This is a genomic window from Cellulosimicrobium sp. BMG9.22 (genome assembly GCF_059159975.1).
Window position 1 is genome coordinate 1 of record NZ_JBZGBY010000028.1, and the last position, 54,038, is coordinate 54,038.

Annotated in this window: 48 protein-coding genes; 21 read left to right on the forward strand and 27 right to left on the reverse strand. The window is 74.2% G+C overall.

Annotated elements, in window-relative coordinates; translation table 11 throughout:
* Nucleotides 1-81: 81 nt before the first annotated feature.
* The gene (locus AC4H2H_RS16105; protein ID WP_494371832.1) at nucleotides 82-675 is read right to left on the reverse strand and encodes a TetR/AcrR family transcriptional regulator; all 594 of its coding nucleotides are present in this window, start codon (nucleotides 673-675) and stop codon (nucleotides 82-84) included.
* 92 nt (nucleotides 676-767) lie between these two features.
* Here AC4H2H_RS16105 and AC4H2H_RS16110 point away from each other — a divergent pair, with 92 nt between their 5' ends.
* Nucleotides 768-1,853: an ABC transporter permease gene (locus tag AC4H2H_RS16110; RefSeq protein ID WP_494371833.1), complete on the forward strand. Its 1,086-nt coding sequence runs from the start codon at nucleotides 768-770 to the stop codon at nucleotides 1,851-1,853.
* Between the two features lie 36 nt (nucleotides 1,854-1,889).
* Here AC4H2H_RS16110 and AC4H2H_RS16115 read toward each other — a convergent pair whose 3' ends face one another.
* The 4 genes from AC4H2H_RS16115 to AC4H2H_RS16130 form a co-directional block, all read right to left on the reverse strand.
* Nucleotides 1,890-2,234 (reverse strand): carbohydrate kinase family protein, encoded by a 345-nt coding sequence (locus tag AC4H2H_RS16115; protein WP_494371834.1) that lies wholly within the window; start codon nucleotides 2,232-2,234, stop codon nucleotides 1,890-1,892.
* Nucleotides 2,234-2,899: a pentapeptide repeat-containing protein gene (locus AC4H2H_RS16120; RefSeq protein WP_494371835.1), complete on the reverse strand. Its 666-nt coding sequence runs from the start codon at nucleotides 2,897-2,899 to the stop codon at nucleotides 2,234-2,236. Before AC4H2H_RS16120 ends, AC4H2H_RS16115 begins: the two co-directional genes overlap by 1 nt.
* Before the next feature lie 90 nt (nucleotides 2,900-2,989).
* A complete protein-coding gene (locus AC4H2H_RS16125; RefSeq protein ID WP_494371836.1) occupies nucleotides 2,990-3,883 on the reverse strand; it encodes an NAD(P)-dependent oxidoreductase in 894 nt (297 codons plus the stop codon).
* Nucleotides 3,880-4,863, reverse strand: coding sequence for an NAD(P)-dependent oxidoreductase (locus AC4H2H_RS16130; RefSeq protein ID WP_494371837.1), 984 nt, complete (start codon nucleotides 4,861-4,863; stop codon nucleotides 3,880-3,882). The genes AC4H2H_RS16125 and AC4H2H_RS16130 overlap by 4 nt, the downstream gene beginning before the upstream one ends.
* A gap of 191 nt (nucleotides 4,864-5,054) precedes the next feature.
* On the opposite strand from AC4H2H_RS16130, the gene AC4H2H_RS16135 reads away from it, so the two are divergent.
* Nucleotides 5,055-5,453 (forward strand): winged helix-turn-helix transcriptional regulator, encoded by a 399-nt coding sequence (locus tag AC4H2H_RS16135; RefSeq protein ID WP_494371838.1) that lies wholly within the window; start codon nucleotides 5,055-5,057, stop codon nucleotides 5,451-5,453.
* An 11-nt stretch (nucleotides 5,454-5,464) separates the two neighbouring features.
* Here the strand turns inward: AC4H2H_RS16135 and AC4H2H_RS16140 are convergent, their stop codons facing one another.
* From AC4H2H_RS16140 to AC4H2H_RS16165, 6 genes are all read right to left on the reverse strand, one after another.
* Nucleotides 5,465-6,841, reverse strand: a complete 1,377-nt coding sequence (locus AC4H2H_RS16140) for an MFS transporter (RefSeq protein WP_494371839.1) — start codon at nucleotides 6,839-6,841, stop codon at nucleotides 5,465-5,467.
* Between the two features lie 54 nt (nucleotides 6,842-6,895).
* Nucleotides 6,896-7,819, reverse strand: coding sequence for a sugar phosphate isomerase/epimerase family protein (locus AC4H2H_RS16145; protein WP_494371840.1), 924 nt, complete (start codon nucleotides 7,817-7,819; stop codon nucleotides 6,896-6,898).
* Between the two features lie 91 nt (nucleotides 7,820-7,910).
* A complete protein-coding gene (locus tag AC4H2H_RS16150) occupies nucleotides 7,911-8,543 on the reverse strand; it encodes an ABC transporter ATP-binding protein (RefSeq protein ID WP_494371841.1) in 633 nt (210 codons plus the stop codon).
* Between the two features lie 38 nt (nucleotides 8,544-8,581).
* On the reverse strand, nucleotides 8,582-10,660 hold the full coding sequence (locus AC4H2H_RS16155; RefSeq protein ID WP_494371842.1) for a bacteriocin-associated integral membrane family protein: 2,079 nt from the start codon (nucleotides 10,658-10,660) through the stop codon (nucleotides 8,582-8,584).
* 80 nt (nucleotides 10,661-10,740) lie between these two features.
* Nucleotides 10,741-11,040 (reverse strand): lactococcin 972 family bacteriocin, encoded by a 300-nt coding sequence (locus AC4H2H_RS16160; protein ID WP_494371843.1) that lies wholly within the window; start codon nucleotides 11,038-11,040, stop codon nucleotides 10,741-10,743.
* A 119-nt stretch (nucleotides 11,041-11,159) separates the two neighbouring features.
* Nucleotides 11,160-11,672 (reverse strand): hypothetical protein, encoded by a 513-nt coding sequence (locus AC4H2H_RS16165; protein WP_494371844.1) that lies wholly within the window; start codon nucleotides 11,670-11,672, stop codon nucleotides 11,160-11,162.
* Nucleotides 11,673-11,984: 312 nt separating this feature from the next.
* Here AC4H2H_RS16165 and AC4H2H_RS16170 point away from each other — a divergent pair, with 312 nt between their 5' ends.
* The 4 genes from AC4H2H_RS16170 (at nucleotide 11,985) to AC4H2H_RS16185 (ending at nucleotide 16,682) form a co-directional block, all read left to right on the forward strand.
* A complete protein-coding gene (locus AC4H2H_RS16170; protein ID WP_494371845.1) occupies nucleotides 11,985-12,968 on the forward strand; it encodes a pyruvate, water dikinase regulatory protein in 984 nt (327 codons plus the stop codon).
* Entirely contained in the window at nucleotides 12,965-15,757 is a 2,793-nt protein-coding gene (gene ppdK, locus AC4H2H_RS16175; protein WP_494371846.1) for a pyruvate, phosphate dikinase, read from the forward strand. Before AC4H2H_RS16170 ends, ppdK begins: the two co-directional genes overlap by 4 nt.
* Nucleotides 15,758-15,830: 73 nt before the next feature.
* Complete coding sequence (locus AC4H2H_RS16180; RefSeq protein ID WP_494371847.1) at nucleotides 15,831-16,100, forward strand: HPr family phosphocarrier protein; 270 nt, start codon at nucleotides 15,831-15,833, stop codon at nucleotides 16,098-16,100.
* A gap of 117 nt (nucleotides 16,101-16,217) precedes the next feature.
* Nucleotides 16,218-16,682: a PTS sugar transporter subunit IIA gene (locus AC4H2H_RS16185; protein WP_494371848.1), complete on the forward strand. Its 465-nt coding sequence runs from the start codon at nucleotides 16,218-16,220 to the stop codon at nucleotides 16,680-16,682.
* Between the two features lie 154 nt (nucleotides 16,683-16,836).
* Here the strand turns inward: AC4H2H_RS16185 and AC4H2H_RS16190 are convergent, their stop codons facing one another.
* Nucleotides 16,837-19,065 carry a thioredoxin-like domain-containing protein gene (locus AC4H2H_RS16190; protein WP_494371849.1) on the reverse strand — a complete coding sequence of 743 codons (2,229 nt, stop codon included), beginning with the start codon at nucleotides 19,063-19,065 and terminating at the stop codon, nucleotides 16,837-16,839.
* Nucleotides 19,066-19,166: 101 nt separating this feature from the next.
* Between AC4H2H_RS16190 and AC4H2H_RS16195 the strand changes: the two genes are divergently transcribed.
* The gene (locus tag AC4H2H_RS16195; RefSeq protein WP_494371850.1) at nucleotides 19,167-19,700 is read left to right on the forward strand and encodes a hypothetical protein; all 534 of its coding nucleotides are present in this window, start codon (nucleotides 19,167-19,169) and stop codon (nucleotides 19,698-19,700) included.
* A 223-nt stretch (nucleotides 19,701-19,923) separates the two neighbouring features.
* Here AC4H2H_RS16195 and AC4H2H_RS16200 read toward each other — a convergent pair whose 3' ends face one another.
* From AC4H2H_RS16200 to AC4H2H_RS16210, 3 genes are all read right to left on the reverse strand, one after another.
* Nucleotides 19,924-20,403 (reverse strand): YfbM family protein, encoded by a 480-nt coding sequence (locus AC4H2H_RS16200; RefSeq protein ID WP_494371851.1) that lies wholly within the window; start codon nucleotides 20,401-20,403, stop codon nucleotides 19,924-19,926.
* An 89-nt stretch (nucleotides 20,404-20,492) separates the two neighbouring features.
* Nucleotides 20,493-20,753 (reverse strand): hypothetical protein, encoded by a 261-nt coding sequence (locus AC4H2H_RS16205; RefSeq protein WP_494371852.1) that lies wholly within the window; start codon nucleotides 20,751-20,753, stop codon nucleotides 20,493-20,495.
* 134 nt (nucleotides 20,754-20,887) lie between these two features.
* The gene (locus AC4H2H_RS16210; RefSeq protein ID WP_494371853.1) at nucleotides 20,888-21,964 is read right to left on the reverse strand and encodes a chymotrypsin family serine protease; all 1,077 of its coding nucleotides are present in this window, start codon (nucleotides 21,962-21,964) and stop codon (nucleotides 20,888-20,890) included.
* Between the two features lie 158 nt (nucleotides 21,965-22,122).
* Between AC4H2H_RS16210 and AC4H2H_RS16215 the strand changes: the two genes are divergently transcribed.
* Nucleotides 22,123-22,488, forward strand: coding sequence for a VOC family protein (locus tag AC4H2H_RS16215; RefSeq protein ID WP_494371854.1), 366 nt, complete (start codon nucleotides 22,123-22,125; stop codon nucleotides 22,486-22,488).
* Between the two features lie 27 nt (nucleotides 22,489-22,515).
* Here AC4H2H_RS16215 and AC4H2H_RS16220 read toward each other — a convergent pair whose 3' ends face one another.
* On the reverse strand, nucleotides 22,516-23,364 hold the full coding sequence (locus AC4H2H_RS16220) for a helix-turn-helix transcriptional regulator (RefSeq protein ID WP_494371855.1): 849 nt from the start codon (nucleotides 23,362-23,364) through the stop codon (nucleotides 22,516-22,518).
* A gap of 50 nt (nucleotides 23,365-23,414) precedes the next feature.
* Here AC4H2H_RS16220 and AC4H2H_RS16225 point away from each other — a divergent pair, with 50 nt between their 5' ends.
* From AC4H2H_RS16225 to AC4H2H_RS16240, 4 genes are all read left to right on the forward strand, one after another.
* Nucleotides 23,415-24,161 carry an alpha/beta fold hydrolase gene (locus AC4H2H_RS16225; RefSeq protein ID WP_494371856.1) on the forward strand — a complete coding sequence of 249 codons (747 nt, stop codon included), beginning with the start codon at nucleotides 23,415-23,417 and terminating at the stop codon, nucleotides 24,159-24,161.
* A 171-nt stretch (nucleotides 24,162-24,332) separates the two neighbouring features.
* Complete coding sequence (locus tag AC4H2H_RS16230) at nucleotides 24,333-24,539, forward strand: hypothetical protein (protein ID WP_494371857.1); 207 nt, start codon at nucleotides 24,333-24,335, stop codon at nucleotides 24,537-24,539.
* 89 nt (nucleotides 24,540-24,628) lie between these two features.
* Nucleotides 24,629-24,817 (forward strand): hypothetical protein, encoded by a 189-nt coding sequence (locus AC4H2H_RS16235; RefSeq protein WP_494371858.1) that lies wholly within the window; start codon nucleotides 24,629-24,631, stop codon nucleotides 24,815-24,817.
* 134 nt (nucleotides 24,818-24,951) lie between these two features.
* Nucleotides 24,952-25,515 (forward strand): RNA polymerase sigma factor, encoded by a 564-nt coding sequence (locus AC4H2H_RS16240; RefSeq protein WP_494371859.1) that lies wholly within the window; start codon nucleotides 24,952-24,954, stop codon nucleotides 25,513-25,515.
* Between the two features lie 79 nt (nucleotides 25,516-25,594).
* On the opposite strand, the gene AC4H2H_RS16245 is transcribed toward AC4H2H_RS16240, so the two are convergent.
* The gene (locus AC4H2H_RS16245; protein WP_494371860.1) at nucleotides 25,595-28,015 is read right to left on the reverse strand and encodes a S9 family peptidase; all 2,421 of its coding nucleotides are present in this window, start codon (nucleotides 28,013-28,015) and stop codon (nucleotides 25,595-25,597) included.
* A gap of 240 nt (nucleotides 28,016-28,255) precedes the next feature.
* On the opposite strand from AC4H2H_RS16245, the gene AC4H2H_RS16250 reads away from it, so the two are divergent.
* A complete protein-coding gene (locus AC4H2H_RS16250; protein WP_494371861.1) occupies nucleotides 28,256-28,831 on the forward strand; it encodes a hypothetical protein in 576 nt (191 codons plus the stop codon).
* Between the two features lie 39 nt (nucleotides 28,832-28,870).
* Here AC4H2H_RS16250 and AC4H2H_RS16255 read toward each other — a convergent pair whose 3' ends face one another.
* Nucleotides 28,871-30,982 carry a bifunctional copper resistance protein CopD/cytochrome c oxidase assembly protein gene (locus AC4H2H_RS16255; RefSeq protein WP_494371862.1) on the reverse strand — a complete coding sequence of 704 codons (2,112 nt, stop codon included), beginning with the start codon at nucleotides 30,980-30,982 and terminating at the stop codon, nucleotides 28,871-28,873.
* A gap of 232 nt (nucleotides 30,983-31,214) precedes the next feature.
* On the opposite strand from AC4H2H_RS16255, the gene AC4H2H_RS16260 reads away from it, so the two are divergent.
* From AC4H2H_RS16260 to AC4H2H_RS16285, 6 genes are read left to right on the forward strand one after another with little or no spacing between them, the layout of a single operon-like run.
* Nucleotides 31,215-32,213, forward strand: a complete 999-nt coding sequence (locus AC4H2H_RS16260) for an AAA family ATPase (RefSeq protein WP_494371863.1) — start codon at nucleotides 31,215-31,217, stop codon at nucleotides 32,211-32,213.
* Nucleotides 32,214-32,244: 31 nt separating this feature from the next.
* Nucleotides 32,245-33,228, forward strand: a complete 984-nt coding sequence (locus tag AC4H2H_RS16265) for a DUF58 domain-containing protein (RefSeq protein WP_494371864.1) — start codon at nucleotides 32,245-32,247, stop codon at nucleotides 33,226-33,228.
* Nucleotides 33,215-33,724, forward strand: coding sequence for a hypothetical protein (locus tag AC4H2H_RS16270; protein WP_494371865.1), 510 nt, complete (start codon nucleotides 33,215-33,217; stop codon nucleotides 33,722-33,724). Before AC4H2H_RS16265 ends, AC4H2H_RS16270 begins: the two co-directional genes overlap by 14 nt.
* Complete coding sequence (locus AC4H2H_RS16275; protein ID WP_494371866.1) at nucleotides 33,718-34,812, forward strand: VWA domain-containing protein; 1,095 nt, start codon at nucleotides 33,718-33,720, stop codon at nucleotides 34,810-34,812. The genes AC4H2H_RS16270 and AC4H2H_RS16275 overlap by 7 nt, the downstream gene beginning before the upstream one ends.
* Nucleotides 34,813-34,819: 7 nt before the next feature.
* Nucleotides 34,820-35,896 carry a vWA domain-containing protein gene (locus AC4H2H_RS16280; protein WP_494371867.1) on the forward strand — a complete coding sequence of 359 codons (1,077 nt, stop codon included), beginning with the start codon at nucleotides 34,820-34,822 and terminating at the stop codon, nucleotides 35,894-35,896.
* Entirely contained in the window at nucleotides 35,893-36,936 is a 1,044-nt protein-coding gene (locus tag AC4H2H_RS16285) for a hypothetical protein (RefSeq protein WP_494371868.1), read from the forward strand. The genes AC4H2H_RS16280 and AC4H2H_RS16285 overlap by 4 nt, the downstream gene beginning before the upstream one ends.
* Nucleotides 36,937-37,001: 65 nt before the next feature.
* On the opposite strand, the gene soxR is transcribed toward AC4H2H_RS16285, so the two are convergent.
* The gene (gene soxR / locus AC4H2H_RS16290) at nucleotides 37,002-37,472 is read right to left on the reverse strand and encodes a redox-sensitive transcriptional activator SoxR (RefSeq protein WP_494371869.1); all 471 of its coding nucleotides are present in this window, start codon (nucleotides 37,470-37,472) and stop codon (nucleotides 37,002-37,004) included.
* Nucleotides 37,473-37,607: 135 nt separating this feature from the next.
* Between soxR and AC4H2H_RS16295 the strand changes: the two genes are divergently transcribed.
* Together AC4H2H_RS16295 and AC4H2H_RS16300 are read left to right on the forward strand one after the other, a co-directional pair.
* Nucleotides 37,608-38,687, forward strand: coding sequence for an alcohol dehydrogenase catalytic domain-containing protein (locus tag AC4H2H_RS16295; protein ID WP_494371870.1), 1,080 nt, complete (start codon nucleotides 37,608-37,610; stop codon nucleotides 38,685-38,687).
* Nucleotides 38,684-40,168: an MFS transporter gene (locus tag AC4H2H_RS16300; protein WP_494371871.1), complete on the forward strand. Its 1,485-nt coding sequence runs from the start codon at nucleotides 38,684-38,686 to the stop codon at nucleotides 40,166-40,168. Before AC4H2H_RS16295 ends, AC4H2H_RS16300 begins: the two co-directional genes overlap by 4 nt.
* Before the next feature lie 684 nt (nucleotides 40,169-40,852).
* On the opposite strand, the gene AC4H2H_RS16305 is transcribed toward AC4H2H_RS16300, so the two are convergent.
* The 8 genes from AC4H2H_RS16305 to AC4H2H_RS16340 form a co-directional block, all read right to left on the reverse strand.
* Nucleotides 40,853-41,779: a sirohydrochlorin chelatase gene (locus AC4H2H_RS16305; protein WP_494371872.1), complete on the reverse strand. Its 927-nt coding sequence runs from the start codon at nucleotides 41,777-41,779 to the stop codon at nucleotides 40,853-40,855.
* Nucleotides 41,776-42,867, reverse strand: coding sequence for a uroporphyrinogen-III synthase (locus AC4H2H_RS16310; RefSeq protein WP_494371879.1), 1,092 nt, complete (start codon nucleotides 42,865-42,867; stop codon nucleotides 41,776-41,778). Before AC4H2H_RS16310 ends, AC4H2H_RS16305 begins: the two co-directional genes overlap by 4 nt.
* Before the next feature lie 125 nt (nucleotides 42,868-42,992).
* Complete coding sequence (cobA, locus tag AC4H2H_RS16315) at nucleotides 42,993-44,351, reverse strand: uroporphyrinogen-III C-methyltransferase (protein ID WP_494371873.1); 1,359 nt, start codon at nucleotides 44,349-44,351, stop codon at nucleotides 42,993-42,995.
* Nucleotides 44,348-44,797, reverse strand: coding sequence for a nitrite reductase small subunit NirD (nirD, locus tag AC4H2H_RS16320; protein ID WP_494371874.1), 450 nt, complete (start codon nucleotides 44,795-44,797; stop codon nucleotides 44,348-44,350). Before nirD ends, cobA begins: the two co-directional genes overlap by 4 nt.
* Nucleotides 44,794-47,529: a nitrite reductase large subunit NirB gene (gene nirB / locus AC4H2H_RS16325; protein WP_494371875.1), complete on the reverse strand. Its 2,736-nt coding sequence runs from the start codon at nucleotides 47,527-47,529 to the stop codon at nucleotides 44,794-44,796. The genes nirD and nirB overlap by 4 nt, the downstream gene beginning before the upstream one ends.
* A 196-nt stretch (nucleotides 47,530-47,725) precedes the next feature.
* Nucleotides 47,726-49,594, reverse strand: coding sequence for an FAD-dependent oxidoreductase (locus tag AC4H2H_RS16330; protein WP_494371876.1), 1,869 nt, complete (start codon nucleotides 49,592-49,594; stop codon nucleotides 47,726-47,728).
* Nucleotides 49,591-51,993, reverse strand: coding sequence for a molybdopterin oxidoreductase family protein (locus tag AC4H2H_RS16335; protein WP_494371877.1), 2,403 nt, complete (start codon nucleotides 51,991-51,993; stop codon nucleotides 49,591-49,593). Before AC4H2H_RS16335 ends, AC4H2H_RS16330 begins: the two co-directional genes overlap by 4 nt.
* Before the next feature lie 21 nt (nucleotides 51,994-52,014).
* On the reverse strand, nucleotides 52,015-53,472 hold the full coding sequence (locus AC4H2H_RS16340; RefSeq protein ID WP_494371878.1) for an MFS transporter: 1,458 nt from the start codon (nucleotides 53,470-53,472) through the stop codon (nucleotides 52,015-52,017).
* Nucleotides 53,473-54,038: the final 566 nt, after the last annotated feature.

The following is a 54,038-nucleotide window of genomic DNA, read 5'->3' on the forward strand; positions in this document are numbered from 1 at the left end:
CACCCAAGGTGACCGACCGCCGTCCGACCAGAAGAACCACGCCTCTACCTCGGCCGACCAGGGCTCTACCTCGGCGGGTCGTCAGTGCGGGAGGTGGCGCGTGACGCGGTCGAGGTAGGCGTCGGCGTCGAAGTCGGCGAGCATGGCGCTCTGGAGGATGAACCCCTGGCAGGTCGCCATGAACAGCGGCGCCTGCTCGGCGCCGAGCGCTGCGGCCGCTTCCGGGTCGAGGCCGTGGGTGCGCTCGTACCACCGCGCGACGTAGGTGGCGAAGACGGCCTGGAGACGGCCGAGCACACCGGAGGCGAACTCGCGGATGCGCGCGTCGGTGACCGCCTCGCCCCACATCTGCACGAGGATCCCGGTGCTGCCGACCTCCCGGAGAACGCCCCGCACGAGCACGCCGACGAGCTCGGTCGGTGGTGGGAGCGGGTCATTCGCGGCGAGCCGCTCGATGTCCTCGAACCGGGCGCCGAGGATCCTGCCGGCAACCTCGTGGACGATCGCCATCTTGCCGTCGAAGTAGCCGTAGATCGCCCCGGCGGACATCCCGGACTCGGCGATGATGTCGGCCATCGACGTCGCCGCGAATCCCTTGCGGCGGAAAGCTCGCAGCGCCGCGGCGGCGATCTGGTCGCGCCGCTCCGCGCGGTACTCCTCGCTCACCCTGGGCATGGCAACCATCGTAAACCGAACGTTCGTTCTTGACAGACGCCCTCTCGAGGTCGACGCTAAGAGAACGAACATTCGTTTTAGAGAGGCTTCCCATGAACGCCCAGCACTCTGTCCCTCGTGCGACCCCGCACACGCACTGGCCACGGGTCGTCGCGCTCGGGCTCGGGCTCGTCGCCCTCGTGAGCGTCGTCGTCCTCGCCTTCCTCTGGCCGTCGGTCACCGCCGAGCCTCGCGACCTCCCCGTGGCCGCGGCCGGCGACCCCGCGATCGTCGCCCAGGTCCAGGCCGGGCTCGACGAACGGGCGCCCGGGACGATCGAGCTCGTGCCGGTCGCAGACCGTGACGCGGCCGTCGACCTCGTCGAGTCGCGCGACGCCTACGGCGCCATCGTCCTCGGCCGGCAGCCCGAGGTGCTCACGGCGTCGGCGGCCAGCCCCGCCGTCGCGCAGCTGCTCGGCGGCCTGCAGCCCGCGATCCAGGCGCAGGTCGATGCGGCGGCCTCCGCCCAGGGTGCGCCGCCCGAGGCGGTGCCGACCGTCGCCGTGACCGACGTCGTCCCGCTGTCCGCCGACGACCCCCGCGGGAGCACCCTCGCGGCGGCGTCCTTCCCCCTCGTGCTCGGCGGGATGCTCGGCGGCATCGGGATCTCGATCGCCGTCGTCGGCGTGGGGCGCCGGGTCGCGGCGCTCGGCGTGTACACCGTGGTCGGCGGGCTGGCGATCGCGGGGATCCTGCACTGGCTCGGCGGCCTGCACGGCGCCTTCCTCCTCGACTCGGCCGCCGTCGGCCTGACGCTGCTCGGCATCGGCGGGACGATCGTCGGGGCCGTCGCGGTGCTGGGCCGGCCGGGGATCGCGGTCGGGCCGGTGCTGTTCCTCCTCGTCGCGAACCCGATCTCCGCCGCCGCGGTCCCGGCCGAGTTCCTCCTCAGCCCGTGGGGCGCCGTCGGGCAGTGGTTCCCGCCGGGGGCGTCCGCGACGCTCCTGCGCGACCTGTCGTACTTCCCGGCCGCCGACACCGCCTTCCCGTGGCTCGTGCTCACCGGGTGGGCCGTCCTCGGCCTCGTGCTCTCGCTCGTCGGGCACTTCCGCGACCGCGGCGCGGCGACCACCGCCGCCCTCCGGGAGGCCGACGACGACGGGGCTCCTCTCGCACGGCCGGTCGCCACCGCGCGCTGACCGAGCACAGGCCTGGGCCCGACGGTGGGCGGGCCGTCAGGCCGGGACGAGGTCCGGGCTCTGCACGACGAGCGCGGCGTGCCGGGCGCCGGCATGCATCGCGTCCTCGACGCCCGCCCCGGCCAGGTGGGCGTCGAGGAAGCCCGCGAAGAAGCCGTCGCCCGCGCCGTTGGTGTCGACGACGTGCGGCACGCGCTGTGCGGCGACCTCGACGAAGCCGCCCTCGGGGGTGAGCGCGACCGCGCCGCGCGATCCGTGCGTGCACACGGCGAGCCGAGCACCCGCGTCGACACGCGCGGTCATGAAGCCGCGCCAGTCGTCCAGGCGGTCGCTGCTGAGGAACACGTGCGTCCCCGCCTCGACCGTCCCGACGGCGCCCATCAGTCGGTCACCGTGATGCCCAGGCTCTGCGCGAGCATCCCGGCGAGGCTGCTCAGCTGCGCCGCGTCGATCGTCGTGCCGCGCAGCGACTCGATGCCGCTCAGCTCGTGCAGGTCCGCGCCGCGCAGGTCGACGTGCTGGAGCCGTGACGACTGCACGTCGAGGCGCCGGACCCGGGTGTCCTCGAACGCGACGCGCAGCGCCTCCGCGGAGACCAGGTCGAGCTCGTCGATCGTACAGTCGACGAACACCACGTCGCGCAGCGTCGCTCCACGGAGGTTGACGAAGCCGAGCTTGCAGCCGACGAACCGGACCCCGCTCCACGTCGACTCGTAGAGCTCGGCGGACCCGATGCGGGCGCCACGCACCTCGACGTCGCGCCACCGGCCGCGCGTCCCGCGCAGCACCGGGACGTCGAGCCGTTCGAGCCGCACCTCGGTGAGGGTCACCGCGCCGAGGTCCGCCTCGTCGGCCCGGATCTCGTCGAACCGCGACGAGAACACGGTCGCACCGTGCAGGTCGAGTGTGGCGAGCCGGAGGTCGAGGAGCTCGAAGCCCTCGAGATCGGCCTCGGGCTCCAGGTCGTAGGCGTCGCCACGTTGCAGGTCGTGGAGGACGACGGGGTCGATCGCCGGAGGCTCTGTCGTCGGCTTCTTCGGGGGCACGGCCCGAGCCTAGGGCGCGGCACCGACGGCGAGCGACGCACTTCCGTCCGAGTGATGCGTTCTGGAGTGCATCACTCGGACGACAGTGCGTCACTCGACCGAGGCTGCCTCGGAGACGGCCGCTCGCGGCGCCTTGATGACCTCGAAGATCCGCCCGTGCCCCGCCGCAAGGGCGCGCTCGTAGTGGGACAGGACCGCGCGCGGCAGCCCGGGGTCGACGCCCAGCTCCTCGCTCGCCCCGACGATGTGCGCGGCGGTCGCGCCCATCATCGTCGCGGTGCTGAGGTGGCCCGGGTGGACGCCGGTCTCGAACTCGACGCCCACAAAGTCGCCCCCGAGCATCGCCGGCGTGGTGACGAGCGTCTGCAGCGCCTCGGGGACGAACTGCATCGGCGGTACGCCGGCAGCCTCCGCGAGCGCCGCCGCGTGCGCGACGCCGGACAGCGCGGTGAGAAACACGTCGAGCTGCGCCTGGTACATGAGCTGCGCCATGCCCGGGTCCTCCCCGAGGTAGTGCGGCGTGCCGAGCAGCGCGAGCACGGGCTCCTGCGCGCGGAACGCCTGCTCCGGGCCGGAGAAGTAGACGTACGCGGCCGCCGTCCCGAGCATCGGCGGCGGGACCATGACGCCACCGGTCACGAGCGTCGCGCCGTGGTCGGCGGCCCACCGGGCGGCGACGCGCGTCGCCCCCGGAGTGTCGGAGCTGAGGTTGACGATCGTCCGTCCGCGCAGCGCGGCGGTCGCCGGGCCGAGGACGTCGTACATCGCCGCGTAGTCCGTCAGGCTCAGCACGACGACGTCGCTCGCCGCCACGGCCTCGGCCGGCGACCCGGCGAGGACCGCGCCCTCGGCGACGAGCGCGTCGGCTCGGGACGGCGTGCGGTTCCACAGCGTGACGGGGTGTCCCGCGGCGAGCAGCGTGCGGGTCATGGCCTGGCCCATGGGGCCAAGACCGATCAGGGTGACGGGGATGGGTGTGGTCACAGGTTTCCTCCAGCGTGAACGAGCCCTGTGTCCTCGAGCTGTGGGGTGGCTTGGGCGGTGACGCTCTGGGTCAGCGGCTCCCGGATGCTCTCGACGATCCGTGCGAACCCGTCGGCGCCGTGCCCGGCGTCGACCTGGCGGCGGATCAGCGCCTGCACGGCCGAGACGACGTCCGTCGCGAGCCCGGCCTCCTCGGACGCGCGGACCATGTCGGAGAGGTCCGAGAACTCGAGGCTCTGCTGCCCGGGACCGCCGTAGTCGCGCCGGTCGATCACGTCGGCGAAGGCCGCGAGCTCCGACGTCATCGCGGTGATCCACGGCGCGGCCCGTCGCGCGAAGTCGCGCGCGCTCACGCCGGCCGTCCCGACCATCGCGGCGCCGTGGAAGAAGCCCGCGAACATCGTGTACATGCCCGCGAGGAGGGCGAGGTCGTAGAGCGGCGCGAGCCCGGGGTCCTCGCCGAACCAGGAGCTCTCGCCCCACGTGTCGAGCACGGGACGTGCGGCGTCGAACGCGGCGCGCGACCCGCTGTACAGGACCTCGGAGCCGGGGCCGCCGATCATCGAGGGGACGGCCATGATCCCGCCGTCGAGATACGTGACCCCGTGCGCGCTCGCCCAGGCGCCGAGCTCGCGAGACTCCTCGGGCGTCGTCGTGACGAGGTTGACGAGCGTCCGGCCGGCGAGCACGTCCAGGACGGGGTCGAGGTTCTCGTGCACCGACGCGCGGTCGAGCATCACGGCCACGACGAGGGGCGACGCGGCGACGGCGTCGCGCACCGACGCCGCCTCCCGGGCGCCGGCACCGACGAGCGCACCCGCCTTCCCCGGGGTGCGGTTCCAGACGACGGTCGGGTGTCCCGCGGCGACGGTCGCGGCGGCGAGGGCGCTGCCCATCGCGCCGAGGCCGAGCACCGTCACGGGCGGCGCTGCGGGTACCGCGGTGTCGGGGGGTGCTGGGGCTGGTGACTGGTCTGGCATCGTTCCTCCGGTCGGTGGGGAGCTCGGGCGGCGCCCGACGGCGTGGCGCCCCCTCGCCGTCCACCCTCGCCGACGTACCGTCGCCCGGGAAGAACGCACTTCGATGTGGGGTTCTCACCCACAGGTGAGCGTGCAGGTCAGCGCTCCGGCCCGGTCGAGCACCATCCAGTTCAGCGACGAAGGAGCGAGAGATGACGACGATGGCCCTTCCCCTCGGCGGGACCCGGCAGGTCGCGCGTGCGCCCGGCGGCCCGCGCCGCGGCCCCTACGTGTGCGGTCTCGACGCCGCGATGGACGTCGTGAGCGGCAAGTGGAAGTCGCTGATCCTCTGGGAGCTCGAGGACCACGGCGTGCGCCGGTACGCCGAGCTCAAGCGCGGCCTGCCGGGCGTGAGCGACAAGGTGCTCGCGCAGCAGCTGCGCGAGATGGAGGCCGACGGCCTGCTCGTGCGCGAGGTGTTCCCCGAGGTGCCGCCGCGCGTCGAGTACTCGCTCACCGAGCACGGGAGCGCGCTCAACACGGCGCTCGAGTCGCTCGGCGACTGGGGGCGCGGTCGCATCGAACGGCTCGACGCGGACGTCGTCGCGTGAGCGCTGCCGGGCTACGGCTCGGGGTGCAGGGCGTCGTAGCGCCAGAACTTGCGTTGCGCCCGGACGACGAGCCAGAGCACGACGACGCACGCGACGCCCCCGGCGACGGCCGCCCACGCCTCGCCGACCCAGGTCGCCTGGGTCCCGAGCACGAGCTCGCCGAGCCGCGGGCCGCCCGCGACGACGACGATGAACACTCCCTGCAGCCGGCCGCGCATGTCGTCGGGCGTCGCGGTCTGCAGGATGGTCTGACGGAACACCGCGCTCACGGCGTCGGACGCGCCCGCGAGCGCCAGCGCGACGCTCGCGGCGACGACGCCGCCCACGAGCACGGTCGTCGGGCTGGTCGCGCCGACACCGACGAGCACGAGGCCGAACAGCACGATCGAGACCCCGTAGGCCGTGATCGCCCACACGATGACGCGGCCCTGCCACCGCACGCGCGACAGGCCGCCCGAGAACACCCCGGCGAGCACGGCCCCGATCGCGAACGCCGCGGCGAGGACGCCCGTCGTCGCCTCGCCGCCGCCGAGGAACACGACGCCCGCCGCGGGCAGGAGCACGCGCGGCGACGCGAGCACCATCGCGGCGAGGTCGACGAGGAACGTCGTGCGCACGTTGGGCTGCGTCGTCAGATAGCGCAGGCCGTCGACGACGGACCGCCACCCCGCGACCCGCCGCCGCCCGAGCGTCCGGCCGGCCCCGCGTCGTCGGCCCCTCGCGGTGCCTGGCCTCGGCGAGTCAGCAGCACGTGACGCCGGGGTATCGCGTGGTGCTGACAGGGGTGGGATGTCCGGGAGGCGCCAGACCGCCCACAAGGCGGCGGTGAACAGCACGGCGTCGATCGTGTACGCGACCTGGTAGCCCCAGACCGCGACGAGGAACGCGCCGCCGAGCGGGCCGACGGTGAGCGCGACGTTCCACGCGAGGGTCTGCAGGGCGTTCGCGGCCGGCAGGAGCCGGGGCTCGACGAGGCGCGGGATGATCGCCGTACGCGCGGGGTTGTTGATGGCGAACGCCGCGGACTGCAGCGCGACGAGCCCGTAGAGCACGCCCACGGAGTCGAGGTGGAACCACGCCTGGACCGCGATGAGCGCGGTGATCACCCACAGCGCCGTCGACGCCGCGAGCGCGACCTTGCGCCGGTCGTACGCGTCGACGAGAGCGCCGCCGTACAGCCCGAGCACGACGAGCGGCACGAGCGCGCAGATCCCGAGCACGCCGACGGCGAGCGACGAGCCGGTGAGCGCGTAGACCTGCAGCCCGACGGCGACGACCGTGAGCTGCGAGCCGAGGTTGGAGATCCCCAGCCCCCACCACAGGCGGCGGAACGCCGGGGAAGTGCGCAGCGGCGTCGTGTCCGCGAGGAGACCGTTGACTCGAGCCACGATCGCCGAGCCTACGTCAGCCGGCGCCGGGCGCCCGCCCACGCGGTCTCGGCGTCAGTCCGCCCCCTCGCCGTCCTCCACGTCGACCGCTCCGGCCTCGCCCCACGCGTCGGCGTGCCGGTGGTGGTGGCCCGGGGGCGGCTCGTAGTCGGGGTGCGGCCCGGGCGTGAGGTAGGTGCGCGCGAAGAACAGCGACGCGGCGAGGTCCTCGCGCCGCTCGGCCGCGGTACGCGCCCGGCGCGTCGAGATCTCGACGACGACGTCGCCCTCCCAGCCGCGCCGCACGAGCTCGGTGAGCACCTGGTCGCACGGCTGGTCGCCGCGCCCGGGCACGAGGTGCTCGTCGGTGATCGACGACGACCCGTCGGCGAGGTGCACGTGCGCGAGCCGGCCGTCGAACACGTCGAGGAGCGCGAGCGCGTCCTGCTGCGCGACGGCGGCGTGCGACAGGTCGAGCGTCACGTGGTCGTACCCGTGCTCGGACGGGTCCCAGCCCGGGAGGTAGGCCTGCATCTCGCGCTTGCGCCCGCGCCACGGGTACATGTTCTCGACGGCGATGGTCACGCCCGCGGTCTCGTCGAGCTCGCCGACGAGGTCCTCGAACTCGCGCGCGTACCGGTACTGCCACCGGAACGGCGGGTGCACGACGACGGTGCTCGCCCCGACCTCCTGCGCGAGCTCCACCGTGCGCCGCAGCTTGGGTCCGGGTGCCCGGCCCCACACGCGCTGGCTCACGAGGAGCGTCGGTGCGTGGACGCTGCGGATCGGCATCCCGTGGTCGGCGGAGAGCTTGATGAGGGCCTCGGGGTCCTGCGTGATCTCGTCGGACCACACCATGACCTCGACTCCGTCGTACCCGAGGTCGGCGGCCGCCTGGAACGCGTAGGGAGCCTTGCGGGGGTACACGCTCGCCGTGGAGAGCGTGACCTGGATGCGCGGCGCCTCCGGGGAGGCCGCGCGCGTGGTCGCGTCGGACATGTCGGTCACCCTAGACCCGTCGGCTGAACCGCACACCCAGCGAGCCGTGTCCGCATCCGGCCGTCCCGTGCCACGCGCCCCGCCCCCGGCGTCAGCCGATGCGGATCTCGTCGGAACAGGAGTCGACGACGTGACGTGAGTGCGTCGCGACGAGGACCGCCGCGCCCTCGGCGGCGAGGTCGCGCAGCGACTCCAGCACCATGTCCGCGTTGTCCTGGTCGAGCGCGCCGGTCGGCTCGTCCGCGAGGACCACCGTCGGCGCCTTGACGAGCAGGCGGGCCAGGGCGACCCGCTGCTGCTCGCCGCCGGAGAGCTGGAAGACGGGTGCCTGCTCCATGCCGTCGAGACCGACGCGCTTCAGCGCCTCGTCGATGCCGAGACCCGCGTCGCCCCGACGGCCCGGCGCGCGGGCGATCTCCAGGTTGGCACGCACGGAGGCGTTCTCCACGAGGGCGTAGTTCTGGAAGAGATAGCCGAGCGAGTCCCGTCGGAAGCGTCGGGCGGCGCCGGGCCGGAGTCGGGTGATGTCCCGGCCGTCCACGGTGATCGATCCTGCCGAGAGCTTCTCGAGCAGGCCCACGCAGTTGAGCAGGGTCGACTTCCCCGACCCGGACGGTCCGGTGAGCGCGGTCATCCGACCCGGCTCGACCACGAAAGACCGGTCCTCGAACAGCACACGGCTGCCGAAGGACTTGGCGACGCCCTCGACGACGACGGACGACATGGCGGGTACCTCTTCTCGTAGGGCCTCTCGGGTCCGGGTCAGGAGTCGGCGGACCGGGTGGCGATGAGGCGGGCGGTGGCCCACCGCAGAGCGACGAGAACAGAGCAGACGGCGAGGACAGCGACGGCCACCGCGATCCCGACCCGCCACTGCGCCGTCTGCCCCTCGAAGACCGCGGCCTGGAACCGGACGGCCTGGGACGAGGTCGCCGCCGCCGCTCCCGCCCCGATCACCACGGCCGCCAGCACGAGCTCGACGAGGAGCACCTGACGATGAGAGAGCCAGGCCGGCCAGCCGGAGATGTACCGGGCGTACACGAGCTGCGCCGACCGGCGGACGTGGACGGCGCTCACGCTCACCGCCGTCACGACCAGCACCACGAGGGAAACGACGAGGCTGAGCAGCGAGATCCGCAGGTTCGACACCACCTCCGCAAAGAGTGCCGCGGAGTGCTGCCGGGCGGACCAGATCCCACCGACGATCGAGGAGACCTCGAACTCCGCCACGTACCGCTCCGCCGTCGCGGCGTCGTCGAAGACGACGTTGCCCGTCGTGAGGTATCCGCCGTAGAAGAGGTCGGAGAGCACGTCCACCTCGGGCGGGACGACGACCAGCACCGCGTCGTGCAGCATCGCCGCGCCCCGCACGTCGCCCAGCGTGCCGTACGGGAACTGGTCCTGGTCGACGGCTATCTCGCGGAAGTCGAGCTCAGCCGGGTCCACCGCCGGGTCCTGGCTGTCCACGACGAAGGACTGCACGTCCGTACGAGCGAACCCCAGGCAGGCGGGCGGGGAGAGCACCGTCACGACGTCGTCCGCCACGTCCGCGATGCGAGCGCCGGACCGATCGAGGACCGGCTGACGGTCGAGGTAGGCGGCGTTCACCAGCAGCACCGGGCACGGGGTGGAACCCGCCCGCGCCGGCGCCCCCCTGCCACCGACACCGTAGGCGAGATCCGTCGTGATGTCGGCGACCAGCAGGGCCTCGCCACGATCCACGGCGGCGTGCGCCATCGCCCCGTAGCGGGCCTCGAGCTCCGGGTCGTCGCCTCCCATCTGCCCCGACACCCGGACATAGACGGCGTCGGGGTCCGACGACCACCGTTCTTGTTCCGCAGACCGATCGGCCACCTGCATGGCGCCCTGTACGGTCGCGAACGCGACGCTCGCTGCGAGCAGCACGCCCACGACCCGTACGCCCAGGATGCCGACGAGCGCCCACCCTGCCGAGAACTGGCCCTTCACCGCGGCCAGGATCGGCACCCGGAACGCCAGGCCGGCCGCGCCGAGGTGCGTCACGACGACCGCCCCGAGGAAGACGGCGACGGCGACCAGGACCACCGCGAGGAGCTCGCCCGCTCGCGCCCCACGGTTGGAGAACCACAGTGCCGCGCTCCCCACGAGAGCCACCGCGCACAGGGTGACCGCCACGACCTTTCCCGCCTCGGCCAGGTCTCGCCGGGCTGCGACGCCGAAGGACCGCCCCTGGAGCCTCTGCACCCCGTAGGACTGTGCGCTCATCACCACACCGCCGCCGACCATGACCATCAGGGCCAACAGCGAGACGGCCGCCGCAGCCCCGATCACCGGCCCCAGAAAGACCTCCGGGTCCGTCGTGATGTCGTCGACGTGCCCAGGGAAGGGAGCGACCTCTCCGACGAGTCCCGCGCGTGCCATGTCAGCGAGGAAGGCGTCCGCGTCCGCTCGGTCACCCCACACGACGTAGTACCCCCGCGGATCCACGTCACCCACGTCGGCGAGCAGCCGGTAGTCCTCCACGATCTGCGGGGAGAAGTGCCGGTAGCCGTCGGCGAGCCGGCCCGCCACCTCGCCGTCCTCGCTCCCGACGACCACGAACACGTGCTTGCGGTGCGCCGGGTCGGTCATGTCGAACGAGATCATCCCGATGTCGGCCCCCGACGACGTGGCCGTCTCCTGGAGCGCCGGCGCGAGGTCGGCGGCCGACACCCGCCCGTCCGTGGCGATGTCCTGCACCACGATCTGGAACTCGGCGCCGGCCCCCTCGACCTCGTCGAAGACGAGGAAGACCAGCACCGCGACGACGGTCGGGAGGATGACGCCGAGCACGTAGGCGAGGCGGACGAGGCGGGGCAGCATGAGACTCGTTCCAGGACGGGGTGACGGGAACCGGGTCGGGTGGGGCGGGCCGCCGAACGAACCTGCCCCACCCGCTCAGATCAGCACGAGGTGTCGTACCACGCGCGGTCGACGACCAGCCATCGGTCGTTCGCGTCGGCGAACGACCACCTGCCGGCGCCGGCGTAGCGCTTCTCGTACCACTCCCCCTGGACGGACGAGCCGTGGCACTTGGCGCCGTGGTGGTAGTAGGACCAGACGATCCCACCACCGACGCCGTGGTCCCACTTGCCGCCGCCCACGTACTCGACGGTGGCGTAGGCGGCCGTCGCACCCCCGGCGACGACGGCCGCGGCCACCGCGACCGCGACCGCGGGCTTCCGGAACTTTCCGAACATCATGTCTCCCCTTGCTAGACAGTGCTGGACAGTGTCGCGGCGCCGCAACGTCACCCAGGCTGCCCATGCCTCGTCGATCGTCCAACCCGTACGGCACGGGTCCGCGTCAAGGACAGCGGCTGCTACCAGGGGGCGCGGGAACCGGGGGCCGGGACGTACGGGTGCAGGAGGGCGAACTCGACGAGCGCCTCCTGGATCCAGCCCGCACGGCGGTGCCCCGGGTCGGGTACGCCCAGCTGCTCGGCGAGCTGCACGAGATGTTCCTGGACGGTCCGGTGCGAGATGCCCAGCCGGTCGCCGATCTCGCGGGCCGTGGGCAGCGGGCGCCGGTCGTCGCCCCGCATCCGCTGCTCCACGAGGGCGGTCATCACCGCGTGGCGGCGGCTCCCAGGGTCCAGCCCCCACGACTCGCGGACCTGCCCTACGCACCGGGTGTCCTGGGCGGGACCCTGCTCCGGCCCGAAGACCGTGACGACCTGGCCGCTCGCGCCCCCGATGCCGGCGAGGTCGAACGGCGGCGCCACCGTGCACCCCGGGAGCAGCCGCAGCCGGTCACGGGCGTCGTCGAGGTTCCACACGCGCAGCGGCACCACCGAGCTCCGGTTGGACAGGCGCCACCCGTCCCGGTCCGCCACGACCGATCCCGCGACGCCCTCGACGTAGAGGTCGGGCCGCGGGCAGCAGCCGTCGGCACAGCCGTGGAAGTGGAGCGTCCTGCCGAGGGGCGCGTCGACCGAGACCGTCGGCGACCGACGCGCTCCGCCGTCGTCGATGCTGATCGTGATCGCCGTTCCCTGGCATCCGCGCGGCCCCCTGCCGTCCGAAGACACTCTCGACCCCCCTGTCGACCGTCGTGACGTGCACCGACGGCGACCGAGGCTACACGGAACGGACCCGTGGCGCCGGTGCTGGTGGTGCATGGCGCACGGCCTGCCTAGCCTGGGGCCATGGCGGCGACGGGGCGCGTCATCGAGATCCATGTGGTCGCGGACTCCACGGGAGACACCGGGACCCGCGTCGCGCGTGCCACGCAGGCGCAGTTCCCCGGTCACGACGTCCGCATCGTGCGGCACCCGCGGCTGCACACCCCGCAGGGTGTGGACGACGTCGTCGCGCAGGTCCGCACCGAGGCCGCCCGGGCCGTGGTGTTCTGCACGGTCGTCGACGAGGCTCTGCGCGCCCAGGTCCTCGACGCGTGCGCGGCGCTCGACGTGCCGTGCGCGGACCTGCTCGCCCCGGCGATCGACGCGTTCACGGCGCGGACCGGCGCGCAGCCGGCGCGGGTCGTGCAGCCGGTCGGTCTGGCCGCGGACTACTTCGACCGTATCCACGCGATGGAGTTCGCCGTCGCGAACGACGACGGCCACCTCACCGACGGCCTCGACGAGGCCCAGGTGGTGCTCGTCGGGGCGTCGCGCACGGGCAAGACCCCGCTGTCCATGTACCTCGGCTACCTCGGCTACCGCACGGCGAACGTCCCGCTCGTACCCGGGATCGCGCCGCCGGACGAACTGTTCGAGGCGGAGCGCTGGAAGATCGTCGGCCTGACGATCGACCCGGAGCGCCTGCTGGAGATCCGGCGGCGCCGGGTGCACGCGATGGGCGCCGCCGCGTCGAGGCCTTCCGACCGCGCACGGGGGCTCGGCGGGTACGCCGACCTCGCGCACATCCACGCGGAGCTCGACGAGGTCGCGCAGGTGCAGCGCCGCCTCGGTTGCCCGGTCCTCGACACGACGACGCTCGCGCTCGAGGAGGCGGCGGGGCGCGTCGTCGAGCTCGTCACGGCGCGCCGTCGGACCCTCGCGCCCGCGCCGCACCTTCCTGACGGCGCCCCACCCGCGCCCGGCCACGTCGCCGTGGCGAGCGGGTCGCCCAGGGCCGGGGACCGCCGTCGGGCAGACCGTGGCGCGACGACCGAGGAGGAGCCATGACCGACGGGACGAACCGGTACGTGTACGACCTGGCGGAAGGCCGCGCGGGCATGCGGTCGCTGCTCGGCGGCAAGGGCGCGGGCGTCGCGGAGATGCGGCGCATCGGCGTGCCCGTCCCGGACGGGTTCACCGTGACGACGGCGGCGTGCGTCGCGGCCATGCAGCGCGGCGGCGAGTGGCCGGTCGACCTGTGGGAAGAGGTGCTCGCGCACCTCGACACGCTGGAGGAGCGCACGGGCCGCCGGCTCGGGGCGCGCGAGCGGCCGCTGCTCGTGTCGGTCCGCTCCGGGGCGGTGTTCTCGATGCCCGGGATGATGGACACGATCCTCAACCTCGGGATCTCGGACGAGTCCGTCGAAGGGCTCGCGGCGGAGTCCGGCAACGCGCGCTTCGCCTGGGACTCCTACCGGCGGTTCGTCCAGATGTACGGCGAGGTGGTCGAGGGCGTACCGGCCCACGCGTTCGCGGACGAGCTGGACGCGCTCAAGGCGCGCCGCGGCGTCGGGCAAGACACCGACCTCGACGCGGACGACCTCCGCGGGCTCGTCGCGACGTTCCGCGCCGTCGCCCGGCAGCACACCGGCGAGGACCTGCCGACCGACCCGCGCGAGCAGCTCCGCAGGTCCGTGGACGCCGTGTTCGCCTCGTGGGGCAACCCGCGCGCCGCGGTCTACCGGAAGGCGAACGGCATCCCCGACGACCTCGGCACGGCGGTGAACGTCATGCAGATGGTGTTCGGCAACAAGGGCCCCACGTCCGCGACGGGCGTGTGCTTCACGCGCAACCCCGCCACAGGCGCCAAGGAGCTCTACGGCGAGTTCCTCGTGGACGCGCAGGGCGAGGACGTCGTCGCCGGGACCCGCACACCCCGCCCGCTCGCCGAGATGGAGGCCGTCCTGCCCGACGCTTTCCGCGAGCTGCGCGCGACGATGGACCGCCTCGAGCAGCACTACGGCGACATGCAGGACATCGAGTTCACCGTCGACGAGGGCACGCTCTACCTCCTGCAGACGCGCACCGGGAAGCGGACCGCGCAGGCGGCCCTGCGCGTGGCGCGCGAGCTCGTCGACGAGGGCGTCATCGACCGCGAGGCCGCGCTGCGGCGGCTCGACCCCGCGCAGCTCGACCAGCTCCTGCACCCGGCGCTCGACCCCGGCCACGGCGCGACCCCGCTCACGCGCGGGCTCAACGCGTCGCCGGGCGCCGCCGTCGGGCGGGTGGTGCTCGACGCCGAGACCGCGGCCGAGCGCGGGCGGGCGGGCGACGCCGTCGTGCTCGTGCGGTGGGAGACGACGCCCGACGACATCGCGGGCGTCATCGCGGCGCAGGGCGTGCTCACCGCGCACGGCGGCATGACGTCGCACGCCGCCGTCGTGGCGCGCGGCATGGGCAAGCCGTGCGTCGCGGGGGCGGGCGAGCTGCGGATCGACGCGCAGGCGCGCGAGGTGCGGGTGGGCGACGTCGTGCTGACCGAGGACGACACCGTGACGCTCGACGGCACGACCGGCGAGGTCTACGTCGGCGCGCTCCCGCTCGTCCCGCCGCAGGTCACCGACGACTTCCGCACCGTGCTCGGCTGGGCCGACGACGTGCGGCGCCTCGGCGTGCGCGCCAACGCCGACACAGGCGAGGACGCCGCGAAGGCGCGCGAGCTCGGCGCCGAGGGCATCGGCCTGTGCCGCACCGAGCACATGTTCATGGCGCCCGACCGCCTGCCCGTCGTGCGCGAGATGATCCTCGCCGAGACCGACGCCGACCGCGCCGCCGCGCTCGACCGCCTGCTGCCGATGCAGCAGGCGGACTTCGAGGAGATCCTCACCGCGATGTCCGGGCTGCCCGTGACCATCCGGCTCCTCGACCCGCCGCTGCACGAGTTCCTGCCCGACCTCGTGGAGCAGTCGCTGCTCGTGCAGCGCCTGGAGGACGAGGTCGGAGACCCCTCCGCCCCAGGGCACGGGACGGACGCCGTCGCCGAGGGCTTCGCGGCCGCGGCGGGCGGCGGTGAGACGACGGCGCAGCTCGCCCGCGCGCGCCGCCTCCTCGCGCAGGTGCGGCGGCTGAGCGAAGCGAACCCCATGCTCGGCACGCGCGGCGTGCGGCTCGCGCTGCTGCACCCCGAGATCGCCGCGATGCAGGTGCGGGCGATCGCGCGCGCGGCGCTCGCGGTCCGGGCCGCAGGCCACGACCCGCACGTCGAGATCATGGTGCCGCTCGTCGGGTTCGCGGAGGAGCTGCGGCGGATGCGCGAGGTGGTCGACGCGACGATGGTGGAGGAGGTCCGCACCGATGGAGGTGCGGACGACGGCGCGGCGGGACGGCGGGGCACGTCGAGCGGGGACGGCGCTCCGGGACGGCTGCCGTACGCCGTCGGGACGATGATCGAGCTGCCGCGCGCGGCGCTCGTCGCAGACCGTCTCGCCGAGCACGCGGAGTTCTTCTCGTTCGGCACGAACGACCTCACGCAGACGACGCTCGGCATCTCGCGCGACGACGCGGAGGGGTCGTTCCTCACCGCGTACCTCGACACCGGGATCGTCGGCGCGAACCCGTTCGCGACCGTCGACGCCGACGGGGTGGGCGAGCTCGTGCGGACGGGGGTCGAGCGAGGACGGCGGACCCGTCCCGGCATCGCGACGGGGGTGTGCGGCGAGCACGGTGGCGACCCGGCGTCCGTCGCCGTGTTCGACGAGATCGGCCTCGACTACGTGTCGTGCTCGCCGTACCGCGTGCCGATCGCGCGGCTCGCGGCGGCGCAGTCCGCGCTCGACCGCCGGGACCGCGACGCATGACGCCGTGATGCGGTCCCGGCCCTGCGGGTGTCTAGCATGCACACGACAGGACCATCGATCGCTGGAGGAAGCCATGGACCGCGCCGTCGTCGTCGCGATCACCGAAGGGCTCCACGCCCGCCCTGCCGCCCTGTTCGTCAAGGCCGCCGCGAGCCAGCCGGCCCCGGTGCGCATCGCCCGGCCGGGCGGCGATCCCGTCGAGGCGACAAGCATTCTCGGTGTGATGACGCTCGACGTCGCAGCGGGCGAGGAGGTCGTGCTCTCGACCGACGCGGACGACGACGAGGCGAACGCGACGCTCGACACGCTCGCGAGGTTCCTCGAGCAGACCGAGCCCGCCTGACCCGACCGGTCGCGAGACCACCCGCCGACGCGGACAATGCCCGAGGAGGATGCACGTGCCAGCGCTGGGCGAGACGAGGACGGCGAGCATGGGCGGTTCACGAGAGTGCGTGCGCTGATGGCCGCGCCGCTCACGGTGCTCGTGCCGGTGACGGGCACGGTCGTCGACGTCGCCGACGTCGACGACCCGGTGTTCTCCGCCGGGCTCGTCGGTCCTGGTCTCGCCGTCGAGCCCGACGACGCGCAGGGCGGCGAGGCCGTCGCGCCCATCACGGGCACGGTCGTCAAGCTGCACCCCCACGCGTTCGTCGTCCAGCACGACGACGGCCGCGCCGTCCTCGTCCACCTCGGCATCAACACCGTCCAGCTCGGCGGCGAGGGATTCACGACGCACGTCGCGCAGGGCGACCACGTCGAGCGCGGGACCGTGCTCGTCTCGTGGGACCCTGCGGCCGTCCGGGCCGGAGGTCGTTCGGCGGTGTGCCCGGTGGTGGCTCTCGAGGCCGTGCCCGACGCCGTGACGGCCCTCGCCGAGACCGGCACCTGGGCATCACGCGGCGAGGAGCTGCTCACCTGGGGCTGACGCTGCCTGCCCCGCCGAACCCGGGGCTACCGACCGGTCGTGTGCCGAACCCGACCATGTCCCCAGGTTCGGCGCCGCACCGTGCCGAAAGCCCGGGTTCGGCGCAGGCCGGTGACCCGAATCCCGGGATCGGCACCCCGGCGGCGGACCGCCCTCATCCGCGCAGCGGGAGCGTGAGCCCCGGAACCGCGCCCTCGACGTCGCCCGGCTCTCCGCGGTCGACGACGCGCACCGGGACGCCCCAGTCCTGCTGCGCCAGGTGGCACGCGGGGAACACGTCCGGGTCGGGCTCGCCGTCGGGGCCGAGCGGGACGACGTCGCACGACGCCGCCCGCGCGGTCACGTGCAGCACGCCCTCACGGACCTCGGGGTTGATGACGAGGTCGCGCCCCAGGTCGACACCGGTCCCCGCCCCCGACAGCAGCAGCTCGGGCGGTGTCGCGCTCACGCGCAGCTCCGTCGACGGCCCGAAGCGGTCGTCGAGCTTCTGCCCCGGCGCCGGGACGAAGGGCACGTCGAGCCTGAGCGGCCCCGCCTCGATCTCGGTGACGGGCCGCTGCGTGCGGTGCGCGCCGCCGTCGAGCACCTCGCCAGCGAGCGAGGCGGGCAACGCGACGCGCGTGAGCCGGTGCGCCGCGGACTCCACGACGAGCAGGTGGACCTGCGGCTCGCCGTCCGGCCCCTCGCCCACCTGCACGACGACGTCGCTCGGCTCCGCGAGCCCCGTCGCCAGGGTCGTCATCTCGCCCCCGATCCGCGTGGCCCCGCCGACACCGCCCGCATCGTCCCCGACGTCCCCGGACGCGGCCCCCTCAGCGCCCGCCGCCGGGACGAAGCGCCGCAGCGCACCGTCGTACGTGTCCGCGACGACGACGCTCCCGTCGGGCAGCGTCGCGACCCCGAGCGGGTGCTGCATGAGCGCCTGCTCCGCGGGCCCGTCGCGGTGCCCGAAGTCGAACAACCCCTGCCCGACGGCGGTCCGCACCTCGACGCCGACCCCGCTCACCGGCACCACACGTCGGAGCGCCGACGTCTCCGCGTCCGCGAGCCACAGGCCGCCGTCGTCCGCTACGGCCAGCCCGGACGGCTGCGCGAACCACGCCGACTCCCCCGGCCCGTCCTCGAGCCCCTCGTTCATCGTCCCCGCGAGCAGCGTGATCGACCCCTGCTCACCGTCGAACGCCCACAGCGAGTGGTTGCCAGCCATCGCCACGACGAACGCGGCGAGCCGCGGCGACCACGCGACGTCCCACGGCGACGACAGCTTCTGGCGACGTGCCGCGGTCACCTCCCTCGCCGGGACAGGTGTGTCCTGGCCGAACGAGAAGGAGACCGAGGACGTGAACGCGTCGGACTGACCAGGGCGAGGCTCCTCGCGAAGGTCGGGGGCGGTGGTGGCGGCGGGTCGTGGGGGGTCTGGCGGGAGGTCGCGAGGGACGAGCGACCGGATGGTAGACCCGCCGCCGCCACCGCCCCCGACCGACCCAGCCACGGACGCCGACCCGGAGTCGACCAGCACGTTGTCGACCGCCCCCACCATGTACTGCTGCCCGTTCCCGGCAACCGTCGTCACGAGACCGTCGTCGAGCCGCACGCCGCGCAGCGCATGGTTCACCGTGTCGGCGACGAGCACGTCGTACCCCAGCCACGGCCGCAGCTCGACCGGGACGAGGCACAGCCCGTTCGGCTCGGCGAACCGTGCGACGTCGGGCGCGCCGTCGACGAGCCCGCGCTCACCGGAGCCGATGCGTCGGACGAGCGTCTCGCCGTCGGGCTGGAGCTCGGCGAGCGAGTGGTGGCCGGCATCGGTGACGAGCAGGTTCCTGTTCGGCAGCTCGATCGCCTTCGCGGGGAACCGCAGCGTGCCCGACGACGGCGCGGGCGGCACGTACGGTCCGTCGCCCCGGTGGAGCGTGCCCTTGGCCTCGTGCTCGGCGACGAGCTCCTCGACGATCGCGGCGATGGCGGACGCGTGACCCTCCCCTGCCATCTGCGCGACGACGTACCCCTCGGGGTCGATGACGACCAGCGTCGGCCAGGCGCGCGCCGCGTACGCGGACCACGTGACGAGCTCGGGGTCGTCGAGGACGGGGTGGTGCACCTCGTACCGCTCGACGGCCGCCGCGAGCGCCGCCGGGTCCGCCTCGTGCTCGAACTTGGGCGAGTGCACGCCGACGATGACGAGCGTGTCGCGGTGCGCCTCCTCGAGCTCGCGCAGCTCGTCGAGGACGTGCAGGCAGTTGAGGCAGCAGAAGGTCCAGAAGTCGAGGATCACGACCTTGCCGCGCAGGTCGGCGAGAGTGACGTCCGTGCCGCCGGTGTTGAGCCAGCCGCGCCCGACGAGCTCGGATGCACGGACACGGGGCAGTCGATCGGTGGTCACCCGACCATTGTCACGCGGCGACACTGCCGGGCCGCATCCAGGACCGATGCGTCGGTCGCCACGTCTAGGCTGGGCGCCGTGCCAGAGGGGAGAGCGACGAGGTGAGCGGCCACGTCTTCGTCGACGAGTCGAAGGCTCGCGACTATCTGTTGGTGGCGGCCGCGTTCGTGCCCGGAGACGTCGCACGGGCTACGAAGGACCTCCGCGCGCTGTACCACCGTGGCCAGCCGCGGCTCCACATGAAGAAGGAGGCCGACCCGCTCAAGCGTCGGTTGCTGTCCACCATCACCGCGATGCAGGACGTCGAGGTTCGCATCTATCAGGCAGGGCGGACGTACCGCACGGAGTGGGAGCGGCGCGAGCAGTGTCTGGTCCGTCTCGTGCACGACATCGCGCGACTCGGGCACGACCGGTTGTGCCTGGAGCGGGACGAGTCGATCGAGGACCGGGATCGGCGCGTTCTCTACCGGGAGGCGACCGCGGTCGGCATCAGGGACGAGCTGTCCTACCAGCACGCCAGCGCTTCCGTGATGCCCCTGCTCGCGGTACCCGACGCGATCGCGTGGGCGTGGGCGAAGGGCGGGGACTGGCGTCGACGTTGCGAACCCGTCGTGCGTGACATCGTCGTCGTCTAGAACGCGCGAAACCCGAGCGCCACGACCATTCCGGACGGGTCTCGGGTTCACTTCTCGTCACTAGTGTGGCGAGCGTTCACAGTCTAGGCACCGGCCATGACGAGATGCAATGCTCCGGGGCGCAGCTTGGCTTCCACCCCACGGCTCGACGCGTGATGCCTTTCGCGCACGATCCATCTGTGGGGACGGGTGGCCAAGGACGTTGATCGGTCCGGGTCTCGCGTCAGTCGAGCCACACGAGGACGGCGTCGCCCGCAGCTGCCGCTTGCTCGAAGAACGGCCGGAGCGGCTCGAACCACCCGCGGGCGAACTCGAGCGCATCGGGATCCCCCCATACCTCGACGGGATAGAGGTTCGCCTCATGAAGGTCGGCGGGCGTGACATCGCGGGCCAGGTCGTCGAAGGTGAGAGCCGCGAGCGTCCGGGCAGCGAGGCGCACGCGCTCGGGCTGCACGTACCGTGGCGGACCGTAGCCCCAGTCCTCATCGCCGAGGTCCACCTCGCCGTGCACGATGTCGACCGGAAACCCTGCCCTGTCCAGCAGGAAGCGAATGGCGTCCCAGGCCTTGTGCGTCTCCAGGTGCCGGGAGTCGTGCTCGCTTTCGAGAGCCGAGTCGACATGCTCCTCGATCCACTCGGGCTCGGCGAGCGCACGAGCCAGCTCGTCGGGCTGGAGGCGCAGATACTCGCCGTTCATGCTCATGGCCGGAAACGTACCGGCTGGCGGTGACACGGCGAGGCTGGCCTGCTCTGCTCCCGGAACACTGGCCGTCCTGGTGCGCGCCTGTCGACTCACGCCCGCGACGCGGTGACGCTCCCCACGACCCGGACCTCCACGTCGACACCCTCCACGGTGTCGGGGACGTCGACGTCGTCCGACGTCACGTTGACGCGCAGCAGCCAGTCGTCGGCGACGTCCTGACGACTGGCTCCGCGGACCGGGACGCCCGTGACGTCGGCGCGCGCGATGCCGACGCCCGTCACCCCGTCGAGGCTCGCGACCTGCTGGCGCAGCGTCGCTTTGGCTTCGCGTGCTCGTTCGAGGGTCGCCACGGCGAACCACCTCCCGCACCCATTGTGCGCCCGACCGGCAGCAACAGACACCCCACCCCCGTGAGTGCATGAAATAGTCGCGTCCGGGGCGCTCTGACGCGACTATTTCATGCACTCACGGGGGGCGCGGGGGCTCAGCCGAGGAGGGTCGCGCCCAGCCGTTCCAGCACCGTGTCGATAGGGTTGCAGTACGTGAGCCCGGTGCCGTTCGTGCCGCCCGTCTCCGACCCCGCGAACAGCAGCGCGAGCGCGACGCCATCCTCGCGGTACACGAGCGAGCCGGAGTCGCCGCCGCGCGAGAACGGGCCGTCGCCGGTGGACTCGACCTCGATCTGGTCGTCGAAGCGCAGCGCGCCGAGGCCTCCGCCGTACCCGACGACGACGTCGTCGAGCTCGATCGCCGTGACCCGACCGGCCGTGACGCCCGTGGTGCGGCCGGACTTGCCGACCGACTCGCCACCCACGGCGACCGCCGTCTCCGTGATGCGTCCGACGGGGTACTGGGCGTCCACGGTCGGGTCGTCGAGCAGGGCGAGGGCCGCGTCCGCGGTCTGCGTGACCCCGGCCTCGAGCGGGACGAGCGCGCCGAGGGTGCCGACACGGTCGTCGGGCGCGGCGCCGCCGTCGGCGGGGCCGGGCTGCACGACGACGTCCCCCACCCGAGCGGACGGCGACCCCGCGAGCACGTGCCAGTTCGAGAGCGCGTACACCGATCCCTCGTCGGCGCCCTCGACGGGCGGCTCGGCCACGCGGACGAAGGCGCCGAGCGTCCCGGCGGTGACGTCGACGTGCGCGACGGACACCCCGGGGCGCAGGGGTCGGACGCGGCCGGTCTCCCCGGTGGCGTAGGCCGTGACGACCGGGGGTCGGACGCTCGGGCGGTCCGACGAGCCTGACAGAGAGTCATCCTTCGCCGGCGCCGCGAGGGGCCGGATGCGCCCCGTGCGCCGCACGTCGACGGTGTCGCCCGCCTCGGACGCGACCTTGCGCGCGATGCTGCGCGCGGCCGGGACGCCCAGCCGGTAACGGACCGCGATGGCGTACCCGCCGTCGTCGCGCGGGGCGAGCCCGATCGCGAGGGTGGGTGCGCGCACGACCTCGGCCGCGTCCGGTACGTCCTGCGGCTCGATCCCCGCGCCGGACCGCTCCGCGAGCTCGCGCGCGTAGTCCGCGAGCTGCGACTTGATCTCCCGCGCCTTCTGCTGGTCCATCGGTGCACCGTCCCCTCGCCCGACGGGTGGCCGTCCACCGCCCGCGTCCTGCGGAGAGAGTCTGACGGCAGCCACCCACGCCCGCACGACACCACGCCGGGCCGGCCCGACACGACGACCGCGTGGCCCGTGTCGGTGGCGCACGTCACACTGGCGCCATGGCACTGACGTTCAGCGGTCCTGTGTTCGACTGCGCCGACCCCACGGTCGTCGCCGACTTCTGGCAGCACGCGCTCGGCTGGACCGGTCGCGACACCGGCCCGCACGGCGAGGCCGTCCTCTTCCCGCGCGACGGCGAGACGACGCTCGGTCCGCCGAGCCTCGTCTTCCAGCGGGTGCCCGAGGGCAAGACGGCGAAGAACCGAGTCCACCTCGACTTCTCGTCGTCGGACCAGGACGACGACGTCGCCCGGCTCGAGACGCTCGGCGCCCGCCGGGTCGACGTGGGGCAGTCCGCGCAGGACACGTTCGTCGTGCTGGCAGACGTCGAGGGCAACGAGTTCTGCGTCCTGCGTGAGGACTGACCGTCACGCAGCACCGTGGGCACCCGGTCACACCGGGTCGGGGCGGTAGACCGCCGTCGCGCCCTCGGGCGGCTCCCCGACGTCCTCGATGGGTCGGGGGTCGTACGACTCGGCGGTGAGGTCGGCGCGCTCGACGCGCGAGAGCCGGAACCAGCGGATCGCCTCGCGTGTACGGCACCACGCGACGAGGTACCACCGGCCGTCGGTGTGGGCGAGCAGCACCGGCTCGACCCGGCGCGTCGAGACGTTGCCCCGGCCGTCGCGGTACCGGATCGCCAGCACGCGCACACCCGTGAGGGACTGCTCGACGGCGCGCAGGACGCCCAGGTGGGTACGCGCCCGTCCGACGACGTCCCCACCCCCCGGCCCGGCGTCGTCGCCCACGGTCCCGGCGTACCCGGCGTGGCCGGCAGAGACCGACCCGTCGGACGCGGGGTCGGAGGCGGGGTGAGCGGTGGTGCCGGACGCCGGGTCGGGCGACGGCACGTGGCGGACCCACACACGCGCCGCGAGCGCCTCGGCGCGCGCGCGGTCGCCGGCGCCGAGCGCGTCCCAGACCTTCCCCCGCGCGGCGAGCGCGTCGACGGCGAACGGGCTGCCCTGCGGGAGCGTCGCGAGCGCGACCGCGACGGCGACCGCCTGCCCGGGCGTGAAGTTGACCGGCGGCAGCGACGCGCTCGGGTCGAGCACGTACCCGCCGCCCGGGCCGGCCTGCGCCCAGATCGTCAGGCCGGCCTGCTGCAGCGCCGCGACGTCGCGCTTGATCGTGCGCTCGCTCACCTCGAGCGCGGCCGCGAGCCGCGGGCCGGTCGTCCCCGTGCGGCCCGCGCGGCGCAGCTCCTCCGCGACGGCGTACAGCCGCTCGGTACGATTCATCCGACAATGGTGACAGACAGGTGTCACCGACCCGCTGGCAGGGTGGTGTCATGACCACGAACCAGAGCGCCGAGCAGTCCGAGAGCCCCACCCACATCGTCCTCGTCCCCGGCTTCTGGCTGGGCGGCTGGGCGTGGGACGACGTCGTCCCCCACCTCGAGGCCGCCGGCCTCGTCCCCCACGCGGTGACCCTCCCCGGGTTGGAGCCCGGCTCCGCGGCGGAGGACCGCGCCGGCGTCACGCGCGACGACCACGTCGACGCCGTCGCACGGCTCGTCGACGGGCTCGAGGGGCGCGTCGTGCTCGTCGGGCACAGCGGCGGCGGGCCGGTCGTGCAGCAGGCCGCCGACCGCGACCCGGCCCGGATCGCACGCCTCGTCTACGTCGACACGGGCCCGTTGGTCGACGGCGCAGCGCTGGCCCCGGACCTCCCGGCCGACGCCGTCGAGCTCCCGCTGCCGTCGTGGGAGGAGCTCGGCGCCGAGGGCTCGAGCCTCGACGGGCTCGACGAGGCGGCCCTCGCGCGGTTCCGCGAGCGGGCCGTGCCGACGCCGGGCAGCGTCGCCCGCGGGCCGGTGCGCGTGTCGAACCCGGAGCGCCTGAACATCCCGGCGACCGCGATCTGCTCGTCGATCCCGTCGGCCGTGCTCGCCGAGCTCGCGCACCCCGGGCCGCCGCTGAACACCGAGCTCGGCGAGATCGCCGACCTGACCTACGTCGACGTCCCGACCGGGCACTGGCCGATGTTCTCGCGTCCGCGCGAGCTCGCGGAGGCGATCGTCGCCGCCGTGGCCTGACCGGAGGCCCGGCCACACGTGCGGCCGCACGGTCGACCGACCGTGCGGCCGTCGTCACACCGTCTCCGGAAAAATGTCACCGAACCGGCGTCACAGATGGCGACTTGTGCCGTCTTGTCGGGTGGAAGCGGTCACCAGGCCGCCGGACGCCCGCCGACGACGAGACGGACCATGCACGACACACTGCCCTCCGCCCCCGCCCGCCGCGACGTGCGAGCCGCCCTGCTGTGGGCGCTCGAGAACGACCGCGCCGCCCTGCTCGAGCACCGCGAGTCGACCCAGCGGAGCGCCTGGGACGCAGCACGCGGGGCGGCCGACTGTCGCCTCGTGCGGCGCTGGCACGCGGCGATCACGCCGACGCCCTCGACCCTCGCCTGACGCCCGCGCGGTCGGGGTGCATCCGTCCGCGGCCGTGCCGGCGAACCCCGGACGAGAGGGGACGTGCGTCCCCTCGGGAGGAGGTCGCCATGGTCGCGTCGATCCTCGCCGGCTCCGGCGGGAACATCGGGGTGCAAGGGCTCAGCAACGGCATGTCGGAGTGGTTCCTGATCTTCGGCGGACTCATCATCGCCGGGATCCTCGTCGGCTCGATCTTCGAGCTCGGCAAGGCCGTCCACGACCGGCACGTCCAGCAGCGCCGACCGGTCCACCGCTGACGGCTCCCTGACGACGGCCAGGCCGTGTCGCCACGGCCCTCCTGTCCTCCCGGCACCGGTCCCCGAGGTGCCGTGACCTCGCGGTCTGCGCCCCGGCGTCGGACACTGGGAGGAGGACGAGGACCGGTGACGCGATGGCCGAGGCCAGAGGACGTGTCCCCCGCACCGCGCAGGGCTCGAGCCCCCCGGGTGCGGAGGTGGGCGAGCGTGCGCCCGACGCGTTCGACCTCACGACCGCCTACGACCGCTGGGTGCCGCTCGTCCGCGCGGTCGTGTCACGGCGCCTGGGTGACCGGCTCGACGTCGAGGACGCCACGCAGCTCGTCTTCCTCGCCGCGTGGCGAGCGCGCGACCGGTTCGATCCCCGCCGCGGCGACCTGCCGGTCTGGTTGCTCGGCATCGCCCGCCACGTCACGGCGGACGTGCTCGCGGCGCGCGAGCGCGAGGCCCGACGGCGCGAGGCCGCGTCGCGTCGCCGCGTCCCGACGGCGGTCCCCGACCCGGCCGACGACGTCGCCGCACGCGTCGACCTGGAGGGCGAGCTCCGCCGTCTGGCACCGGAGCGTCGCCGCGTGGTGCGCCTCGTGTACGCGCACGACCGGACCCACGTCCAGGTCGCGGCCGAGACGGGCCTGCCCCTCGGCACGGTGAAGAGCCACGCGCGCCGCGGCCTCGCCCAGCTCCGCCGCCACCCCTGACTCGCCGAACACGACGTTGCTGTCGTCATCGCGCCGATGACGACACCAACGTCGTGCTCGACCGCGCGGAATCGCGGGCTCAGCCGAGCGTCGTCGGCACCCCGGCGTCGCCCTCCCCCGGCGTGGCGTCCAGCACGTGCTCCGCGAGGAACGCGAGCACCACCTGGTACCAGACCTTCGCGTGCTGCGGCTGCAGGATCCAGTGGTTCTCGTCCGGGTAGAACAGGAACCGGTGCACGGTGTCGCCGTCGGGGCCGGCAGGCAGACCCGACGTCGCGAGCAGCTCGTACCAGAGCCGCAGGCCCTCGCCGATCGGCACACGGTAGTCCTTGTCGCCGTGGATGACGAGCATCGGCGTGACGATGTCCTGGACGAACCGGTGCGGGCTGTTCTCGAGCGCCATCTCCGGCGTCATCTCACGCTGCCAGTAGTACGAGTGGTCGGTCGTCGGGCCGAACTGGTCGAGCGCCCACAGGCTCGCGTGCGTGACGATCGCGCGGAAGCGGTCGGTGTGCCCGGCGACCCAGTTCGCCATGTACCCGCCGAACGACCCGCCCATCGCGGCGGTGCGGGCGGCGTCGACGTCCGCCCGCGTCTCGACGGCGTCGGTGATCGCCATCAGGTCCGTGTACGGCGCCTTGCCCCATGCGCCCCAGCCGCGCTGGACGAAGTCCTGCCCGTACCCGGTCGACAGCGCAGGGTCCGGGAGCAGCACCGCGTACCCGCGCGCGACCATCAGCCACGGGTTCCAGCGCCAGCTCCACGCGTTCCACGAGCCGAGCGGCCCGCCGTGGATCCACAGGAGCAGCGGCGCCGGGTTCTCGGCCGACGCGCCGTGCGGCAGCGCGAGCCAGCCGCGCACGCGCGCGTCGTCCGACGCGGCGGTCTCGACGTCGACGAGCGAGCCCGGCAGGTCCGGTGTCGCGACGGGACCGCGCAGCGGTGTCGCAGGCACGGGGGTACGTGCCCCCGCCGCGCCCGAGTCGAGGAACGCGGCGAGGTCGATGCGCACCGGGTGCGAGGGCTCCAGGTAGCTCGTCCGCAGCGCGTACGCCGTGCGGCCGTCGGGCGCGACCTGCACGTCCGTGAAGACCGCGTCGTCGCTCGTCACGCGCTCGGCCGTCCCGTTTTCCACGATGCCGCTATCCACCGTGCTGCGCCCGGCCGGCCCGGACGGCGCGAAGGCGACGAGGAAGACCGGGCCGCGACCGTCGTCGTCGGCCGTGACGAGCAGGCCCGCGCCGTCGGGGAGCCAGCGCAGCGACGTGGGCCAGCGGTCCCAGTGCGGCGCGAGCGTCCGCGGCGTGGCGTGGTTCTCGGCCCGCGTGGTCGGCGAGTCGTCGTGGGCGGCGGCCGCTCCGGCCGGGCCGTCCGGCGCGTGCAGCGGCACGACGGCGAGGCTCTCCTCGGGGGCCTGGTGCGGCGTCGAGACGGTCTCCCGCACGAACGCGACCCACGCGCCGTCGGGCGAGATGCGGGGCCAGTGCACGAACGCGCCCGGCTCGTCGACGAGCGTGCGACGCTCGCCCGTCGCGGTGTCGATCGCGACGAGCGTCGTGCGGACCGTCGGCCCGGGACCGGGGACCTCCCACGTCGTGACGAGCGTCGTGCCGTCGGCGGACAGGTCGGCGGCGTGCTCGTGCAGCGCCCGGCCCGGGGCTGCGGCACCGTGCCCGACGGCGCGGCTCACGTCGCGCAGGTCGAGGAGCCGGGGGTCGGGGGTCGGGTCGGGGGCAGCGGCTCGCCCCACCTCCGCGCCGACCGTCGCTGCACCCGCCGCCGTGCCCTCGGCCGGCGCTCCGGTGGAGCCGGCGTCCGCGCTCGGGAACGGGCGCGCCGGCTCGTCGACGAGCGTCGTGAGGTCGCCGACGAAGCGGTGGTCCTCGTCCGGACCGCGGTCGTGGTCCCACTGACGCACCGGGTAGGCCGTGTGGAGGATCGCCGCGACCTTGGCGTCCTCGCGCGCCGACCGGAGCTCGGCGTCGTGCGCGAGGTCGCGAGCGCTCGGCAGCACCTTCGCTGCGACGGACACGACCGGCGCACCGCTCGCGGCGAGCGGGCTGCTCACGCCGGCCGGCGCCGTCGCGACGACGCGCGCCTCGCCACCCGCCCCGGGCAGGAGCCACAGCGCAGCCTTCGCGTCGTCGTCGGGCGAGGCGTCCGGGTCGGGGCGCGCGGACGTGAAGAGCACGTCGCCCGCGGCGGTGAACGTCGCGCTGGACTCGCCCTTCGCGCTGCGCGTGAGCCGGCGCGCGGGGGCCTCGCCGGCAGGGTCGACCTCCCACAACGCCGTGCGGTACCCGGTGCGCTTGTCGTCGAGGGTCTGGACGGTGGTGACCAGCCGCGTCCCGTCGGGCGAGAGCGCGAGACCCCCGACGCGCGGGATCGCGAGGTAGTGGTCGAGGTCGTGGAACGCGGTGTCGCCAGGCCCGTGGGCGGCGGAAGGGGCTCCGGTGTCGGACGAGGCAGAGGTGCCGGGCGCGGCGGCGTCGTTACTCACCCGTACGTCCTATCACGCCCCTCGCCGAACACGACGTTGCTGTCGTTACTCCGACGAGAAGGACACCGTTCCCGTGCTCGACGCCGCACAACGTCGTGCTCGGCCGACGTGCCGCTGACTGGTGAAGCTCTCACCTGCCGCCGACCGCCTTCGTCGTCCACAGGCCCGGCTCTGGACGCGCTTTCCACAACTCGTCCTGACGCTCGGACGACGCCCGGCCAGCGCTGATCGGATCGGGACATGCGCACGCTCACCGCGGTCCCGTCCGAGCTCCTCGCCGTCGCCACGCGCCAGGCCGGGCTCGTCTCCGCCACCCAGTGCGACGCGTTCGGGGTGAACGCCAACCGTCGTTCTCGCCTCGTCGACCAGCGACGCTGGTCGAGGCCGACCCGGGGCGTGTTCGACACCGCCCGTACCCCCGTCGTGCGGTCGAGCACCGCGCACGACCACCGCCGACTCCGGGCCGCGTGGCTCGCGCTGCTCGCGTACGGACCGGAGGCGATCGCCGTCGGGCCGTGCGCACTGGTCCTTCTGGGAGTCCAGGGTGTCGGTCGGGACGTCGTCCCTCAGGCCACGCTCCCCGGAGCGCGAGCGGCGGTGTCGCGGGACGGCATCCACCTCCGACAGTTCGACGACGGGATGACGGTCCAGCAGGTCGGCGGGCGCTACGTCGCGACTCCTGACTGGGCGGTAGCACAGACGGTGCCTGGAGCGACCCGGCCCGGCCGGATGACGACGACCCTGCGCCGTCAGCTGGTGCGAGAACGGGGTTCCGCGCCCTCGAGGACGAGGTTGATGTCGCTGTCCGCCGGATGACGACATCAACGTCGTGTTCGGCGGGGCAGGGCGAGCGGGTCAGCGGTCGTCGCGCTCCGACATCTTGGCGAGCATCGCGTTGTACTCGTGGAGCTCGGCGTCGCCGTCGCGGTCGGCCTGGCGGTCGCGGCGCTTGGCCTCGCGCTCGTCGGACCGCGTCCACATGACCGCGACGACGATCGCCAGGATCAGGGTCGGCAGCTCGCCGATGCCCCACGCGACCGCGCCGCCGCGCTGCTGGTCGACGATCGCGCTCGGCCCCCACTCGCGGCCCAGCAGCCCGAACCACTCGGGGACGAACAGGATCTCGCCCGTCGTCAGCGCGACGCCGAAGAACGCGTGGAACGCCATCGTCGCGAAGAGCAGGATGAGCCGCTGCGGGTACGGGGGCCGGTGCGGCCCGGGGTCGATCCCGACGAGCGCGTTCGCGAACAGGTACCCCGCGAGCGTGAAGTGCGCCAGCATCGCGAGGTGCCCGGCGTACGTCGTCAGCGCGTACTCGAACGCGGGCGTGTAGTAGAAGACGATCATCGACCCGGCGAAGTTCACCGCGGCGACGATCGGGTTGGCGAAGAACTGCCCCACGCGCGACGTCACGACGGCGAGCACCCACTCGCGCGGCCCGCGCGACCCGTCCTTGCGCGCCGGGACCGCGCGCAGCAGCAGCGTCACGGGAGCGGCGAGCACGAGGAAGATCGGCACGACCATCGCGAGGATCATGTGCTGGACCATGTGCGCGCTGAACAGCACGTGGCCGTACATCGCCGGCCCGCCGGACGTCACCCAGAAGAGGATGACGATCCCCACGCACCACGAGATCGTGCGGCCCACGGACCACCGGTCGCCGCGGCGCGCGAGCCGACGCACCCAGCCGAGGTAGACGACGAGCGCCGCACCGCACGCGAACGCGGGCAGCAGGTCCCAGCGCCACTGCGTGAACCAGAGCGCGAGCGTCGGCTCGGGCGGCAGCGCGTGCCCGGTGACCTGGTACGCGGCGGACGTGTCGACCGGCTCCTCCTGCGGCACCGGCGGCGCCGTCGACCCCAGCGCGACCGCGACCCCGGACACCGCGCCCATGATCGCGAGCTCCACCGCGACGAGGCGCCAGAACAGCCACCGGGTGCCCTCGGCGGCGGCGCCCGGGCTGCTCGTGGACGACGGCGCCCCGGCCTTGCCGGGACCGCTCACCGAGGCACGGTCCCCTCCCGGGCGACCGACCGCCGTCGGGCCGGCGAGGCGCCGCACGACGAGCTCGCGGTGCGCGAACCCGATCGCGCCGAGGACGATCAGGAGGGCGACCTTGGTGAGGAGAAGGATCCCGTAGTCGGTGGTCAGCGCGGCGAACGAGTCGACGCGGATCGTCGCGTTGGCGATCCCCGACACCCCGACGGCGACGTAGCACCAGAGCGCGACCGCGGAGTACCGCGCGACGGAGGCCGCGAGCTCGCCACGGCCCAGGCCCCCGCGTGCCCGCACGACGGCGAGCGTCCCCAGCCCGCCGACCCACAGGGCCGCACCGCCGAGGTGGAGGAACATCGACGACACGGCGAGCTCGTGGCTCACGGCGCCGGCCGCGTGCCCCGTGTTGGCCTGCAGCGCGATCGCGACGAGCGCGAGCGTCGCCGTCCACATCGCCGCCGCCGGGGTGCGCACGGCGAGCGCGAACGCCGAGGTCACCGCGGCGACGAGGACGATCGCGAGGTAGTTGCGCCCGAGGCTCACCTGCGAGACGAAGAGCCCGAGCTGGTCGCCGAACGTCGGACCGGTGACCGGCGTGCTCGAGATCGCGGAGTACCGCAGGACGACCTGCACGACCGTGAGCACCGCCCACGTCGCCGACGCCGCGCCCGCGACGCCGAGCGCCCTGCGCACCGACGTGCCCGCGGGCAGGACGCACGCCGCGAGCACGAGCGAGCCGAGCGTCAGCGCGACGGAGAGCTCGGTGAGCACGGTGACCACCGGGGCGCCGAGGCGCGCGAGCGCGCCCGGGTCGGGGAAGCCCGCCGGGACGGTGAACGCCGCCGAGAAGGCACCCGCGGCCAGCACTGCGACGACCGCGACGACGACGGCGAACGGTCCGGCGAGGACGAGCCACCACGGGTTCGCGGGTCGGGCGTCCGACGGCGCGGGGCGCAGGGCTGTCGAGGTCACCGCACCAGGGTATCGACCGCAGGCACCGCTCCGGTCGCCCGTCGCCCCGACCCGGGTGCCGGCGACGGCGCCGGGCGCGGGGGGAGCTCTCCCCACCCGGAGGCTGTGGACGGACCGGGGACGGGCCGGCCGCGCTGGCATACTGGGCCGGGTTCGCCGGGGGCTCGCGACGTCTCGTCCGCCCTCCCGGCCGCGCACGGGAACCCGACCCGCACGACCCGGAGGACGATCCATGGCCGCAGGGCACGGCAGCATCTCCACGCAGGACCTCGACCGCGCGAGCCACCTGCTCAAGCGGGTCGGGCAGGTCTTCGACCAGCGGGTCGTGGGCCAGGACGCGCTGCGCACGGCCCTCGTGAGCTCCCTGCTCGCGGGCGGGCACATCCTGCTGGAGTCGGTCCCCGGTCTCGCCAAGACGACGGCGGCGCAGACGCTCGCGGCGTCGATCGACGGCTCGTTCCACCGCATCCAGTGCACCCCGGACCTCATGCCGAACGACATCGTCGGCACGCAGATCTACAACTACGCGAACGGCGAGTTCGCGACGCAGCTCGGCCCCGTGCACGCGAACGTCGTGCTGCTCGACGAGATCAACCGCTCCTCGGCGAAGACCCAGTCCGCGATGCTCGAGGCGATGCAGGAGAAGCAGACGTCGATCGGCGGCGAGAACTACCCGCTGCCCGACCCGTTCATGGTGCTCGCGACGCAGAACCCCATCGAGGAGGAGGGCACATACGTGCTTCCCGAGGCCCAGATGGACCGCTTCCTCATGAAGGAGGTGCTCACGTACCCGACGCCGCAGCAGGAGCTCGAGATCCTCCAGCGCGTCGCGACCGGGCAGATGACGCAGCCCATCACCGCGCAGCCGATCTCCCTGGACGACGTCCGCTTCCTGCGCGGCCTCGTCGACGACGTCTACGTGGACGACTCGATCAAGCGGTACGTCGTCGACCTCATCAACACGACGCGCTTCTCCGGCCCGCGCCCGATCCCCGGGTTCGACCGGCACGTGCGCGTCGGCGCCTCGCCGCGCGGCGGCATCGCGCTCATGCGCGTCGGCCAGGCGCTGGCGATCCTCGCGGGGCGCGCGTTCGTCATCCCCGACGACATCAAGGCCGTGCGGTACTCGGTGCTGCGCCACCGCCTCGTGCGCACGTTCGACGCGCTCGCGAACAACGTCCCGCCGGAGCAGCTCGTGGACGCGGTGTTCGACGCCGTCCCGACGCCCTGAGCGACCCCTCACCCTCTCGAGAGAGCAGCACGTGCCCGACGTCTCCCGTCTCGCCCAGGTCCGGGCCCGGCTCGACCTCCCGGTCGCGCGCCGAGCGTCGGGCCTGCTCGAGGGGCGCCACCGCTCGGTGTTCAAGGGGCACGGGCAGGACTTCGACGACCTGCACCTGTACGCCCCGGGCGAGGACGTGGGCGACATCGACTGGAAGTCGTCGGCCCGCGCGGGCATCCCGGTCGTGCGGCGCTTCGTGCGCGAGTCGAACCTCAACCTCGTGCTCGTCGTCGACTCCGGCCGCACGATGGGCGCGACCGCGCCGAGCGGCGAGACCAAGGCGGAGGTCGCGAGCTTCTGCTGCGCGCTCGTCGCCTACCTCGCGCGCGACCGCGGCGACCGGGTGGCGCTCGTCGCGGGCGACGCGGAGCGCCTCGTGCAGCTCCCGCCGCGCGCGAGCACGCAGGACCTCGAGGTGCTCCTGCGCACGGTCGAGGACCTGTGGCGCCCCGACGCGCCCGCGAACGACCTCGCGCGCCCGCTCGACCGGGCGCTCACCGCGTTCCGCCGGCGCTCGCTCGTCGTCGTCGTGACCGACGAGGCGCGACCCGCGGCTGAGCACGAGCAGCTCCTGCGCTCGCTGCGCGTGCGCCACGAGGTCATGGTCGTCCAGGTCGCGGACCTCTCCCCCGTGAGCGCCGGCGCGCCCGCCCCCTCACGAGGTAGAGGCGTGGTCCGCCGAGGTAGAGGCGTGGTCACGGACCAGGGCTCTACCTCGCGGCACCAGGGCTCTACCTCGGCGGTCGAGGTGGTCGACGTCGACGGGACGCTGCGGCTCCCCCCGTTCCTGCGCGGCCGGGCCGCGCTCGCCGCGTCCGCTGTGGAGGCCGTCGCCGCGCGTCGTGCCGAGGTCGCCGAACGGCTGCGCGCGCTCCAGGTGGAGGGCGTGCTCGTCGAGGGGTCGGACGACGTCGTGCAGCGGTTCGTCGAGCTCCTGGGGAGGCAGAAGCGTGCCCGTCGATGAGCTCGTCGACCCCGTGGGCTACTCGGGGTGGTGGACCGCGCTGGGGATCGTCCTGGTCCTCGCGGCGGCGGCCGTCGTGTTCGGAGTGTTCTGGCTGACGCGCGCCCGCGCGGAGGAGAAGGCGCTGGCGGCGCAACGGCCCGCCCCGTTGCTGCCCACCGGCCCGTACGACCCCTACGCCGAGCTGCGCGCCGAGTACGAGCAGCGCCTCGACGCGGTCGCCGAGCGGTTCCGCGCCGGCAAGCTCGACGAGCGCACGCTGCACCTCGCGCTCTCGGCCGAGATGCGCGGCTTCGCGACCGGTCGCCTCGGCCAGGACGCATCGTCCATGACGCTCTCGGAGATCCAGCAGCTCAGCGAGGCCGGGCGCCTCACGCAGCTCATCGCGCGCTACTACCGCCCGTCGTTCGCCGACCACGACAACGACCCCGCGGCCCGCTCGACGGACGCCGAGGACTCGATCGACCGCGCCCGATCGGTGGTGCGCGGATGGTGAGCCTCCCGGTGTCGGCGAGCGCCGCCGTCGTGCCCGGGCCCCAGGGCCCGTCGATCCTGTGGCCGTGGGTGTGGGCGGCGCTCGTCGTCGCGGTGCTCGCCGCGGGCGCGGTCGCGTGGTGGCTCGCGCGCCGCCGTCAGGCACGTGCGGCGGAGCGTGACGTGCTGTGGGTCGCGAACACCGACTACCTCGCGCGCGTGCCGGAGTTCGCCTCCTGGCTGCGCCGCTACCGCGTGCTGCAAGGGCTGACGGCGGCCGGGCTGCTCGTCGCGGTCGTCGGCGCCGGGGCCGTGGCCGCGCGCCCGGTGGAGACGGACGTCGTCGTGGACCGGCTGGGCACGCGCGACATCGTGCTGTGCCTCGACGTCTCGGGCTCGATGATCGAGTACGACGGCGCGGTGCTCAAGGTCTTCCAGGAGCTCGTGGACAACTTCGAGGGCGAGCGCATCGCGCTGTCGATCTTCAACTCCTCGTCCCGCACGGTCTTCCCGCTCACGGACGACTACACGCTCGTCCGGGACCAGCTCCAGGCCGGGATCGACGCGCTCGACAAGGACCCGTCGACGTTCGACTACACGGGCGGCTCGGACGACGCGGAGATCCTCGAGTTCGCCCAGTTCACCGCGGGCACGACGGCGAACCTCGCGGGCGCGAGCCTCATCGGCGACGGCCTCGCGAGCTGTGCGCTGCAGTTCGATGCGGAGGAGACGGAGCGCTCGCGCTCGATCATCCTCGCGACCGACAACTACGTGTCCGGCGAGCCCATCTACACGCTGCCGCAGGCGGCGGACCTCGTCGCCTCGCGCGACATCACGCTGCACGGCATCTTCGGCGGCTCGCAGCGCTACGAGGGCACGCCCGAGGAGAGCGAGTACCGCGACGTCGTCGAGTCCGGCGGCGGCCTGTACTTCCTCGCCGACGACCCCGGCGCCGTGCAGGGGATGGTGGACGACGTCGTCGCGCAGCAGGCCGTCGAGCTCGACGCCTCCCCCGAGGTGATCGTCACGGACCGGCCCGCGGGCTGGTTCCTCGTCGCGATCCTCGGCGTGGGGCTGCTGCTCGTCGTCGCGTGGCGGTTGCGGGAGTGAGGCGACCATGAACCTGACGCTCCAGCCGCTCGTGCCCGTGTGGGCGCTCGCGCTCCTCGTCCTCCCCCTGCTCGGCCTCACCGTGTGGCAGGCGGTCGTCGCGGGGCGGCCCGGGCCCGACGGCGTCGCCCGCCCCGGAGCGCCGCGCGCGGCCTGGGTACGCCGCTCCGGCGCGGTCGTCCTGCTCGCCGTGATCGGCCTCGGTCCGTCGATCCCGTCGACCGACCGCGACACGTCGGTCGCGAACGTCGACATGTTCTTCGTCGTGGACCGCACCGGGTCGATGGCGGCCGAGGACTACGGGCCGGAGGGCGGTCAGGAGCGGCTCGACGGCGTCCGGCACGACATCGCGAGCCTCACCGAGGCGATCCCCGGCGCGCGGTACTCCGTCATCTCGTTCGACTCGCAGGCGTCGCGCCAGCTCCCGCTGACGACCGACGCGCGCGCGATCACGTCGTGGGCGGACACGTTCCACCGGGAGATCACCCGCTACTCGCAGGGCTCGCTCACGGACCGTCCGCTCGACGAGCTGCGCTCCGCGCTCGAGGGCTCGGCCCAGCAGCACCCCGCCAACGTGCGCCTCGTCTTCTTCCTCACCGACGGCGAGCAGACGGCGGAGGGCGAGCCGCGGTCGTTCGCCGAGCTGGCGCCCCTGGTCGACGGCGGCGCCGTGCTCGGCTACGGCACCGCCGAGGGCGGTCGTATGAAGGAGTACGACCCCGACGCGGAGCCCGAGGACGCGGAGTACATCATCGACTGGTCGCAGCCGAGCGAGGACGGCGAACCGGCCGAGGCGCTGTCCGTGCTCGACGAGGAGACGCTCACCGCGCTCGCCGACCAGCTCGGCGTGCCGTACGTGCACCGCACCGAGCCGACCGAGACCGCCTCGCTCGTCGCCGGGGTCGACCCGCAGCAGGTGGCCGCCGACGGGCGCCGCGACGTCACCGCCTACCGGCCCGTCGTCTGGCCGTTCGCGCTCGCGCTCGTGGCGCTGCTCGGGCTCGAGGCGTGGTTCTGGTCGCGGTCGGCGAGCCGGTCGCTCGTGCGCCCGGGTGCGCCACGCGAGACGGAGCTGCGCCGATGACCTGGACCCCGCCACCCACACCGCCGCCGGGCGCGCGCACACCGGGCCCGACCGGTGCGGCCGCGCTCCGGGCCACGCGCCTGCGTCGTCGCAGGTGGTGGCTCCTCGGGACGCTGCCGGTCGTCGTCGCGCTGCTGGTCCTCGGGTTCAAGCTCGCGTTCCTCGCGCCCGTCGCGTCGTTCGCGAAGGACCAGTACGACGACGGCGACGCGCCGGGGGCGGCGAACACCTACGGGATCCAGCGGACCCTCAACATCGTCGAGCCGTGGACGGCGCACTACAACCACGGGACGGCGCTCGCCCGGTCCGAGGAGTCGTGGGCCCTGTACGACGCGATCACGTCGCTCGACCGCGCCTACGACCTCGCGGAGCACGAGACGCCCGAGGAACGCTGCATGATCCAGACCAACCTCTCGCTCGCGTACGAGCTCACGGGCGATCAGGACATGGCCTACGCGGACGGCAAGGCGGCCGAGCTCGCGCTCGTCGAGGAGGCGATCGCCGCGCGCGACGCCGGTCTCCCGTACGACGAGGCGGTGCTCGACCCGTACGGCGACGGCACCGAGGTGGACCCCGAAGCGCTGCGTCAGGACGTGCAGGACTGGTACGAGTACGCGGAGCAGGAGTACGCGACGGCCGAGCAGATCCGTGGCTGGCCCGACTGCGGCGAGTCCGAGCAGACGCCCGAGCAGGAGGAGCAGAACGACGCCGCCGAGCAGCGCCTGCAGGACAAGCAGCAGCAGGCGGAGGACTCCCAGCCCGAGAACCAGGGTGGAGGCGACACGGGCGAGGGCTCCGAGGGCGACGAGCAGTCCGAGGCGTCGGGTGGTGAGGGCGGCGAGGGTTCCGAGGGCGAGGACCAGCAGAGCCAGGCCGAGCGCGAGGAGCAGCAGCGCCAGGAGCGGCTCGAGGAGCAGGGCTCGGAGGCGCGCGACGAGCAGGAACGCCTCGAGCAGGAGTACCGCGACCTCTACGGCGACGAGCCCGGGACCGGCACCGACCCGGGCGACGGCAGCGGCGGCACGACGAAGAACTGGTGACCCGCCCGCCGACGTAGAACTCTGGTCCACCGAGGTAGAGCTCTGGTCCGCCCGCCTCGGGCGGATCAGTCGTCCAGACCCTCGACGAGCAGCGTGCGTGGGCCCGGGCCCTCGTCGCCGAGGGCGTCCCGCGGGTTGACCAGCACGCACCTGCGCAGCGACAGGCAGCCGCAGCCGATGCAGTCCGTGAGGTGGTCGCGCAGCCGCGTGAGCTGCTCGATGCGGGCGTCGAGGTCGGCGTGCCACCCGGCCGAGAGCCGGTGCCAGTCCTTCGCGGTCGGTGTGCGGTCGCCCGGGAGCGTGGCGAGCGCGTCGCGGATGCGGGCGAGCGGGATCCCGACGCGCTGGGACGCGCGCACGAACGCGACGCGGCGCAGCGTCTCGCGCGCGAAGCGCCGCTGGTTGCCTGACGTCCGGCGGCTCGCGATGAGCCCCTCGCGCTCGTAGAAGTGCAGCGCCGAGACCGCGACCCCGCTGCGCGAGGCGAGCTGACCGACGGTGAGCTCGTCGCTCGGGGACGGGACGTCGTCGGGCACCTGCTGCGCTCCTCACCGCACCGGGCCCTACGCGAGACCGGGTGCTTGACCTCAACAATTGTTGAGGTTCGACACTAGCAGGGCGCGCCCGCCGGGTGCGCGGACCCATCACCTGCACGCCCCGAGGAGCCCACCGTGGACGCCATCCGCCTGCACGCGTTCGGACCGCCCGAGAACCTCGTCCTCGACCAGGTCCCCGACCCGGTCCCTGGACCCGGCCAGGTGCGCGTCGCCGTGCGCGCGCACGGCGTGCACCTGCTCGACACGACGCTGCGCCGCGGCGAGGCCGACGGCGGGCCGCTCCCGCTCCCGGAGCTCCCCACCGTCCCGGGGCGCGAGGTCGCGGGCGTCGTGGACGCCGTCGGGCCAGGGGTCGACGCCGGATGGCGCGGCCGGCGCGTCGCGGCGCACCTCGGCGCCACGCCCGACGGCGGCGGGTACGCCCGGCTCGCCGTCGTCCCGGTCGAGGCGCTGCACCGCATCCCCGACCACCTCACCGCCCCCGACGCGATCGCGATGATCGGGACGGGCCGCACCGCCGTCGGCATCCTCGACCTCGCCGAGCTCACCGCTGCGCACACGGTCGTCGTCACGGCCGCCGCGGGCGGCCTCGGCACGCTGCTCGTGCAGAGCGCGCTCGCCGTCGGGGCACGCGTCGTCGCGCTCGCCGGCGGGCCGGAGAAGACCACCCTGGTCCGGTCCCTCGCGGACGGGGCCGCGGCGGATCCCGACGGCGCAGCCCGACTCGTCGCGATCGACTACCGGGCGGACGGCTGGCTCGAGGAGGCGCGCACCGCCGTCGGACGCTCGACCGGGCACCTTGACGGCGCGACCGTGCTGCTGGACGGCGTCGGCGGCGACCTCGGGACCGACGCAGCGGGCCTCGTCGGCGCGAGCGGGAGGATCGTCCTCTTCGGCTGGTCGTCGGGCGCACCGAACCGCGCGGCCGGGCTGCACGACGGGCCGCAGGGCCGTGACGTCGACCACCCCGCCGAGAATTCCGGGGCAAAGGCCCTGACGCCCGACGTACGGTGGGCCGTAGGACCTCAGGCCCGACCCTGGGGAGACCTGTTCGCCCTGCAGGAGCGCGCACTCGCGCTCGCGGCGGACGGGACGTGGCGCGTCGTCACCCACCAGGTGCCCTTCGCGGAGGCGGCGCGCGCCCATCGCGAGCTCGAGGAGCGCGCGACCACCGGAAAGGTCGTTCTCGTATGACGGAGCCGAACCCCGCGCGGACCCTCGTGCCCGACGCGGACGAACGTCTGCCCGCGCCGGGCACGAGCGTAGGCGCGCCCCCGGGCGACACGGGGAAGGACGGGCCGCTCTCGCCCGCGACGCAGCGCACCGTGCTGTTCGGCATGGTCGCGTTCGTGTTCCTCGGTGCGTTCGAGGCGCTCGCGGTGGCGACCGCGATGCCGACGGTCGCCGTCGAGCTCGACGGGCTCACCCTGTACACGCTCGCGTTCGCCGGCTCGCTCGCGTCGAGCGTCGTCGGCATGGTCGCCTCGGGGCGCTGGAGCGACCGCTCCGGCCCGACGGCGCCGCTGTGGACCGGGATCGGCCTCTTCCTCGCCGGGCTGCTCGTCGCGGGATTCGCACAGGACATGCTCGTCCTCGTCGCCGGGCGCGTGCTCCAGGGCGTCGGCACCGGCCTCTACATCGTCGCGCTCTACGTGCTCGTCGCGCGGGTCTTCCCCGCCGACCGCCGCCCGAAGGTGTTCGCGGCGTTCGCCGCCGCGTGGGTGATCCCGTCCATCGTCGGCCCGGCCATCGCCGGGCTGGTCGTCGAGCACGTCGGTTGGCGGTGGGTCTTCCTCGCCGTGCCGGTGCTCGCGGTGCCCGCGCTCGTGCTCATGCGGCCGGGCATGCGTGCCGCGCGCGGCTGGTCGCCGGACGAGCCGGGCGACGCGGACCACGACGCCGAGCCGCCGCTCGACCGGACCGCTCGCCAGGCGTCGCTCGCGTGGGCGGTCGTGGCCGCCGTCGGGATCGGGGCGCTCAACTACGCCGGCCAGCTCCGCGGCGTCGGTCTGGCCGTGCTGCTCGTCGCAGCGCTCGTCGCCGTCGCGCTCGCCGTCCCGCGGCTGCTCCCGCCGGGCACGACGCACGCCGCGCGCGGCCTGCCGAGCGTCATCGCCATCCGTGGGCTCGTCGCCGCCGCGTTCACGGGTGCCGAGGTGCTGCTCCCGCTCCTGCTGTCGCACGAGCGCGGCCTCGCACCGTCGCTCGCCGGCGCGATCCTCACGTTCGGCGCCGTCGGCTGGTCGACGGGGTCGTGGCTGCGTGGTCGCGCGACCTGGGGGCTCGCGCACGCGGGGTACGTCCGGCTCGGCGGGACGTTCGTCGCCCTGGGCATCGCCGGTGCGGCGCTGCTGGCCTGGACGGCCGTGCCGCCCGTCGTCGGGATGGTCGCGTGGACGTTCGCGGGCCTCGGCATGGGCATGACCCACCCGACCCTGTCGGTGCTCACGCTCGAGCTGTCGCCCGTCGCGGAGCAGGGCGCGAACTCGTCGGCTCTCCAGGTGTCAGACGCCGTCGCCGCCGCCACCGCGCTCGCCGTCACCGGCTCGCTCCTGTGGGCCCTGCATCCGACGCTCGGCCTCGCGTCCTACGTCGTGTGCTTCGGCGTCACGGTGCTCCTCGCCGCCGGCGTCGCCCTCCTCGCCCCGCGCACCCGCCCCACCCTCACGACGTAGCAACCTTGCCCGCCGAGGTAGAACCCTGGTCATGCCCGAGGGCGCGTGGCTGGCTTTGGGTGGTCGGGGTGGATGGTGGTGCCGCGTCTACCATCCGCCGCTCGTTCCTCGCGGCTCCCGCCAGGCCCACCACGACGCGGCACCACCACCCACCCCGACCGGCGTCGTCTCACCTTGGTCTGCGCTCGGCCGGGCGACCGCCCGGGTGCTGTGCCCCGCCGGTCGGGCGGCTCGCCCCGACGCGGGGGAACCTGGCTCGGTGTCGTCGAGAAGTGAGAAATGGTCCCAGAATCGCGCGATTCCGGGGCCGTTTCTCACTTCTCGGCCTCGGGAAGGGGCGACGCCTCGTCAGCGCCGGCCAACTGCCCTCGGCCGGCCGGACCGCTTCCTGGCGGACCACGTCTCTACCTCGCGCGACCGGGCCTCTACCTCGGCGGGCCCGGGCCTGTGGCCGCCGGACTCGCTGCCCGGGGTGAGGTGCCGGTGGAGCGGTGGGGGTGAGCTCGGTGGCGAAGGGGCGTCAGAGCCGCGCTCCCAAGACCCTTGCCCGAGCGACCAGGGCGATGGCGCGGCAGCCCCGAGCGCCGAGCCCACCCGCGGGTCTGAGACGCGACCACGGCTCTACCTCAGCGGACCAGGCCTCTACCTCGGCGGACCAGGCCTCTACCTCGGCGGACCGGGGTTCTACCTCGGCGGGGTCGGGAGAGTGGCGACGGCGGTGGCGTAGCGGTCGAGGACGATCTCGGTGAGGCGGGCGTCCGGGGCAAGGGGCGCCGTCACGACGTCGGCGCCGACCTCGAGCACGCGGTCGTAGAAGTAGCCCGGCGCGAGGAGGTAGGCGGCGACGACGACACGCGCGCCCGGCGCGAGGGCGGCGCGAGCGGCCGCGACAGCGTCCCGGACGGACGGCTTCGCCATGGCGCCGTAGCCGACGCTCACCGGACCGGCGTGACGCTCGCGCAGCCCTGCGGCGAGCTCCTCGACGTCGCGCGCGGCGCCCGGGCGGCTGGATCCGGCGGCGGCGATCACGACGGCGTCGTCCGGACGCACGCCGGCCTCTGCGAGCCGGTCGGCGAGCAGGTCGACGAGACGGGGGTCCGGGCCGAGCGGTGTCGCGGCGGCGGCGCTCCCCGTCCCGGGACCGCGGTCCGCGACCGACTCCGCGACGTCGACGCTCACGTGGAAGCCGCCCGACAGGAGCAGCGGCACGACGACGGCGTCGCGCGGCACGACCGCCGGATCGACCTGGGGGACGCCGGACTCACGGACAGCGCCCGCTCCCGACCACGGCTCCGGCTCCGGCCTCGAGCCCGACCCCGGCTTCGACCCCGGCTCGGCGTCGGGAGCGACGACCGACGTCACGACGTCGGCGACCTCGGGGAGCTGCACGTCGACGAACGCCTCGCGGACGTCGAGGTCGGGGCGCGCGGCGCGGACGTCGTCGAGCAGGGCCTGGATCACCGCGCGGCCGGTGAGGTCGCTCGTGCCGTGGGAGCACCCGATGAGCACCGGTGCGGAGCCCGTCCCCGCCGCAGCGAGCGCGTCGGGGGACCGCTCGGCCGACCGGTCCGACGACGGCCCCGACGGGAAGGACAGGATCTCCGTGCTCATGCGAGCTCCAATCGGTATCCGCGCTTGACGACGGTCTTCACGAGATCGCGGCGACCCGTCGCGTCGCGCAGGCGTGCGACGGCGACCTCGGCGGCGTGCGGGTCGCGCGAGTCGCCGGGCAGGACGTCGAGCACGTCGTCGCGCGTGACGACCTCCCCGCGCCGGGCGGCGAGGAGCCGCAGCACCTCGAGGCTGCTCGGGGACAGCGGAAGCACCTCGCCGTCGAGGACGGCGACGCGCGAGCGGATCTGCAGGACGCCCGCGACGGTCGTCAGCGCGAGGGTCTCGGCCTGCTCGTAGTGGGCGACGAGCGCGCGGACGAGCGCGCCCAGGCGCCCGCGCTCCGGCTGCAGGGGCGTGATGCCGCGGTGCTCGAGCGGCTTCGCGGTGATCGGCCCGACGGCGGCCGCGACCATCGACCCGTCCCGGAACCGCGAGACGACCAGCCGCCCGACGCCGTGCTCCTCGGCCGCGCTCAGCCACGCCTCCGCGCCAGGGGCGGACGTGAACACGACCGCGTCGATCTCCCCGACGGCTGCGGCCTCGACGGACGCCCGCAGCGCCTCCGGGTCCGGCGGCGGGCCCCACCGGTAGACGACGAGGCTCGCGACGTCGGCGCCCGCCTCGGCGAACACGACGTCGAGGCCGTCGGCGCCGGCCCCGTGGTGCTGGATCGCGATGCGCAGCCCGGCGACCCCCTCGCCGAGCAGCACGTCGGCGATCTCCGCGGACGTCTCGGACTCCGCGACCCAGTCGGCGGTGAGACCGGCGGCCTGGATGGCGCCGCGCGCCTTGGGCCCGCGCGCGACGATCCGTGCGTCGGCGAGCACCTCGAGCAGGCGGTCGGCGATCCCGTGGGCGTCGGCGGCCTCGATCCACGACCGGAAGCCGATGCCGGTCGTCACGACGACGACGTCCGGCGGGCGCTCGATCAGGTCCCGCGTCCCGGCGAGGAGCTGCTCGTCGTCGGCGTGCGGGATCATGCTCAGCGCGGGCGCGTGCCGGACCTCGGCGCCGCGGCGCTGGAGCGCGGACGCGAGCTCGCTCTTGCGGCGGTCGGCCGTGACGAGGACCGTGCAGCCGGCCATGACCTGCCCGAGCGCCGGGCGTGCGCCCGCGCCGTCGGCCGCGAGATCGACCCGTGCGTCCGAGATCGGCCCTCCGTGGGTCGACGTCGTGACGGGCGGGTCGACCTCGGCGCCGTGAGTGCTGCTCACGCGAACGTCGCCGGGTCGAGCCGCCCCTCCGCGGCGACGTCCCCCATCACGATGATCGCCGGGGCCCGGACCCCGACCTGGGTCGCGCGCTCCACGACATCCCCGAGCGGCGCGCGCGTCACGCGCTGGCGCGGCGTCGAGCCGCTCTCGACGATCGCGACGGGCAGCGCAGGGTCGGCCCCGGCGTCGAGCGCCTGGGCCGTGATGCGGGAGAGCTGTGAGACACCCATGAGGACCACCAGCGTAGCCGTGCGGTCGCGCACCCCGGCGAGCGCGGCGTCGTCGAGCCCCTCGTGGCCGCTGATGACATGGAACGCGGCGACCGTCCCGCGGTGCGTGAGCGGGATGCCCGCGAGCGCCGGGACGCTCAGCGCGCTCGACACGCCCGGGACGACGTCGACCGGCACGCCCGCCTCGCGGCACGCGATCACCTCTTCGCCGCCGCGGCCGTAGACGAACGGGTCGCCGCCCTTGAGCCGCACGACGTGGCGCCCGCGCTGCGCCTGCTCGACGAGGATCGCGTTGATCTCGTGCTGGGGCACGGGGTGGTTCCCGGGCGTCTTGCCGACGTCGATCACCTCGACGCCGGGAGCGAGCTCGTCGAGCACGTCGACCGGGCCCAGCCGGTCCGCGACGACGACGTCCGCCTCCGCGAGCGCACGGCGTCCCCGGACGGTGAGCAGGTCGACCGCGCCGGGCCCGCCGCCCACGAGGGTCACGCGACCGAGCCCGCCCACGACCGGGCGGCGGCGACGCTGGTCCGCCCCGCCCGAGCGCAGGTGCTCCGCGATCGCGTCGCGCACGGCGCGGGCCCGCCGGGGGTCCGCACCGCCGTCGGGCCGCTGCTCCACCGAGCTGTCAGCAGCTCGTCGCTGTGGAACACGACCAGCTGCTGACAGGTGCGTCGGGGGGACGTCGGTCACGACGCCGACGAGCACGTCGCCGCTGTGGGTGGTGGCGGGGGTTCGTGCAGTGCCCTCGTGCGCGGCCCCGGCGTTCACGCACCACGTGCGGCGCGCGGCCGACCACGCGGCGACCGCGCGGTTGGTGCCCGAGTCGTCCGTCGCGGCGAGCACGAGCCACGCGTCGTCGACGTCGGACTCGCGGACCTCGCGCGGCGCCCAGGTGACGCGACCGCTCAGGGGAGCGCCGCCGTCGGGCAGCTGCGGTGAGAGCAGCGGCGCGTGCAGCGACGCGGCGACGAGGTCGCGCAGGTCCTCGCAGACCTGGGGCGCGACCACGCGGACGTGCGCGCCGTCGTCGGCCATGGCCCGCGCGCGGCGCGCGGCGACGGGACCGCCGCCGGCGACGAGCACGGTGCGACCCCCGAGGTCGAGGCCGAGGAGCGTCGTCACGACGCCTCCCGAGGTCCGTCCGCCGGAGCGGTCGGCCGCGTCGCCACGTGCACGACGCCGTCGCGCACCTCGACGGGCCACGTCGCCAGGTCCGGGGCCAGGCCCTGGACGGGCACGTACCCGGCGGCCTCGAGGCACCGCCCCGTCGCGAGGTCGAAGACCTGCTTGTACATGGGCCCGGCCACGGTGGGCACTCCCCCGCGCGTCCCGACGATCCCGCGGGACATGACGTTCGCGCCCGAGTACGGGTCTCGCTGCTGCACGACGCGCACGGTGTCGTCCGGGAGCCGGAACAGCGCCACCTGGACCCCGCCGACCAGCGCGGCGGCCCCGCGCTCCACGAGCAGGTCGCGCACGAGGCACACCCGCTCCCACTCGGTACCCTCGCCGAGCCCCGCCTCGTCCCCGGACGACACCGGGGCCTGCTCTGCTGACACGACGCTCATCGACGGACCTCCAGGGTGGTGCCGGCGATCACGACGGGCCCGGCGGGGACGGTGGCGAGACCCGCGGCGCGGGCCTCCTCCAGGGCGGCGCGCTCGTCCGCCGTCGCGGGGCGGATCTGGCCGCGCTCGGTGACGTACGCGAGGTCGGGGTCGGGCTCGGCGGGCGCGTTGACGAACGAGCCGAAGCGGCGCAGCTTCTCCGGGTCCTCGAGGACCGCGCGCCACTCGTCCTCGTAGTCGCCGACGTGGCGGGCCATCGCGGCGTCGAGGTCGGCGCCGATCCCGAGCGAGTCCTCGAGGATGACCTCGCGGATCGCGTCGAGCCCGCCCTCGTAGTCCTCGACCCAGACCGCCGTGCGCTGCAGGCGGTCCGCCGTGCGGATGTAGTACATGAGGAAGCGGTCGATCGCGCGGATCATCGCCTCGTCGTCGAGGTCCTCCGCGAGGAGCTGCGCGTGACGCGGCGTGAACCCGCCGTTGCCGCCGACGTACACGTTCCAGCCCTTGTCCGTCGCGATGACGCCGACGTCCTTGCCGCGCGCCTCCGCGCACTCGCGCGCGCACCCCGAGACGCCGAGCTTGATCTTGTGCGGCGAGCGCAGGCCGCGGTACCGCAGCTCGAGCTCGACGGCCATGCCGACCGAGTCCTGCACGCCGTAGCGGCACCACGTCGACCCGACGCACGACTTCACGGTGCGCAGCGACTTGCCGTACGCGTGCCCGGACTCGAACCCGTGCTCGACGAGCCGGCGCCAGATGAGCGGGAGCTGCTCGATCCGCGCGCCGAACATGTCGATGCGCTGGCCGCCCGTGATCTTCGTGTAGAGCCCGAAGTCCTTGGCGACCTGTCCGATGACGAGCAGGCCGTCGGGCGTGATCTCGCCGCCGGGGATGCGCGGGACGACGGAGTACGTGCCGTCCTTCTGCATGTTCGCCATGACGTGGTCGTTGGTGTCCTGGAGCGTCGCCTGCTCGCCCGTCAGGATGTGGCCGTTGCCGAGCGACGCGAGGATCGACGCGACGGTCGGCTTGCAGATGTCGCAGCCGCGGCCGGCGTCGCGCACCAGGACCGCGCCCTGGGTGTCGGTCACCGGCTCGGGAACCCGCCCGAACCGCCCGATGATCTCGCTGAACGTGTGCAGCTCCGCGACACGCACCGCGTCGAAGAGCTGCGCACGGGAGAGCTCGAAGTGCTCGCACAGCGCGTTCGACACCTCGACGCCCGCCCGGGCGAGCTCGGTCGTCGTGATCTTCTTGACGAGCGGGAGGCACGACCCGCACGACGTCCCGGCGCGCGTGCACGCCTTGACCCCCGCGAGGTCGGTGCACTCGTGCTCCGTGACGGCGGCGCGGATCGTGCCCGCGCTGACGTTGTTGCACGAGCAGACCGTGGCGTCGTCGGGCAGCTCGAGCGCCGGCGCCCCCTGCGCGCCGGCCCCCTCCGGGAGGAGGAACAGACCCGGGTCCCCGGGCAGCTCCGCCCCGAGCATCGGGCGCAGCGACGCGTACGGCGACGCGTCGCCGACGAACACGCCGCCGAGCAGAGTGCGCGCGTCGTCGGACAGGACGAGCTTCTTGTAGACGCCCGCGACCGGGTCGGCCCAGACGAGCTCCATCGCGCCCTCGGTGCGGCCGAACGCGTCGCCGAAGCTCGCGACGTCGACGCCCTGCAACTTGAGCTTGGTGGCCGTGTCGGCGCCGGGGAACGTCGCCTCGCCCCCGAGCAGGCGGTCCGCGACGACCTCCGCCATCGCGTAGCCCGGCGCGACGAGGCCGATGCAGCGGCCCTCGATGCACGCGACCTCGCCCACGGCCCAGACGTGCTCGTCGGCCGTGCGGCACGCGAGGTCGACGACGGCGCCGCCGCGCTCCCCGACCTCCAGGCCGGCAGCCCGAGCGAGCTCGTCGCGCGGCCGCACGCCCGTCGCGACGACGACGACGTCCACGTCGAGCCGGCCGCCGTCGGCGAAGTCCAGGCGCCCCACGTGGCCGGTCTTGCGCGAGACCTTCATCTCCTTGGTGCCCGTGTTGCAGCGCACCGCGATGCCCATGCCGTTGATGAGCCGCTTGAGCGCCTCGCCGCCGCCGAGGTCGATCTGCGCGTCCATCATGTGCGTGCCGAACTGGATGACCGTGGCCTGCGCGCCGAGCGCCTTGAGCGCGCCCGCCGCCTCGAGGCCGAGCAGGCCGCCGCCGATGACCGCGCCGCGCACCGGGCGCTCCCAGCCGCCCTCCGTCGTCGCGTTGCGGCGCTTCTCCTCGACCCAGCCGCGCAGCGCCGCGACGTCGTCGATCGTGCGGTAGACGAACACGCCCGGCAGGTCGTTGCCCGGGATGGGCGGCATCGCCGCATTGGAGCCGGTCGCGAGGACGAGCTCGTCGTACGCGTGGACCCGGCCCAGCCGGTCCGTGACGGTCTTCGTCTCGCGGTCGATCGACGTCACCGCGCAGTCGCGGTGCAGCGTGACGAGCGGGTCGTCCCACAGGGCCGGGTCGCCGAGCGTGAGCTCGTCGGCGTCGCGCGCCGAGAAGTAGCTCGTCAGCGCGACGCGGTCGTACGGCTTGCGCGGCTCCTCGGCGAAGAGCGAGACGCGCCACGTGCCGTCGGTGTCGCGGGCACGCAGGGCCTCGACGAGGCGCTGCGCGACCATGCCGCCGCCGACGACGACGAGGTGCCGGGGCGCTGCGGGCGCGCTCTGCTCGGGGGCGGGATCGGTCTGAGGTCCGGTCACGTCGGGCTCCTGGGGTCGATCGGGGGCGGGAAGCCACCCTCCTGGCGGACGCCCGGGCGATGCCCGGACACCTCCTGAGAAGGCACGATCGACGCTACGGACGGGCGGTTTCGCGACCGTGCCCCGTCCGTTGCCCGGCCGTAACGGTCTTCTCACACAACGCGGTGCGGCCGGTGTGAGAAGTACCGGTGCCTTCCTACCGGCCCGCCGTCCGCGACGCCGTCGCACCGGCCGCTGCGCCATCCGCCCCGCCGTCCTCCGCGTCCGCGGGCTGCGCCGGGTCGGCCTTCGCGAGCCAGTCGACGAGCCCGCACACGACGTCCTTGCAGCCGCCGCACCCGGTCGTCGCGCGCGTGGCCCGCGCGACGTCGTCGACGCTCCGGGCACCGTCGTGCCAGCAGCCGACGACGTCGCCCTTCGTCACGCCGTTGCACGTGCACACGGTGGTGCGGTCGGGCATGTGCGTCGGGGACGACGCCGGCGCCGGGGCCTGCGCGACGGGGCGCAGCAGGAGGTGGGCCGGGTCGGCCGGGACGGGCACGCGGCGCGTGTAGGTGGCCGCGAGGTCGGCCCCCACGTCGGGAGCACCGACGCACGTCGCGCCGACGAGCAGGCCGCCCGCGACGACGACCTCGACGTGGCGCCCCGAGACCGGGTCGCTGAGGGTCACGGAGCGGTGCGCCGGGTCGGGTGCGCGCCGCGTGCCGCACACGCCCATCGTCACGATCTCGAGCCCGGCGGCCTTGACGCGCACGACGTCGGTCCCCGCCGCCGCGGGCCGCGAGGTGTCCGCGGGCGACCGGTCAGCGCCAAGGACCCCTCGGGTGTCCTGGGGTGCTGACAGCTCCGCACCGGCACGCGCCGTGTCAGCACCAGGTGACCGTCGGGCGACCTGAGCGTCTGGCACGAGCGTGCGGGTCACGACGTTCATGGCGAGACGCAGCGCCATGCTCGGCCGGCCCGGGTCGACGCCGAGCCGCACGTGCGGTCGCGCCGCCGCCCGCTCCGGTACGCGGCTCGACACCTGGCCCGAGCCGGCGTCGGCCGAGCCGGGCCGGCCGGCAACGGCCGCCGCCGCTCGCGCGAGCGTCTCGGCGAGCCGGCGCGACTGGTCCCAGCCCTGCGCGATCAGCCCGGTACCGCCCTCGGGCGGCTGCGCGCAGTCGCCGATCGCGAAGACGCGGGGGTCGTCCGGGCTCGCGAGGTCCTGGCCGACGACGACTCCCCGGTCGACCGTCAGCCCCGCCGCGCGCGCGAGCCCGGCTTCGGGGACAGTGCCGCACGCGAGGACGACGAGGTCGGTCTCGACGTCCACGAGACGGGTCGCGTCACCGTCGTCGCCGGGCACCCGGAGGGTCACGCCACGCACGTGCCCGGCCTCGACGACCACCCGCTCGGTCCGGGCGCTCGTCCAGGTCCGGACCCCCAGGCCCGCGAGGGACCGGGCGACCACTCCCCCCGCCGCCGCGTCCAGCTGGCGGTCCATGACGCTCTCGGCGCCGTGCACGACGCTCACCGCGACGCCTCGTCGAGCGAGGCCGCACGCGACCTCCAGGCCGAGCACCCCGGCCCCCACCACGACGGCGTGGCGTGCGTTGACCGACGCCGCGACGATCTCCCGCGCGTCGTCCAGCGTGCGCAGGGCGTGGGCGCCGCGGGGCAGGTCGGGCTGGTCGGTCAGACCCGGGACGTCCGGTATCCGTGCGGCCGCACCGGTGGCGAGGACGACGGCGTCGTACGGGTAGGCGCCGTCCGGCGTCACGACGCGCCGCGCGAGACGGTCGATCGCGATCGCCTCCGTGCCGCGGCGCACGGTGACGCGCGGGTCGTCGGCACCGGGCAGCCCGATCGCGGCGACGTCGACCTTCCCGGCGACGACCTCGCTGAGCAGGACCCGGTTGTACGGCTCGTACTCCTCGGCGCCGAGCACGGTCACGTGGAGCTGCTCGTCGTCGCCCGGGCGGCCCCCCGCCCCGACACGGGCGATCAGGTCCTGCGCGAACCGCGCGCCGACCATGCCGTTGCCGACGACGATGACCCGGGTTCCGGGGTTCGTCCCGCTCATGCGCGCACCTCCTGTGCGACAGGCTGCGGCGCGCGGCGCACGTCGACCGCGCACACCTTGAACTCCGGCATGCCGGAGATCGGGTCGGTCGCGTCGGTGGTGACGCGGTTGACGCTCCCGGCACCGCTCCAGTGGAACGGGACGAAGACGGTGTCGGGCCTGATCCGGTCGGTCCAGCGCGCGGCCGCCTCCATCTCGCCGCGGGCGGACGTGAGACGGACCAGGTCGCCGTCGGAGATCCCGAGGCGGAACCCGAGCACCGGGTGCATCTCGACGAACGGCGCCGGGACGAGGCGGTCCAGCTCGGGCACGCGACGCGTCTGCGCGCCCGACTGGTAGTGCTGCAGGACGCGGCCGGTCACGAGGTAGACCGGCGCGTCGGGGCGCACGTCGTCGCTCGGGCCGACGTGGTCGACGGCCACGAGGCGCGCACGGCCGTCGGGGGTGGCGAAGCGGTCGAGGAACATCCGGGGTGTTCCCGCGTGCGGCGCGACCGTGTCAGGGCGAGGTGACGCCCCGGCGTCCTGAGGTGGTGGCACGACCGCGGGCACCGGCCAGAACAGGCCCGGGCCGCCGTCGTCCTCGTCCGCGTCGAGGCGCGCGTGGCTCAGCCCCGAGTAGTCCGCGACGCCGCCCGCCGACGCGCGCGCGAGCTCGTCGAACACGACGGCGGGGTCGGTCGGGAACGCGACGTCCGACCCGAGCCGGCGGGCGAGCTCTGCGAGGATCCACAGCTCGGACCGCACGTCGCCCGGCGCGTCGAGCGCACGACGGCGGCGGATGACCCGGCCCTCGAGCGACGTCATCGTGCCCTCCTCCTCCGCCCACTGCGTCACGGGGAGCACGACGTCCGCCAGGAGCGCCGTCTCCGACGGCACGAGGTCGCACACGACGAGCAGGTCGAGCGCCCGCAGCCCGTCCACGACGCGGTCCGCGTTCGGCGCGCTCACGACGACGTTCGACCCATGGACGAGCAGCGCGCGCGGCCCGGCGCCGGTCCCGTCGGGCGACGCCGGGGCGCCGAGCGAGCGCAGGAGCTGCACCGCGGGCATCCCCGGACCGGGGATCGTGTCGGGGTCCACCCCCCACACGGCCGCGACGTGCGCGCGCGCCGCCGGGTCGTCGATCTTGCGGTAGCCCGGCAGCTGGTCGGCCTTCTGCCCGTGCTCGCGGCCACCCTGCCCGTTGCCCTGACCCGTGATCGCGCCGTACCCCGACCCGACCCGCCCCGGCAGGCCGAGCGCGAGCGCGAGGTTGATGGTCGCGGTGACGGTCGCGGTGCCCTGCGACGACTGCTCGACGCCGCGTCCCGTGAGCAGGTACGCGCCCGCGCCGCCGCGCGACGGCGACGCCGCGGCGAGCAGGCGTGCGACGTACCGGAGGCGCTCGGCCGGGACGCCGCACACGGTCTCGGCCCGCTCGGGCCACCACGCCATGACGGAGCGCCGGACGTCGTCGAACCCCGTGGTCCGCGCGGCGACGTACTCCTCGTCGACGAGCCCTTCCACGACGACGACGTGCAGCAGCGCGAGCAGGACCACGAGGTCGGTCCCGGGCACGGGCTGCAGGTGCAGGCCCTGGTCACCTATGGGCCCCGCGCCCTGCCCGCCGCCGGGGGGCGGGCAGGGACGCGCGGGCGCGCGTCCGTCGTCGCGCGCCGTGTGCTCACCGGGATCCCGGAGATCGCCCGTGAGCGCCGCCGTCGCGCTGCGGCGCGGGTCCACGACGACGAGCCCGCCGCGCGAGCGCACGCCCGCCAGGTGCTGGACCGACGGCGGCATGGTCTCGGCGAGGTTGGACCCGAGCAGGAGCACGGCGTCGGCGTCGCCGAGGTCGGCGAGCGGGAACGGGAGCCCCCGGTCGGCACCGAACGCCCGGTTGGCCCCGGCCGCGGCCGACGCCATGCAGAAGCGCCCGTTGTAGTCGATGTTCGCCGTGCGCAGCACCGTCCGCGCGAACTTGCCGAGCGCGTACGCCTTCTCGTTCGTCAGCCCGCCACCGCCGAACACCGCGACGGCGTCGCGCCCGTGCTCGGCCTGGATGCGGGCGATCCCCGAGGCGACGACGTCGAGCGCCGCGTCCCACGAGGCGGGCTGGAGCTCGCCGTCGGGCCCGCGCAGCAGGGGCGTCGTGATCCGGTCGGTCGCGCGCAGCACCGTGGCGCTCGTCCAGCCCTTCTGGCACAGGCCGCCCTTGTTGGTCGGGAAGTCGCGCGGCGACACCTCGACCGGCGTCTCGGTCGGCATCCCGAGGCGGAGCTCGACCGGACCGGCCGGAGCCTCGCGCGGCGCGAGGGTCATGGCGCACTGGAGCGCGCAGTAGGGGCAGTGGGTGCGGGCGGGTGCCGCGCCGGGGGCCTCAGAAGTCCCCGGCGCGGCAGTCGTGGTGGCGGTCGCCATGCTGCGCTCCTCTGCCGTCCGTCAGATCCGGGCGGCGGCGATGGGCGAGCCCTTGCGCAGGTACACGGCCCACGCGACGACCGCCATGACGACGTACACACCGATGAACGTCCACAGCGCGGGCACGAGCGACCCGGCGAGGCTCGTCGACGCGGCGAACCCGCGCGGGATGAGGAACCCGCCGAAGGCCCCGATCGCGCCCGCGATGCCGATGCAGCCGGCGGCTGCCTTGCGGGCCGCCGCCCGGGCCTCGTCGAGCGCCGTGGGGTCGACCGCCGTCGTGCCGTCGAGCGTGCCGCCCGGGACGGCGCTCGCCTGGAAGACGGCCGGGATCATGCGGTACGTGGACCCGTTGCCGATGCCGGTCGCGACGAACAGGACGAGGAACGACCCGAAGAACAGGCCGAAGCTGTGCGACCCGAGCGCCTGGATCGCGCCGAACGCGCCCAGCGCCATGACTCCGTACGAAGCGATGGTGACGCGCGTCCCGCCGACCCGGTCGGCGATGATGCCGCCCAGCGGGCGGGTGACCGAACCGACGAGCGCGCCGAGGAACGCGATCGAGAGCGTCACCTCGGGGAACTGCCCCTTGAGGAGCATCGGGAAGGCCCCGGCATAGCCGATGAACGACCCGAACGTGCCGATGTAGAGGAACGAGATGATCCACGTGTGCTTGTTGCGCGTCGCGGCGGCGAACGAGCGCGGGTCCGCCTTCGCCGTCGACAGGTTGTCCATGAAGCGCCACGCGAGGAACGCGGCGAGCACGATGAACGGGATCATCATGAGGCCCGCGCGCTCGAGCGCGATGCCCGCGCCCGCGACGATGACGAGCGGCACCGCGAGCTGGACCGCCGCCGTGCCGAGGTTGCCGCCTGCCGCGTTGAGACCGAGCGCCTTGCCCTTCTCCCTGTCCGGGTAGAAGAACGAGATGTTCGCCATCGACGACGCGAAGTTGCCGCCGCCGAAGCCGGCCAGCGCCGCCGCGCCGAGCATGAGCCCGAACGGCGTCTCGGGGTTCTGCACGACGACGGCGAGCGCCGTCGTGGGGAGCAGGAGCAGCAGCGCGGACACGACGGTCCAGTTGCGACCGCCGAAGATCGGCACCGCGAACGTGTAGGGGATGCGCAGCGTCGCACCGACGAGGCTCGGCACTGCGATGAGCCAGAACTGCTGGTCCACCGTCAGCGCGAACCCGGCGGCCGGCAGTTGCGGCACGACGATCGACCACAGCGCCCAGACGGCGAACCCGAGGAACTCCGCGAACACCGAGATCCACAGGTTGCGCGACGCGACCTTGCGGCCGCCGTCGCGCCAGAACGTCGGGTCCTCGGGGTCCCAGCGGTCGATCCACCGCCCCGAGCGGTGGTGCGGGCCGGTGGTCGTCGAGGTGGGTGCCGGCTCGACAGCGGTCGCGGCACCGGTGGGGAGCTCTGCGGACTGCTCACCCTCGTGGGTGGTGGGGCTCGTGGGCGCGGACATGGCGGCTCCTTCAGCAGGTCCCGGTCGGTACCGAGGACGCTAGGAGCACCGTGTTTCACCGGCGCGCGACGGCCGTTAACCCCGTGTGAGGTCTTCCGCACAGCCGCGCGGCACCGTGTGTGAGCGCCCCTGGCCTGCACGTCCGCGGGCAGGCTGTGGTCGGGTCCGCGGGCTGGGCGACGTCGGTGCTCGGGCTCGGGTGGGCGGTTCGTGGTCGGGTCCGCGGGCCGGTCGACGTCGGTGCTCGGGCTGGCCGCGCCGTCACCCTGGTCTGTCGGCCGTGGGTTCTAGGAGCGCGGCCTTGACGCCCTTCGCATCCGACGCCGCCCCACCCGCTCAGCCGTCACGTCACCGTGGACGTCGCGCCCCCGGGCCCGCCGAGGTAGAACCCTGGTCTGTCCGCCAGGCCCGTCTCGCGCGCGTCGGCGCGGCACGGGCCGTACGGCGCTCATGGCCGACCATGCGGTTCTGGCCGGTCGAGCATGCGGTCATGGCTCGTCAGGCGACCAGGACGAGCCACAACGACATGCTCGGCGCGCCACCGCGGGTCTGCCTGGGTGAGCGAC

What these genes read in the sequence shown, in the direction of transcription:
- AC4H2H_RS16105 (WP_494371832.1), bottom strand. Translation starts at nt 675, where the DNA reads ATGCCCAGGGTGAGCGAGGAGTACCGCGCGGAGCGGCGCGACCAGATC.
- AC4H2H_RS16110 (WP_494371833.1), top strand. Translation starts at nt 768, where the DNA reads ATGAACGCCCAGCACTCTGTCCCTCGTGCGACCCCGCACACGCACTGG.
- AC4H2H_RS16115 (WP_494371834.1), bottom strand. Translation starts at nt 2,234, where the DNA reads ATGGGCGCCGTCGGGACGGTCGAGGCGGGGACGCACGTGTTCCTCAGC.
- AC4H2H_RS16130 (WP_494371837.1), bottom strand. Translation starts at nt 4,863, where the DNA reads ATGCCAGACCAGTCACCAGCCCCAGCACCCCCCGACACCGCGGTACCC.
- AC4H2H_RS16135 (WP_494371838.1), top strand. Translation starts at nt 5,055, where the DNA reads ATGACGACGATGGCCCTTCCCCTCGGCGGGACCCGGCAGGTCGCGCGT.
- AC4H2H_RS16145 (WP_494371840.1), bottom strand. Translation starts at nt 7,819, where the DNA reads ATGTCCGACGCGACCACGCGCGCGGCCTCCCCGGAGGCGCCGCGCATC.
- AC4H2H_RS16150 (WP_494371841.1), bottom strand. Translation starts at nt 8,543, where the DNA reads ATGTCGTCCGTCGTCGTCGAGGGCGTCGCCAAGTCCTTCGGCAGCCGT.
- AC4H2H_RS16155 (WP_494371842.1), bottom strand. Translation starts at nt 10,660, where the DNA reads ATGCTGCCCCGCCTCGTCCGCCTCGCCTACGTGCTCGGCGTCATCCTC.
- AC4H2H_RS16160 (WP_494371843.1), bottom strand. Translation starts at nt 11,040, where the DNA reads ATGATGTTCGGAAAGTTCCGGAAGCCCGCGGTCGCGGTCGCGGTGGCC.
- AC4H2H_RS16170 (WP_494371845.1), top strand. Translation starts at nt 11,985, where the DNA reads ATGGCGGCGACGGGGCGCGTCATCGAGATCCATGTGGTCGCGGACTCC.
- ppdK (WP_494371846.1), top strand. Translation starts at nt 12,965, where the DNA reads ATGACCGACGGGACGAACCGGTACGTGTACGACCTGGCGGAAGGCCGC.
- AC4H2H_RS16180 (WP_494371847.1), top strand. Translation starts at nt 15,831, where the DNA reads ATGGACCGCGCCGTCGTCGTCGCGATCACCGAAGGGCTCCACGCCCGC.
- AC4H2H_RS16185 (WP_494371848.1), top strand. Translation starts at nt 16,218, where the DNA reads ATGGCCGCGCCGCTCACGGTGCTCGTGCCGGTGACGGGCACGGTCGTC.
- AC4H2H_RS16200 (WP_494371851.1), bottom strand. Translation starts at nt 20,403, where the DNA reads ATGAGCATGAACGGCGAGTATCTGCGCCTCCAGCCCGACGAGCTGGCT.
- AC4H2H_RS16210 (WP_494371853.1), bottom strand. Translation starts at nt 21,964, where the DNA reads ATGGACCAGCAGAAGGCGCGGGAGATCAAGTCGCAGCTCGCGGACTAC.
- AC4H2H_RS16215 (WP_494371854.1), top strand. Translation starts at nt 22,123, where the DNA reads ATGGCACTGACGTTCAGCGGTCCTGTGTTCGACTGCGCCGACCCCACG.
- AC4H2H_RS16220 (WP_494371855.1), bottom strand. Translation starts at nt 23,364, where the DNA reads ATGAATCGTACCGAGCGGCTGTACGCCGTCGCGGAGGAGCTGCGCCGC.
- AC4H2H_RS16225 (WP_494371856.1), top strand. Translation starts at nt 23,415, where the DNA reads ATGACCACGAACCAGAGCGCCGAGCAGTCCGAGAGCCCCACCCACATC.
- AC4H2H_RS16230 (WP_494371857.1), top strand. Translation starts at nt 24,333, where the DNA reads ATGCACGACACACTGCCCTCCGCCCCCGCCCGCCGCGACGTGCGAGCC.
- AC4H2H_RS16235 (WP_494371858.1), top strand. Translation starts at nt 24,629, where the DNA reads ATGGTCGCGTCGATCCTCGCCGGCTCCGGCGGGAACATCGGGGTGCAA.
- AC4H2H_RS16240 (WP_494371859.1), top strand. Translation starts at nt 24,952, where the DNA reads ATGGCCGAGGCCAGAGGACGTGTCCCCCGCACCGCGCAGGGCTCGAGC.
- AC4H2H_RS16250 (WP_494371861.1), top strand. Translation starts at nt 28,256, where the DNA reads ATGCGCACGCTCACCGCGGTCCCGTCCGAGCTCCTCGCCGTCGCCACG.
- AC4H2H_RS16260 (WP_494371863.1), top strand. Translation starts at nt 31,215, where the DNA reads ATGGCCGCAGGGCACGGCAGCATCTCCACGCAGGACCTCGACCGCGCG.
- AC4H2H_RS16275 (WP_494371866.1), top strand. Translation starts at nt 33,718, where the DNA reads ATGGTGAGCCTCCCGGTGTCGGCGAGCGCCGCCGTCGTGCCCGGGCCC.
- AC4H2H_RS16280 (WP_494371867.1), top strand. Translation starts at nt 34,820, where the DNA reads ATGAACCTGACGCTCCAGCCGCTCGTGCCCGTGTGGGCGCTCGCGCTC.
- AC4H2H_RS16285 (WP_494371868.1), top strand. Translation starts at nt 35,893, where the DNA reads ATGACCTGGACCCCGCCACCCACACCGCCGCCGGGCGCGCGCACACCG.
- AC4H2H_RS16300 (WP_494371871.1), top strand. Translation starts at nt 38,684, where the DNA reads ATGACGGAGCCGAACCCCGCGCGGACCCTCGTGCCCGACGCGGACGAA.
- AC4H2H_RS16305 (WP_494371872.1), bottom strand. Translation starts at nt 41,779, where the DNA reads ATGAGCACGGAGATCCTGTCCTTCCCGTCGGGGCCGTCGTCGGACCGG.
- AC4H2H_RS16310 (WP_494371879.1), bottom strand. Translation starts at nt 42,867, where the DNA reads ATGGCCGGCTGCACGGTCCTCGTCACGGCCGACCGCCGCAAGAGCGAG.
- nirD (WP_494371874.1), bottom strand. Translation starts at nt 44,797, where the DNA reads ATGAGCGTCGTGTCAGCAGAGCAGGCCCCGGTGTCGTCCGGGGACGAG.
- AC4H2H_RS16330 (WP_494371876.1), bottom strand. Translation starts at nt 49,594, where the DNA reads ATGAGCGGGACGAACCCCGGAACCCGGGTCATCGTCGTCGGCAACGGC.
- AC4H2H_RS16335 (WP_494371877.1), bottom strand. Translation starts at nt 51,993, where the DNA reads ATGGCGACCGCCACCACGACTGCCGCGCCGGGGACTTCTGAGGCCCCC.
- AC4H2H_RS16340 (WP_494371878.1), bottom strand. Translation starts at nt 53,472, where the DNA reads ATGTCCGCGCCCACGAGCCCCACCACCCACGAGGGTGAGCAGTCCGCA.